We start from the raw sequence: 57671 nt of genomic DNA, 5'->3' as shown, positions 1-57671 counted from the left end.
CTCTCCCGTGGGAGAGGGCGAAAACACAGTCATCAGCAATCCGGCTCAGTCGTTCTGGGCGGTTGCCATCTGCTCCGCTTTCTGCTTTTTGTAGGTCAACGCCGCGGCCGGTACCGGCTGCACTTTCCCCGTCTCAATCCAGGTACGCAGTCGGCTTGCATCCGCGAAGTGGGTGTATTTACCAAAGGCATCCATCACCACCAGCGCCACCGGTTTACCGTTGAATACGGTACGCATCACCAGGCAGTGTCCCGCCGCGTTAGTAAACCCGGTTTTCGTTAACTGAATATTCCAGTTATCCCGGTACACCAGATGGTTAGTATTACGGAACGGCAGCGAATAGGCCGGGTTCGCAAAGGTCGCCATCTCTTCACGGGTCGTACTGAGCTGACCAATTAGCGGGTACTGTTTGCTGGCAATCAGCAGTTTTGTCAGGTCGCGGGCCGTGGAGACGTTGTGAATCGACAGGCCAGTCGGCTCGACGTAACGGGTATTGGTCATCCCCAGCGATTTGGCTTTTGCGTTCATCGCACGAATAAATGCGTCATAGCCACCCGGATAGTGGTGGGCCAGGCTCGCCGCCGCGCGGTTTTCAGAAGACATCAGCGCCAGCAGCAGCATGTTTTTACGGCTGATTTCGCTGTTCAGTCGCACGCGGGAGTAGATCCCTTTCATCTCCGGCGTATGGCTGATATCCACTTTCAGTTTTTCGTCCAGCGGCAGATGTGCATCAAGCACCACCATCGCGGTCATTAATTTGGTAATCGAGGCGATAGGGCGTACCAGATCCGGATGGCTGGCGTAAATCACCTTATTGGTGTTGAGATCAACAATCATCGCACTGCCGGAAGCGATTTGCGGCTGGGCAGCAGCGGTGGTCACGGCGGGCGTTTTGGCGATCGCTGGCGCGGCAGCGGACGCTCCCAGCAACAGGGCCAGGCTAAGTAAAGAGACTCGGAATTTCAGCATGGTGAGACTTCTGATAATTATTCACGCACGTTATGACGTACACCGCCTGTGTCGATGGAGAAACGCAGGCTGGCTTCGGCATCATAGCGGTCACCGGGCTTTGTCGCCAGAGGATAATCGTGAACAGATGCTGCATTGCTGGCATTTACGCCAGCAATGCAGTGAGCCTAGAAGAGACGGTATCCATAACCCCACAAAATAACCGTCAGAGCCAGTAGCGCTTCCAGCACCAGCACGCCGATGGCGAGCGTTGAACTGGAGAAGCTCAGGCCCTCTTCTTTATTGATATTGAGGAAGGTTGGTACCCCCAGATACAGCAGATAACCGGTGTAAAAGAGGGCAATAGTACCGATCAGCGCGCACAACCAGACCAGTGGATACAGCGCCACAATACCGCTTAAAAACAGCGGGGTCGCGACATACCCGGCGAAAACCATACAGTGTGCCAGCGATGGACGTTGCGGATAGTTACGCGCCATCCAGTGAATGACACGCCCCATGACAGCCACACCCGCCAGCATCAGGCCATAAAAGAGAATGGCCAGTGAAAGACCGGTAAACCAGGAAAGCTGAACCACGGTGCCATCACCAAAGTTCCAGCCGATTTGTGTTGTGCCAATAAACGCGCAGATTACAGGCACCGCTGCCATCAGCAGCACATGATGCGTGTAATGATGCGAGACCGTTTCGTTCTCCGTTTTGATGACATGCATTTCACGATCGGGATGGGAGAAAAGTCCCCAGACATGGTTCATAACGCCCCCTTGTTGTCGGCCCGTCAGCAATATCTTAAGTATAATGCAGGCCTGAGATTATTTTATGTACAGTGGGAAATTTCCGTTGATTGCCCCGTTATTGATTCATGGGGTATATGATTAAACGAGGCATAATAAGGGAGATGACATTGACGTAATGGATATCAACAGTCTTATTGAACACTATGGATACGCTGCACTGGTCGTTGGCAGCGTGGCGGAAGGAGAAACCATCACGCTGCTCGGCGGGGTGGCCGCGCATCAGGGGTTACTCAAATTCCCACTCGTTGTTGCCGCAGTCGCACTCGGCGGGATGATTGGCGATCAGCTGCTCTACTTTCTGGGACTGCGGTTTGGCCCCACGCTTTTGAAGCGCTTTTCAAAGCACCGCAAGAAAATTCATCGTGCCCAACGGCTTATCCAGCGTCACCCTTACCTGTTCGTAATTGGCACCCGTTTTATGTACGGCTTTCGGATTATCGGCCCGATACTGATTGGCGCCAGCCATTTACCGCCGAAAATTTTCCTGCCGCTGAACATTCTTGGCGCGATTGCCTGGGCCCTGATCTTTACCACGCTCGGTTATGTGGGTGGAGAAGTGATTGGTCCGTGGCTGCATAATGTTGACCAGCATCTGAAGCACTGGGCATGGGTTATCCTGATTGTCGTGGTGGTGATTGCGGTCCGGCTGTGGCTGAAGCATCGGGAAAAGACGCGGGATGAAGAGTAAATGCAATGGCGCCCTCTCGCACAAAGAGAGGGCGAAAAGTTTCTACCCGGCGGGCTTAAATTGCGGATTCGCCAGCATAAAACCGCCGTCGACAATAAATGATTGTCCGGTAGCATAGCTGGCGTCACCGTCACACAGCCACGCCACCAGGCTGGCAATCTCTTTGGTATGCCCCGGCCGCGCGAGCGGGATCGCGGGCATCGAACCGGCCTTCACTTCACTGTCGTCCATGTCATTCATTGGCGTGGCAATGGCTCCTGGCGCAACGGCATTCACCAGAATGTTATGCTCGACCAGCTCCAGCGCCATGGATTTGGTTAATCCGCCCAGGGCATGCTTGGCCGCCGTATACGCACTGGCATCCGGTAAAGGCGTGTGTTCATGCACCGAGGTAATGTTCACAATTCGCCCCCCCTCTCCCTGCTTCACCATCTGACGCGCAGCGATCTGTGAACAGAGAAACGCGCCATCCACGTCAACGGTAAAAATCCCCCGCCACTCCTCAAACGGCATGTCGATAAACGGCGCTTTGGTCATCGCCCCGGCATTGTTGACCAGCACGTCCAGCCGACCAAAGCGCGTAATTAACGTTTCAATGGCCTGCGCCCCCTGCGGGAGAGTGCTTAAATCAAGTTGAACCGCCTCTGCACGCCGTCCCTTCGCCTCGACTTCGCGGCAGGTTTCCAGCGCACCTTTTTCGTCGGAATGCCAGGTGACGCCGATATCAAACCCTCGTTCAGCCAGCATCAGGGCCGTGGTTTTCCCAATCCCGGAATCCGATGCGGTAACAATCGCGACTTTGGTCATACTCACCTCCAGAAAAGCTGCAAAGAGATAAGTATAGATAATCGCGCTTTTTAGCCCTGATGATAGCCGCCACCCAGCGCCGAGGTCAGCTGCAGCGTGGCGTCAACGTACTGGCCTTTGAGCATCACCCCGGTGAGCTGCTCCCTGAGGGCCGGTATTCTGGCTTCACTTACGCGGGAGCCGGCGATAATGCCGGCGCGAAAGCGGGCCTGAGCCAGTGCAACAACGCGGGCAGCCTCTTTTTCGACACGCTGCTGGTGCTGGTTTTTGGCGGTCAGTGTTTCGACTTCGCTGGCCGTGCGCGCCACCTGATTCACCGCATCCACCACCGCTTTGTTATAACGCACGACGGAGAGATTGTTCTGCGCCTGGGCAATATCCAGCTCGGCGTTTAGCCTGCCGCTGTCGAAAATGGGCAGCGTCAGACCGGCGGTGACGCCCATTTGCTGCGCAGAAGAGCGGAACAAATCGCTCAGGTGCAGGGCATCCTGCTGTAAGAAAGCCATCAGATTCACATCGGGATAGAAGGCTGCTCTGGCGGCCTCAACGCCACTCATGGAGGCCTCGATATACCAGCGAGCCTCCTGCAAATCCGGTCGACGTGCCAGCAGTTCATACCCCAGCGTGGCCGGGAGCGAGGCTTTTACCGTGGGTAAGGCGTGGCGTGTAAGCGTCACTGAGGGGGTGTTCGTCAGGGCGCTCAGACGCGCCTCAATGGCTTTCATTTTTCCGTTCACTTCTGCCAGCTGCTCGTCAGTTTTGCTGGCGTTGATGTCGGTCTCGACGCCCTCAACGGAAGAGGTGATCCCATGCTGATACAGTTCGCGGTCGGCTGCAATAATCGTGTCCTGCTGGTGTTTAATCTCCGTGAGGACATCCCCCACCGCGGCCTGGGTTTGCCACGCCCAGTAAAGACGTGCAACGCTGCTGGCAAGCAGTTGCCGGGTTTGCTCAAGCTCCGCTTTTTGCGCGTTTACCCGGCCAATTCGGGCTTCAACCCGTGCACGATTTTTCCCCCACAAATCGAGATCCCAGCCCGCGCTCAAACCAAAAGTACCGTTGGTGTACCACGGCCCGGTGGTTCCCGCCGCCGGATCGGTTATCGCAAAGGGCCCCATCACCCCTTCGGCCGACATTTTTTGCCGTTCAGCATCCGCTGCGAAATCAATTTCCGGCCCCCCGGCGGCCAGGGTGGCTTTTGCCTGCGCTTCCGCCAGCGTGATGCGCTGACGAGCAATTTGCATATCCGGCGCATCGTTCAGCGCCTTCGCAATCAGCGAATTGAGTTCAGGATCATTATACGTTTTCCACCATGCATCTTTCGGCCACGCGGTATGGCTCAGCGTAGTATTCACCGCAGCCGTTGTTGATTGCATATTTACAGGGGAAACCGAGACATGTTCCGGCGCGCAGGCCACCAGAATAAAAACCAGGGGAATACTCAGAGATAAAGGTTTCATTACGCCATTCACGCGAAAAATAAAGGCGCAACTTACGCCAGACGTCGCTCTTTTTTTTAGTAACGCGTGGCAACCCGCAATTTGTCATACATTTTCATATTCGGAAAATTATTCATCATAAGAATTAATTAAATGAGTGAATTCATCTTCATTATAAATTCACTGCTACACTTACTTTCGACAAACAGACGCAGGAGAAGCGAATGAAAATATTACTGTGGGTTATTTTAATTATATTTCTGATAGGGCTGCTGGTGGTGACCGGTGTATTCAAGATGATTTTCTGATTTCATTGCCCGGCTCAGCGCCGGGCACATTCCGTTACCTGGACTGAATCACCCGTGCAATATCAGCGGAAGTCTGCAGCGTGCGGATCTCCTGAAATAACCCCAGCGCTTCACTGTACTCTTTGCGTAAATAACTGAGCCACTGCTTAATTCGCGCGACGTGATATAACCCGGTATCACCCTGTTTTTCGAGGCGGCTGTATTTTTTCAGCAGCGTGACCACATCGGCCCACGGCATACGTGGTTCGTTATATTTAATCACCCGGCTGAGGTTTGGTACGTTAAGCGCGCCACGGCCAATCATCACCGCATCGCAGCCAGTCTCTTTCATGCACGCCTGCGCGCTTTCGTAATCCCAGATTTCCCCGTTGGCAATAACGGGAATGGTGAGTCTTTTGCGGATCTCGCCAATCGCCTGCCAGTTAATACGTTCGGCTTTGTAGCCATCTTCTTTGGTGCGGCCATGCACCACCAGCTCAGTGGCCCCGGCCTGCTGCACGGCATCGGCAATCTCAAATTGCCGCGCGTCGCTGTCCCATCCCAGACGCACCTTTACCGTCACCGGCAGATGCGACGGTACAGCCTCACGCATGGCTTTTGCGCCACGGTAAATCAGCTCCGGATCTTTCAGCAAGGTGGCGCCGCCGCCGCTGCCATTCACCAGTTTTGATGGGCAACCGCAGTTGAGGTCAACCCCAAAGGAACCAAGCTCTACGGCACGGGCCGCGTTCTCCGCCAGCCATTCGGGATACTGACCCAGTAGCTGAATGCGCACCAGCGTGCCGGAAGAGGTGCGGCTCTGATGATGCAGTTCCGGGCAAAGGCGATAGAATGATTTTACTGGCAACAACATATCGACCACGCGCAAAAACTCCGTCACACAGAGATCGTAGTCGTTCACTTCGGTCAGAAGCTCGCGCACGAGGGAGTCGAGCACGCCTTCCATTGGGGCCAGTAAAACACGCATAGCAGTACCTGTGAAAAAAGACGCGCTATAGTAGCCGCTCTCCCGGCATGAGGAAAGCCCGGCGGTTAACCCGGTGAGGTTATACCAGACGTTCCATTTCGGAATGTCTGGTATGCTCAAAATTCATGATGTGATCCGTGGCACATTTTTAGGTTTAATTGTATGATGAATGCGTTTCATCAAGGACTTTCACCATGAGAAAATCATTGAACATTATCTGGCAATATCTTCGCGCATTCGTTCTGATTTACGCCTGCCTGTATGCCGGAATCTTTATCGCATCCCTGCTTCCCATTACCATTCCCGGCAGCATCATTGGAATGTTGATCCTCTTTGTTTTGCTGGCATTGCAAATTCTGCCTGCCAAATGGGTTAACCCTGGCTGCTTTGTCCTTATTCGCTATATGGCGCTGCTGTTCGTGCCTATCGGCGTCGGGGTTATGCAGTATTTTGATTTGCTCCAGGCGCAGTTCGGACCCATTGTGGTCTCCTGCGCGGTCAGTACGCTGGTGGTTTTCCTGGTAGTAAGCTGGAGTTCGCATCTGGTGCATGGCGAACGTAAAGTGGTCGGGCAGAAAGGAACAAAACAATGATGGCCAATATCTGGTGGTCGCTGCCGTTAACGCTGGCAGTGTTCTTCGCCGCACGCAAACTCGCCGCACGTTTCAAAATGCCGTTGCTTAATCCGCTGCTGGTGGCGATGGTGGTGATTATCCCGTTTCTGCTTCTCACCGGCATTCCTTATGAACGCTACTTTGCCGGCAGCAAAATTTTGAACGACCTTCTGCAGCCCGCCGTGGTGGCGCTGGCCTTTCCTTTATATGAGCAATTGCACCAGATCCGCGCCCGCTGGAAATCCATCATTACCATCTGTTTTGTCGGGAGCCTGGTGGCGATGATCACCGGCACCTCGGTGGCGCTGCTGATGGGCGCGTCCCCGCAAATTGCAGCCTCTATTCTGCCTAAGTCGGTCACCACGCCTATTGCGATGGCCGTGGGCGGCAGCCTGGGGGGGATTCCGGCCATCAGCGCCATGTGTGTGATATTCGTGGGGATCCTCGGCGCGGTCTTTGGACATACCCTGCTGAATGTGATGCGTATCCACACCAAAGCGGCACGAGGTCTGGCGATGGGTACCGCGTCGCACGCCCTGGGCACCGCGCGCTGCGCTGAACTGGATTATCAGGAAGGGGCGTTTAGCTCACTCGCACTGGTGATCTGCGGGATTATCACCTCCCTGCTCGCACCGTTTATTTTCCCGCTGATTGTGGCCGTCATGGGTTAAAATTTGCGATGCGTCGCGCAAATTTCATTTTGTTTTCATAAGTTGCATACATAATGAGAAGTGGATCACATATAAAGCCCCAGCGGCTCCGTAAACTACCGATCCATTAACCTTCATGAGGCAAACGCCATGCATCCACGTTTTCAAGCTGCTTTCGCCCAGCTTGCAGAGAATGTGCAATCAGCTCTGGCCCCGATTCTGGCGGATGAGCATTTCCCGGCCCTGCTGACGGCTGAACACGTCACGGCACTGAAAGAAGCCACAGGGCTGGACGACGACGCGCTGGCCTTCGCGCTGCTGCCGCTGGCGGCAGCCTGCGCCCGCGCCGACCTCTCTCATTTCAACGTCGGTGCGATTGCACGCGGCGTAAGCGGAACCTGGTACTTCGGTGGCAACATGGAGTTCCTGGGCGCGACCATGCAGCAGACCGTTCACGCGGAACAAAGCGCCATCAGCCACGCCTGGCTGCGCGGTGAACAAGCGCTGAGCGCCATTACCGTTAACTACACCCCTTGCGGCCACTGCCGCCAGTTCATGAACGAGCTGAACAGCGGGCTGGAGTTACGCATCAATCTGCCAGGCCGTGCGCCGCATACCCTCGGGGATTACCTGCCTGACGCGTTTGGTCCGAAAGATCTGGACATCAAAACACTGCTGATGGATGAACAGGATCACGGTTTTGCCCTTTCCGGCGATGCGCTGAGCGAAGCCGCGATTCGTGCGGCGAACAAGAGCCACACGCCATACAGTCACTCCCCAAGCGGTGTGGCGCTGCAGTGTCGTGATGGTCGCATCTTCACCGGCAGCTATGCCGAAAACGCCGCCTTTAACCCGACGCTGCCCCCGCTTCAGGGCGCCCTGAATTTGCTGAGCCTCAATGGCTATGACTACCCGGACATTCAGCGCGCTATTCTGGCAGAGAAAGCCGACGCGCCGTTGATCCAGTGGGATGCCACCGCCGCAACGCTGAAAGCGCTCGGCTGCTCAACTATTGACCGTGTTTTGCTTGCGTAATGCCTCCGGCGGGCAGAAATGCCCGCCGCTTTGCTGAAAAACCCCTCAGTTGATTCGCTGTTTCTTGCGCTAACCAGGCGGGTAAAGTAGCCTGAGTTAAATTTCACCTTCGGTACGAGCCATCTGCATGTTAAAGCGCGCTTTTTACAGCCTGTCTGTCCTGGTCGGCATACTGCTGTTGATCGTGCTGGGTCTTGATCGCTGGATGAGCTGGAAAACGGCTCCGTATATCTTTGACGACCTGCAGGACCTGCCCTATCGTCAGGTCGGCGTTGTGCTGGGTACCGCCAAGTATTACCGCACCGGGGTAATTAATCAGTATTACCGTTACCGCATTCAGGGCGCGCTGAACGCGTATAACAGCGGCAAAGTGAATTACCTGCTGCTGAGCGGCGATAATGCGCTGCAAAGCTATAACGAACCGGTCACCATGCGCAAAGACCTGATTACCGCCGGCGTCGATCCGGCCGATATCGTGCTCGACTACGCCGGGTTCCGCACTCTGGATTCCATCGTGCGTACGCGCAAGGTGTTCGATACCAACGATTTCATCATCATTACCCAACGCTTCCACTGCGAACGGGCGCTGTTTATCGCGCTGCATATGGGTATCCAGGCGCAGTGCTACGCCGTGCCGTCGCCAAAAGATATGCTGAGCGTCCGCGTACGTGAGTTTGGCGCGCGTTTTGGCGCTCTGGCCGATCTGTACATCTTCAAACGTGAACCACGCTTTTTAGGCCCGCTGGTACCCATTCCGGCGATGCATGAAGTGCCGGAAGATGCGCAGGGCTACCCGGCCGTCACGCCAGAACAACTGCTTGATATGCAGAAAAAAGAGAAAAAATAGCCTCGCCTTTATACTTTCTTTATACCGGGCGTAACGCTTTTTATCCCGCCTTTACGCCGCCCCTTTTAAGCTGAGTTCACTGCCGCTACGGCTTCATTGAAGAATGACTATGAACTCAATAATGAATGCGTTTTTCCTGAAAAATATCCGCCCCTATTTTAACTTCCCGGGTTTATCACTCCCGACGGCGCTCAACGCTGGCCTCTGGCTTGATGACAAACTTGATGCCATGCAGCACAACCTCTCGCTGGAAGTGGCGGATTACCTGGAACGTTACCCGCAGACAAAACATATTGACGTTTACCTGAACGATATCAATGGCATTATGCGCGGCAAGCGGCTCTCGGTGGAAAGCATGCTAAATCTGGAAAAAGGCTGTTACTTCCCCCTCTCCGTCTACTCCATGGACCATAAAGGCAAAATAGCCGCCCCGCTTGATGATGAGCCCGACCGGCTCTGCGTTCCCGTCGGCGGTTCCCTGCGCCCCTGTTCGCAAGACCCTCAGCATAACGCGCAGATCCTGCTGACCATGAAAGAGAGTGACGGCAAACCGTGCCCGCTTGAGCCAAGGGTGATATTGCAAAACGTTCTGGCTCGTTTCCATCAGCACGGGCTCTTCCCGGTGATTGCCCCGGAAATTGAGTTTTATCTGACCGGACGCGGCACGCAGGATCCACAAAATCAGGGCTGCTTTCATATGGATACCTCAACGGCACACGCGGCGCTGTTTGACGAGCTGGAGCAGCTGGCGCACCTGCAGCGTATCCCCCTGACCGGGATCGTGGCCGAGGCCGAATCTGGCCAGTTCGAGTTAAACCTGAAGCATAGCCATCACGTCGTTGAAGTCTGCGATAACGTGCTGGCCCTGCGACGCCTGACCCGCTACGTTGCGGAGAAACAGGGTCTGCAGGCCAACTTTATGGCCAAACCGTTCAGCCAGCAGTCCGGCAGCGGTTTGCACTTCCATTTCAGCCTGAACGATATTCATGGCGAAAACGTATTCGCGTCACCGGTGGAAGCGCTGAACAGCATGATGCGCCTCTGCATCGCTGGCCAGCTGGCGCTGATGCCCGCCTCTATCGCCATTCTCGCCCCTGGCGTTAACGCATTCCGCCGCCTGCGTAAAAACCTCACGGAACCGCTATTTAACTCCTGGGGCTATAACACCCGCTCCGCCGCGCTGCGTATTCCCTGCTCCGATGACCATAACCGGCGTATTGAGTACCGGCTGGCCGGGGCTGATGCCAACCCGTATCTGGTGGCGGCAACGCTTCTGAGCGGAATGCTGTACGGGCTGGAAAATTTTGACGAGCAGGATTTACCTGAACCTCAGCAGGACGGGCCGGATCTGCCGCTGTTTCAGCAGGAGGCGATCGAGACATTTGCACGCTGTCAGTATCTTACCGACAGCCTGGGAGAGGCTTTTTCTCAACAGTGGGTTGCCTGCAAACTCTCCGAACTCGACTGGTTCGAGAGCATTGTCACCCGGGAGGAGTCTAGTCTGGCGTGAAGCACAAAAAAGCCCGCTCGATGAGCGGGCCAGGTAATGCCAGAGGCGATTATTTTTTACGCGCGTATTTGAGTGAATCCAGGGCGACCGCAAAGATGATGATGCCGCCTTTGATGATGTACTGCCAGTACGGGTTCACGCCGATGTAGGTCAGACCGTAGTTGATTACGGTAAAGATGATGACACCGGTTACCACGCCGAACACGGTACCCACGCCGCCGCTAAAGGAGACGCCGCCGACCACACAGGCTGCGATCGCATCCAGTTCGTACATGAAGCCCAGGTTGTTCGTTGCAGAGCCGATACGGCCCGCTTCCAGCATCCCACCAAAGGCGTAGAACACACCTGACAGGGCATAGATCATCAGCAGGTTCAGGGCAACGTTGACGCCGGACACTTTCGCCGCTTCCGGGTTACCGCCGATAGCGAAGATGTTTTTACCGAAGCGGGTTTTGTTCCACAGGATCCAGACAAAAGCGACGGCAATCAGGGCGTAGAAGGTAATGTACGACAGGCGGAAACTGCCCAGCGCGATAAACCCTTGCGTAAAGGTCGAGAACCCGCTGTCGAAGCCAGAGATTGGCGACGCCCCCACGAAGTCGTAGTACAGGGAGTTGATACCGTAAACGATGATCATCGTACCTAAGGTAGTGATAAATGGCGTCACGTTCAGGTAAGCGATAATGATGCCGTTAATCAGACCAATCACTGCGCCGATCGCACAGACAATCAGGATCACCACGAAAATGGGCATGGTCGCCATTTCCGGGAACACCTTGTTGGCGTTTTCCATCGACTGCAGCAGCGTTGCCGCGATAACCGCCGCGAGGCCAACCTGACGTCCCGCTGACAGGTCAGTCCCCTGCGTCACGATAAGTCCCGCCACGCCCAGCGCGATAATAATGCGCACGGAGGACTGGGTCAGGATGTTACTGAGGTTCAACAGGCTTAAGAACGTAGGGTCCTGGAAAATGATGATAGCCAGCAGTACTAAAAGAACAACGTAAATACCGCCTTCTTTCAGGTAAGTGAGAAAACTTTTTTTATTTAACGCACTCATGAGGAGCCCCTGATCTTAAAGGTGCAAAGACGCAAGACGCAAAATTTCGTTTTGCGTTGTCGTTTTGGTGTCAACAATACCGGCAACGAGACCATTGCTCATAACCAGAATACGATCTGTGATCCCTAACAATTCCGGCATTTCGGAAGAAATAATAATGATCCCTTTATTCTTTTTCGCCAGCTCGGCAATCAGCTGATAAATCTCAAACTTCGCGCCGACGTCAATACCGCGGGTCGGTTCATCCAGCATCAGGATTTCTGGCTGGGTTAATAACCAACGACCAATAATGACCTTCTGCTGGTTACCGCCTGACAGCGAACCAATTTGCGTGCGGTGACCTGGCGTTTTGACGCGCATGGAGTCAATCACCCACTGGGTATCGCTCTTCATGCGGGAGTTATCCAGCAGCCCGACTTTGTTTTTATAGTTGCGAATATTGGAAATTAACGAGTTAAAGTTAATATCCAGATACGCATAAATACCGGTCGAACGACGCTCTTCCGTGACCAGCGCAAAACCATTATTAATGGCTTCGTTAGCGCTGTGGTTATTGATTTTCTTACCGTGCAGCGTGATAGTGCCCGCGGCTTTCTCACGAATACCGAACAGGGTTTCGACAATATCAGTACGTTTTGCCCCAACCAGACCTGCGATACCGAGAATTTCGCCCTTATGCAGGTCAAAAGAGACGTCGCGAATAGACGGCTGACGCAGCGAGGTGAGATTGCGAACCTCAAGGATCACTTCACCCGGCTTGTTCTCTTTGTCCGGGAAGCGCTGGTTCAGAGAGCGCCCCACCATCATGGCGATGATCTTGTCCATATCCAGCCCTTCGAGAGGCTGGGTGGCAATCCACTGGCCATCGCGCAGGATGGTAATCTCATCACACAGTTGGAAGATCTCTTCCATTTTGTGAGAGATATAAACAATGCCGCAGCCGCGGTCTTTGAGCTTACGAATAATGGTAAAAAGGTGGTTAACCTCTTTTTCCGTTAATGACGATGTCGGTTCGTCCATGATGACGATTTTCGCATCATAGGAGAACGCTTTGGCAATTTCGATCATCTGCATTTGGGACACGGATAACGTTCCCACGCGGGCGCGCGGATCGATATCAATATCCAGTTCATCGAAAATCGCTTTGGTGTCGCGATACATTTTATCCTGATCGACAAAGACACCTTTGGTCGGATAACGGCCCAGCCACATGTTATCCATAACAGAACGCTGCAGCACCAGGTTTAATTCCTGGTGAACCATTGAGATACCGTTTTCCAGTGCTTCTTTTGCTGAATGGAAATCGATCTCTTTCCCCTGAAAAAGAATGCTGCCAGAATCTTTTTGATAGATCCCAAAAAGACATTTTAATAATGTTGATTTACCTGCGCCGTTCTCCCCCATTAATGCGTGAATAGAGTGAGGACGAACTTTTAAATTAACATTATCGAGTGCCTTAACCCCGGGAAATGACTTGTTGATAGCGCTCATTTCCAACAAGTATTCACCAGATGACTGAGTATTTGTGCTGACCATAATTATACCTTGTTGGCCTCGCATATCGCGTTATAAAAGGGCGCAACAAGTTGCGCCCAGTGAAGACAATTCAAATAACTTATTTACCGATAAACTCAGCCAGGTTGGACTGGTCTACGCCAACGTAAGGTACGCGAACGATTTTGTTTTCAATTTTCCAGGTCGTACCGTCTGCCGCACCTTTGCCATCGGCCAGGTTTTTCGCCAGATCGAAGGTTGCTTTCGCCTGGTTGTTGGCATCGTTCAGCACGGTCCCGGCCATTGCACCGGATTTCACCAGGGCCAGAGCTTCTGGCAGCGCATCCACACCGAACACAGGAATGGCTGATTTGTTGTGCGCTTTCAGCGCTTCTACCGCACCCATAGCCATCGCATCGTTGTTGGCAATCACCACTTCGATTTTGTTAGCGTTCGGGCCGGACAGCCACGCGTCCATCTTATCTTTCGCCTGAGCGGTATCCCACATCGCGGTATCTAATGCCAGCTGCTGGGTTTTCAGGCCCTTATCATTCAGCTCTTTGATAACGTAAGTGGTACGGGCTTCAGCATCCGGATGGCCTGGTTCGCCTTTCAGCAGCACGAACTGGATCTGGCCGTCTTTGTTCAGGTCCCAGTTCGGGTTCGCCGCCCAGTGTTTAGCGATCAGATCGCCCTGAATAATGCCGGACTCTTTGGAGTCAGTACCGACGTAAAACGCTTTGTCATAGCTGTCCAGCGCTTTACGGGAAGGTTCTTTGTTGAAGAAGACAATCGGCACATTCTGGCCGCGCGCTTTTTCAATGACCGTGCCTGCCGCAGCTGGGTCAACCAGGTTGATGGCCAGTGCCTTCACGCCTTTTGCCAGCAGAACGTCGATCTGGTCGTTCTGTTTGGACTGGTCGTTCTGGGAGTCATTCATCAGCAGCTGAACATCTGGCGCTGCTTTAGCATCTTTCTCGATAGCTTTACGGACAACAGACATGAAGTTGTCGTCGTATTTATAGATGGTCACACCAATACGGGTATCCGCAGCGTGCGCTGCTGCACCGAAAAGCATGCTTGCCATTACAGCAGACAGGGTCAACACCTTCTTATTCATGGTATCTCCGGTTTTTTTTATGCAGGGTAGTTCTTGTGAATAACGATCGGCAGGCAGGTGTTAATAAAACGTTACTGACAGCCGAAGTTCACTTATAAAATTTCTATCTTCCGTGTTCGGTAACGCTCCAGAAATGCGTTTTATTCGTTGTTTGCGGCACATTGGCTATGGTGAAAGTGATTAATCACTGTTACATAGCGTTTCAGCCCCTAAAACGCTGACATCATAGTCAGCGCCTTGTTAAGATACTGTGAATTTACTCACAGATTGAAAACGGTTACATCCGCTGATGTAATCAGTTAGTGATCGGAACCACAATTTGCCGGGCAGCGACAGAATGTCGACGCACTAAAGTCGGCATGAAACAGTGTGTTGCGCCCGGATCCAGCAGCCCTGCCGCCCCCTGTAACGCCAGCTCAGTGGCCAGTTTGGCCATAGAGGCAATGGGGTAACGCACGGTGGTCAGCTGCGGGTCGGTGTAACGGGCAATGGGAATATCATCAAAACCAATCAACGATAAATGCTGTGGCACCGCAATGCCGTTATCCTTCAGCGCAGTCAGCGCCCCGGCCGCCATGTTATCGTTATAGGCAAACACGGCAGACAGCTGCAGATTACGGCCCAGTAACTCCACCATCGCCGCCTCCCCGCCCTGCATATCCGGCGTTCCGGTTCCAACCCAGCTTTCAGACGGCGTAATACCCTGTTCTTTAAGGGCGTTTTGCCAGCCTTCGCGCCGCAGCTCATCATCTTCAATATGATGGCTGGAAGCCAGAAAACCGATCCGCTGATGCCCGTTGTTGATGAGCATTTTGGTGGCCATCATCGCCCCACTGACGTTATCCAGCCCGACGCAGCGGTGGGCATACCCTGGCACAATACGGTTGATCAGCACCATGCCCGGGATTTGCTCCATAAACCCGGAAATCTCGTCATCGCTTAAAGCTTTTGAGTGCACAATCAGTGCGTTACAACGCTGGCGGATCAGCACTTCAATCGCATGACGCTCTTTTTCAGCCTCGTGATAGCTGTTGCCAATCAGCACGTATTTCTGATGCTGCTGAGCGACAACGTCTACCGCTTTAACCAGCGCACCGAAAAAGGCATCAGAGACATCCATCACCACCACGCCAATGGTATCGCTGACCTGCGTGGCAAGCGCCTGCGCATTGGCATTAGGGCGATAACCCAACTGGGTCACGGCTTTCATTACGGTTTCGCGGGTGTCAGGGCTGACCAGCGCGCTGTTGTTCAGCACGCGTGAAACGGTAGCCACAGAAACACCCGCCTGACGGGCGACGTCACGAATGGTGATCATATTCACCATCCTTCAAAGGATTGCAGCAACTCACAGACACCCCCTGTGTTTAGCAAGGTGGCTATTTTGGCAGCGAGAGAAAGGGGACTACGTGAAGAAGCTCACACAGATGAAAACGTTTACATCCGTTTTGTTAATGATTGTGATCCAGATCGTTATCTGGATGTATTTCTCAATGATACCCCTGAAGCATGTGCAGTTAACTGACGCCACACCCACTCCAGCGGCCCCTGGCGGAAATAACGTAGCCAGAGAACAGAAAACGCCAGGTTAACCATCCAGACCGGGATAACAAACGCCAGCAGCGAAAGCCGGTCGCATTTCATAAACAGGCCAAACCGATAGAAAAGCGTGGTGCATATCAGCGTCTGCAGAATGTAATTGCTGAGGGCCATACGGCCTACGCAGGCAATGGCACTGACAATCCATGCGCGACACATTTGTGGCCAGAAGCCGTAAATGAGTGCCGCATAGCCAATCGTCTGGAAGGGCGCGCTCAGCTCGCGCGGGACCTGAAGCAGAAACGCACACCAGCGGTAGTTCCAGTGCAGATGCCACTGCATGATCACGGCCGGCAGATTAATCAGCACGCCGAGAAGAATTAACCCGGCTCCCGTCAGGCGATAGTGGCGAAGGGAAAACTCCCCTTTCAGCCAGCCGGTACGCATCAGTGATGCCCCCATCAGCATCATCCCTGCCAGCTGCCAGCCATACTGCGCCCCCAGCGCCAGCAGGTTATCGCCAAGCATATCCGCACGGTTGCTTATCGCTTCCGTGCCTCCTTTCAGCTTCCAGTACTGCTCGTACTGAAGGTTGGCGGCATCGGGGATCCATGAACGGTTTGCCGCATCACCGGAGATTATCCCCAGCAGTAACAGCACGCCAAGGCCCATGACGTAAAGCATCACGCCCGTGTTAAACAGGCTTTTTACGCTGTGCGCATCGCGAATGAGCCGCCAGCAAATCAGCCCGACTAAGCCATAGGCGAGAAGAATGTCGCCATCCCAGAAGAACAGCCCGTGAATAAAGCCGAGGATCACCAGCAACGTCAGACGCGACTGGATCCAGCGCGTGCCGCGCCTGAGCAGTAACTGCAGGCCCGCGCCAAACAGCAGGGCAAACAGGGTGAGGAATTTGACCTGGGCGAAGAGATCGAGGATGGCCCACGTCCAGGCATCGCTGCGGGTGATGTCGCCATACCACGCAGGATTGAGATACGCCGCCTTCGGCAAGCCGAAGGCGCTGATGTTAAGCAGCAGGATACCGAGAATGGCGACGCCTCGAACAAAATCGAGCGTGACGTTTCGCTCCATGTAGCCTGCCCTGTCAGATTAGTTGTGGTGACGCACTGCGCGCAGAAACTCCTGGCGGGTGTTCTGGCTGGATTTAAACAGACCGCCCAGCGACGTCGTGGTAGTCGCACTGGTGGCATCACGCACGCCGCGCGCTTTCACACAGTAGTGAACGGCGTCGATAGATACTGCCACGTTATTGGTGCCCAGCAGCGTTTGCAGCGCGGTCAGGATCTGCTGCGTCAGACGCTCCTGCACCTGTGGACGCTGAGCAAAGAACTGCACGATGCGGTTAATCTTCGACAGACCAATCACCGTATCTTTAGGAATATAAGCCACGGTCGCTTTACCGTCGATGGTCACGAAGTGGTGTTCGCAGGTACTGGTTAACGTGATATCACGTACCGTTACCATCTCATCCACCTTCATCTTGTTTTCAATGACGGTGATTTTCGGGAAATTGGCGTAATCCAGGCCGGAGAAAATTTCGTCAACGTACATTTTTGCGATACGGTGCGGCGTCTCCATCAGACTGTCGTCGCTCAGATCGAGATTCAGCAGTTGCATGATCTCGGTCATATGCCCAGCAATCAGATGCTTACGGGTTTCATTGTCCAGTTCCTGAACGGGTGGACGCAGTGGCGTTTCAAGACCACGCGCAACCAGAGCTTCGTGAACCAGGGCTGCTTCTTTACTGAGTGATGGCATTCTTTTCTCCTGCAGGTGTGGCGTCTTTTGCCCTCGTTGTGGCAAAAGTGTGCGCTCATTGTGCGTGAGGCGGCGCACATAATCCAGTATTCACGACGATAATTATTGCAATTGCTGTTGCCTTTCGGCCTGACGATTCCAGACCAGTGCGCCGCCGATGAACAGCGCGACGCCCGCCAGCCCCAGCGCAGGCTCCAGTCGGTGCGTGAGCCACGTCGACAACGCCGACGTTACCGGGCCAATCAACTGACCGATGGCATAACCGGTAGTAAGCAGTCCCGCCATGTAGCGCGTGTGATCTGGTGCCAGCTCGCGCCCATAAAGTAAAGAGAGCTGAACGGCACACAAGAACCCGCCCCCAACGAGCAAGCCACCGGTCAGTAACCCGCCAATCCCCGGCAGCAGCCAGGCTGCCAGTACGCCGGCCCCCTGCAACCACAATACGATAGCCAGCCTGCGGTTTGAGGTTGAGGTGTGGCGTAAAACGATGCTGAGCGCAATGCCCGCCACGGCGGCAATACCAAATATCGGCCAGACAAACTGGGCAAACAGACTGCCGGGAAAACGCACGGCCGCCATTTGCGATAAAAAGGTCGCCGGAAGGATATAGCCAAACCCGGCCAGGCTGTAGCTCCAGACCAGGCGCTTTAAATTCTTCGTCAGGACGAGCGGTTCCGGTGCGCTGCCCGGCCGGTGAAGTTGACCCGCCCGCGGCAGATACCGGGCCACCAGCGCGATAAGCACCAGCGCCAGCACGCCGTAGATTTGCCATGCTGCACCGGCGGAGAGCGCCTTAGCCTGGATATAGACGGCGAGCAGCCCGCTGAGCGCAATACCTGCACCTGGCCCGGCAAATACCGCGGCGCTGAGACCCGGTTTTCCCAGTTGTCCCAGCCGCTCGTTGGTCCAGGCGGCAATCAGCACCATCGACCAGCCACTCATGCAGCCAATCACAAAGCGCAGCAGGCCATGTACCACAGCGTTATCGGCCGCAGCGGAAAGCAGCGTCAGCGCAACTGCACCAAAAATACCCAACCAGAGGCGTGTTTCAACGAAGCGGTGCGCACGCATTGCATCCCATGCTCCCACCAGATAGCCCAGATAGTTCATCGCCGCCACCAGGCCCGCGCTGGTGAGCGTGAGTTGCCCGGCGGCAATCATTAGCGGCACCTGAGGGGTAAAAGCAAAGCGCCCTATCCCCATCGCTACCACCAGAACCACAAACCCACTGAGCGCGATACGCAGCGCCATGACCGCTCCAATTGTTAAAGAAAAGTTAATTTATGATGCCGCATCTTACCGTCCTGCGAAAGTGAAAGTTACTCACAGGTAAATGAAAACTCTGTATTATGGGCCGAGTGAATAGCCATTCGTATTAAGGAGCCCTGCATGGAACTGCTCGAAGAGCATCGTTGTTTTGAAGGTCGACAGCAGCGCTGGCGGCACGACTCCAGCGTACTGAACTGTGCCATGACGTTCAGCATTTTTTTGCCGCCAACTGAAACGGGCGTAAAGCCACCCGTGCTGTTCTGGCTGTCCGGTTTAACCTGTACCGACGAAAACTTCACCACCAAAGCGGGCGCGCAGCGTATTGCGGCTGAACTGGGGATTGCGCTGGTCATGCCTGATACCAGCCCGCGTGGCGATGATGTCGCCGATGATGCCGGGTACGATCTGGGCAAAGGCGCCGGATTCTACCTGAACGCGACAGAGCAGCCCTGGGCACGTCATTACCGCATGTATGATTACATTCGTGACGAACTGCCTGCGCTGGTTAAGGCCGAATTTGAGGTAAGCGACCGCTGCGCCATTAGCGGACACTCCATGGGTGGACACGGCGCGTTGATAATGGCGCTGAAAAATCCGGGAAAATACACCAGCGTGTCGGCATTTGCTCCGATTGTGAACCCCACCCAGGTGCCATGGGGTCAGAAAGCCTTCACCCATTATCTGGGCAGTGACACGGATAAATGGCAGGCGTGGGACAGCTGTGCGCTGATGCTGGCCAGCAACACGGGGGACGCCATCCCGACGCTGATCGATCAGGGCGATGCGGATCAGTTCCTCGCCGGTCAGCTACAACCTGCGGTGCTGGCCGAAGCGGCACGCCAGAAGGACTGGCCGCTGACGCTGCGTATCCAGCCAGGGTATGATCACAGCTATTACTTTATGGCGTCATTTATTGAAGATCATCTCCGCTTCCATGCGGCGCATCTGTTTAAGTAAGTTCCTCCCTTCTTGCCCGGTGGCGCTCCGTCTGCCGGGCCTCAAAACCCTATCCCTTTGAATAAAAGCCTGTTTCTTCGATCAATATCAAAACACAAATGATTTCGATTATCATTTGTGTTTACAATTTCACATTCTTTTGTACAATTCCAGGCTCTTCTCCATCACAAAGAGTTCTTACAAGACAAATACATACAGTTCTCAGGGTTACCCGATGGAGTGTTTTTCTTTTTGATATGGAATGTTCAAATGACAATACCACGCGTTACGTTACTGGCTGTTGCCATCAGCGCCGCCATGCTCTCCCCTCTTGCTCACGCAGCCGACCCGGATACCGTGGTGGTGACCGCCACGGGTTTTGAGCAAAAAATCCAGAATGCCCCGGCTTCTATCTCCGTCATTTCAAAGCAGCAGATTGAAGACAAGGCTTACCGCGATGTGACCGATGCGCTAAAAGATGTCCCGGGCGTCGTCGTCACGGGCGGCGGAAGCAGCAGCGATATCAGCATTCGCGGCATGGCGTCCCAGTACACCTTGTTCCTGGTCAATGGCAAGCGCGTCAGTACGCGCAGCACGCGCCCGAACAGCGATAACTCGGGCATTGAGCAAGGCTGGCTACCGCCGCTGGAGTCTATCGAGCGCATCGAAGTGATCCGCGGGCCCATGTCATCGCTCTATGGCTCAGATGCAATGGGCGGCGTAATCAACATCATTACCAAAAAAGTCTCGAATACCAAAGTCTGGACCGGATCGTTACACGGCGATGCCACGTTCCAGGAGAACCATGATTCCGGGGATATCTTCCAGACCAACGCCTACGCTTCCGGCCCGTTAATTGACGGACTGCTCGGTGCAAAAGTGACAGGCCTCCTCTCACGTCGCGCGGAAGATCAGATCCTGAACGGTTTCAATGAGCAGAAAATGCGTAACGGCGGGGTCACGCTGAACTTTACCCCGGACGAGCAGAACGATTTTGACCTCGATTTTGCCCGCGAACTTCAGGACCGAAACAGCACGCCGGGCAAGTCGAAAGCGACTGAAACCTGCCGCGGGACAACCTGCACGCCAAACAGCAAAAGCGAAACCCGCTACGAACATACGACCTATTCCCTTACCCACAGCGGTTACTACAGCGACTTCAACACCACCAGCTACATCCAGCAGGAAGAGACCAATAACCCGGTTCGCAAAATGCGTTCGTATAACACCACTTTCAACAACCAGAACCAGATCTTCCTCGGCGACCATACCCTGACCCTCGGTGGCCAGTATCGCTATGAGAAGCTGCGTGACAACGGTAACCAGCTTGAGGCGGCGGACGGGCTCAACAAACTGACTCGCTGGAGCTGGGCGCTGTTTGCTGAAGATGAGTGGGCGATGACCGATAGCTTCACGGCGACCGGTGGTTTGCGTATGGATAAAGACCAGAACTATGGCACCAACTGGACGCCTCGCGGCTATGGGGTGTGGCACCTTGCAGAACAGTGGACGTTAAAAGGGGGCGTTTCTGCCGGCTACCGTGCACCGGATCTGCGTCAGTCCTCCGCCAACTGGGGTCAGGCAACGGGCGGCGGTCGGCTGGATGGCATGATCGTGGGTAACCCGGACCTCAAGCCGGAGAAGAGCCTGAGCGAAGAGATCGCCCTGCTCTGGGATAACAATGACAATCTTAACGCCGGCGTTACGCTGTTCAATACCGACTTCAAAAACAAAATCACTGAAGTACGTCGCTGTAACAGCAGTGCCGACCCTGCCTGTACGATTGGCGGCCATGCCTACGATTTTGTCAGCGACCGGGTCAACGTCGATAAAGCCAACATGCGCGGTGTGGAATCCACCTTCGGCTGGAAAATCAACCGTGATGTTAACTGGACGGCTAACTACACCTATACCGAATCCGAGCAGAAGAGCGGTCAGTTCTCCGGTAAGCCGCTGAATAAAATACCTAAGCATATGTTCAACACCACGCTGGACTGGCAGGCTACGCAGGATGTGGGCTTCTGGAGCCGCCTGAACTTCCGCGGCAAATCTTCTGAGTATCTCAGCCGAACCTCAATGTCACAGGGCACACCGTCTTACACGCAGGTTGATGTGGGTCTGCGTTATAACGCCAACAAGAACCTGCTGGTAACCGCAGGCGTGTATAACGTGCTGGATAAACAGATTGATTACGAGACTTACGATACCGTACTTGATGGCCGCCGTTACACTGTCGGCATGACCTACAGCTTCTGATCGCCAATAAAAAAGCCCGCTCAACCGAGCGGGCTAAAAGAGAGGAAGTGCGGTTATTGTTTTACGCGTCCCGGAAATTCCATTTCACTGTAGCGAACAAAGCGCGTCCCCTTCGTCAGTTTGTAACCAAACCAGATTATCAGGAACAGCGGAATACCGATGTAGGTCGCCGTTACACCACCCCAGTCGATACGGTCCGCAAGGAACGCTTCATAGTTCTGTCCCAGCGTAATAATCAGGCACAGAATGAAGGCGAAAATAGGCCCCAGCGGGAAGAACCCTGAGCGATACGGCAGGTCATTAATGTCATGACCTTGCATAACGTAACCGCGACGGAAGCGATAGTGGCTGATAGCAATCCCGAGCCAGGCGATAAAGCCCGTCATACCGGACGTATTGAGCAGCCACAGGTACACCGTCTGGTTGCCAAACATGGAGGTCAGGAAGCACAGACCGGCAATCACCGTTGTGGCATACAGGGCATTACGCGGTACGCCGCCACGGGACAGCTTAGAAAAGATGCGTGGCGCTTTGCCGTCGCATGCCAGGGTGTAGAGCATACGGGTAGACGCGTACATGCCGGAGTTACCCGCTGAGAGCACGGCGGTCAGGATAACGGCATTCATCACCGCCGCGGCGGAGAGCAGACCGGCATGCTGGAAGACCAGCGTGAACGGGCTAACGCTGATGTCTTTCACATCATTGCGCAGCAGGCTTGGATCGGTGTAAGGAATGATCAGGCTGATAATCAAAATCGCAAACACATAGAACAGCAGGATACGCCAGAATACCTGACGCACCGCGCGTGGAATGTTCTTCTCCGGGTTCTCGGATTCACCGGCAGCAATCCCGATCAGCTCGGTTCCCTGGAAGGAGAAGCCGACAATCATCGCCACGCCAATCATGGCCGAGAATCCACCCGCAAATGGCGCATCGCCAATGCTCCAGTTACTCCATCCTGCAGGTTGAGCGCCTTTGAAAATACCAACGATCATCGCCACACCGACGACGATAAAGATGATGACGGTTGCCACTTTGATCAAAGAGAACCAGTATTCCGCTTCGCCAAAACCACGCACGGAGATGTAGTTGAGCAGGAAGATCACCGCCAGGAACAGCGCACTCCAGATCCAGCCTGGCGTGTCCGGGAACCACCAGTTCATCACCAGCTGTGCGGCGACCAGGTCAACGGCGATAGTAACGGCCCAGTTGTACCAGTAGTTCCAGCCCAGCGCGAAGCCAAAGCCTTCTTCAACGTATTTTTGACCGTAGGTCGAAAACGAACCGGATACCGGCATGTACGCCGCCAGTTCGCCCAGACTGGTCATCAGGAAGTACACCATCAGGCCAATCAGGATATAAGAGAAAAGTGCCCCACCCGGGCCGGCTGCCGAAATTGTTGCGCCAGAGGCAACAAAAAGACCTGTACCGATTGAACCGCCGATAGCGATCATCGTCAGGTGACGCGCCTTAAGTTCGCGACGTAGCGCGGGCGCTTCTGTGGTTTTAATTTCTGAAACCATGTGAAAATGCTGTCCCTTCAACAAATGAGGCGCGATTGTAGCAGACGATACGCGTTCCTTCCGGCAGAAATGCTCAGTTATAAGAGAGCTTCATGACTCGGCCAGGATTATAAGTAAAGCACGCATCTGCATCTCCCCTCTCCCAACGGAGAGAGGATCCGCATTGCGGGTTTACATGTCGCAATAGCGCAGAAAACGCTGCAGAGAGCTGGAAAGGTGTTTCTGACGATGATGAATGCACCACAGCGTGCGCACCAGTTTAGGCAACGGGAGCGGTATTTCGACCAGCGTGCCGGCCTCAAGCTGTTCAGCAATCACCCGCCGGGAGAGACAGCTGATGCCCAGCCCATGACGGACCGCGTGTTTGATGGCTTCCGAGTTGCCCAGCTCCATACTCAGCCGGAAATGCGGCAGGTGAGAGAGCAGCAGGTAATCGACAATTTCACGGGTACCGGAGCCCTGTTCCCGGAGGATCCACTGCGCCTGAGCCAGCCGTTCCAGCGTCACTTCACCCTGTAATAAAGAAGAGGCTGGCGAGGCGAACACCACCAGCTCATCTTCCAGCCAGGGTTCAGCAATGATATCGACGTTGTGACACGGCCCTTCAATCAAACCGATGTCCACGCGGAAATCGATCACCGCATTGATGACATCCTGGCTATTGCCAACGCTCATCTCCAGCGGCAGGGTCGGGAAATCCCGGCGATAGCGGGCAATCACTTCCGGCAGAATGTAATTGCCGATCGTACTGCTGGCGTAAACGCGGATGGCCCCGTTCTCTTCGCGGAACAATTGTTCGATTTCAGTCGCCTGCTCCAGCAATGCCAGCGCGCGCGGGTACAGCAGGCGGCCATGTTCATTGACGACCAGCCGTTTCCCCACTCTGTCGAAAAGCTGAACCCCCAGTTGCCCTTCCAGATCGGTCAGGGCTGCGCTTACCGCGGACTGGGACAGCGCCAGCATTTGCGAGGCCTGCGTCGTCGACCCGCTTTTCAGCACTTCGGCAAAAACTTCCAGCTGACGCAACGTAATGTGCATGGTCACTTACCACTTATATAGATTGATTATAAGTATATAATCAATTTTATTTTTAAGCCACAACGCCGTAACCTTTTAGCCAGATAAAGGAGAAGGTTATGTCAGAACACACCTTACAGCATCAACGTACATTGTGGCACTTCGTGCCGGGTCTTGCGCTCAGCGCGGTGGTAACTGGCGTAGCGTTATGGGGCGGCAGCATTCCGGCCGTCGCCGGGGCAGGTTTTAGTGCCTTAACGCTGGCAATATTGCTCGGCATGGTAGTGGGAAATACCGTTTACCCCCATATCTGGAAGTCCTGTGATGGCGGGGTTATTTTCGCCAAACAGCATCTGCTGCGCCTCGGGATTATCCTTTACGGCTTCCGCCTGACCTTTTCACAGATTGCGGATGTCGGCGTCAGCGGGATCGCTATTGACGTCCTGACCCTGACCAGCACCTTTTTACTGGCCTGCTTTATTGGCCAGAAAGTGTTTGGGCTGGATAAACAAACCAGCTGGCTGATTGGTGCCGGCAGCAGCATCTGCGGGGCTGCCGCGGTACTGGCAACCGAACCTGTCGTTAAGGCAGAATCCAGCAAAGTGACGGTTGCCGTCGCGACCGTGGTTATTTTCGGTACGCTGGCGATTTTCCTCTATCCGGCCATGTACCCGCTGGTTGCGCACTGGTTTAGCCCGGAGACCTACGGCATTTATATTGGTTCAACCATGCATGAAGTGGCTCAGGTGGTGGCGGCGGGTCACGCCATTAATCCGGATGCGGAAAATGCCGCGGTCATTGCCAAAATGCTGCGCGTCATGATGCTGGCTCCGTTCCTGATTATCCTGGCCGCTCGCGTAAAACAACTCGCGCCAGCAGGCAGTAGCCAGAAGAGTAAAATCACCATTCCGTGGTTTGCGATTCTTTTCATCGTGGTGGCGGTATTTAACTCCTTCCACCTGCTGCCGAAAGCCGTGGTGGATATGCTGGTCACGCTGGATACCGTCCTGCTGGCGATGGCGATGGCGGCGCTCGGGGTCACGACACACGTTAGCGCGCTGAAAAAAGCAGGTGCAAAACCGTTGCTGATGGCGCTGGTACTCTTCATCTGGCTGATCGTTGGCGGCGGTGCGATTAACCTCGCGGTACATAGCCTGATGGCATAAACCACTTCATCCTTCTCCTGTTAACCCGCTATCATACGTATTTCGGGTTAACAGGAGTCCCTTTATGAAATATGTTGGAGCGCACGTCAGCGCTGCAGGTGGCCTTGCGAATGCCGCCATTCGCGCCGCCGAAATTGAGGCGACCGCTTTCGCCCTGTTCACCAAGAACCAGCGCCAGTGGCGCGCCGCCCCGCTCACCTCTGAAGTGATTGATGATTTCAAAGCCGCCTGTGAGAAATACCACTACGGGCCGGGTCAAATCCTTCCCCACGACAGCTATCTCATTAACCTCGGCCATCCCGTGCAGGAGGCGCTGGAGAAATCCCGCGAGGCGTTTCTTGATGAAGTGCAGCGCTGCGAGCAGCTTGGGCTGACGCTGTTGAACTTCCATCCGGGAAGTCATCTGATGCAGATTGACGAAGATGCCTGTCTGGCGCGCATTGCCGAATCCATCAACATCACGCTGGATAAAACCCAGGGCGTGACGGCGGTCATCGAGAACACCGCCGGCCAGGGCAGTAACCTCGGCTTTAAGTTCGAACATCTGGCGGCCATTATTGACGGCGTGGAGGATAAATCCCGCGTGGGCGTATGTATTGATACCTGCCATGCCTTTGCCGCGGGTTACGATCTGCGTACGCTTGATGAGACGAAAAAGACCTTCGATGAGTTTGAACGCATTGTGGGCTTCAAGTATCTGCGCGGAATGCACTTGAACGATGCGAAAAGCGCGTTTGGCAGCCGCGTGGACCGCCATCACAGCCTCGGTGAAGGCAATATCGGCCACGATGTGTTCCGCTTTATTATGCAGGATGCCCGTTTCGACGGTATCCCGATGGTGCTGGAAACCATTAATCCGGACATCTGGGCAGAAGAGATTGCCTGGCTGAAGGCACAGCAAACCGCTGAACAGGCGGCATAAAAAAAGCCGGGTCGCATAAGCACCCGGCTTTTTTATTGTTTTACCGCTTACGCCGCTTTCGCGACCCCTTCCGCTTCCGGACGTTTCAGCACCGCGTAAGAGAGACCTGCCACCAGCGTACCGGCCACAATCGCCAGCAGATAACCCAGCACTGGCGTGATTGCACCTGGGATCAGCAGCACGAACAGACCGCCATGTGGTGCCATCAGTTTCGCGCCAACCGCCATGGAGATAGCACCGGTTACCGCGCCCCCCACGATACAGCATGGCAGCACGCGCATTGGGTCACGCGCCGCGAACGGAATTGCCCCTTCGGTGATAAAGCACAGGCCAAGTACCAGGGCGGCTTTCCCCCCTTCCTGCTGCGCTTTGTCGAACTTACGACGTGCAATGATGGTTGCCAGGCCAAGAGCCAATGGTGGCACCATACCGGCCGCCATAATCGCTGCCATTGGCGCGTAGGTCTGGGTACTCAGCAGGCCAACACCGAATGCGTATGCTGCTTTGTTCACCGGGCCACCCATGTCGGTACACATCATGCCACCGAGAATAGCTCCCAGCAGTACCGCATTCGCAGTACCCATGGTTTGCAGCCAGTGGGTCAGACCCGCCAGGATACCCGCTACAGGTTTACCGATGAGGTAAATCATCGCCAGACCCACCACCAGGCTGGAAATCAACGGGATGATCAGGATCGGTTTCAGCGCTTCCATACTCTGCGGCAGTTTCAACTTCGAGCTGATAAGCTTCGCAACGTAACCCGCCAGGAAACCGGCAATGATACCGCCGATAAAGCCAGACCCGGTGCTCACCGCCAGCATACCGCCGATAAGACCCGGCGTCAGGCCCGGACGGTCAGCGATGGAGAAGGCGATAAAACCTGCCAGCACCGGCACCATCAGGGCAAACGCGGAACCACCACCAATCTGCATCAGGGCAGCAGCCAGCGTGCCTTCTTCTTTAAACGCGGTAATACCAAACGCAAACGAGAGGGCAATACACAGACCGCCCGCCACCACCATCGGCAGCATATAAGACACACCGGTCAGCAGATGGCGATAGGCGCCAGCTGACTCTTTCTTACCTTCCGTCGCAGTTTGCGTGGACCCCGTTGCCTGATACGGCTTCGCTTCCACCAGCGCTTTATCAAACTCCTGAGCGGTCTTTTTCAGCGCCAGGCCCGTTGACGTGCGGTACATCGGCTTACCGGCAAATTTCGCCAGGTCCACTTCGATGTCAGCCGCAACCATCACCAGATCGGCTTCAGCCACCTCTTCAGGGGTGATTGCGTTGCCCGCACCAACGGATCCACGTGTTTCAACTTTTACCCACCAGCCGCGTTTTTTCGCTTCGGTTTCAATGGCTTCAGCCGCCATAAAGGTATGAGCCACGCCCGTCGGGCAGGCCGTGATCGCCACAATACGTTTTGGTCCGGACGCGGCAACCGGCGCCGCGACCGGTGCGCTGTAAACAGACGCATGACCTTTCGCTTCGCTCAGGAACAGTTCCGGGTGTGCCACCGCGCGATTGATGTCGCCCAGCCACACTTTTTTGCCATTCAGCGCACTGTCAGCGGGAATTTTATCACCCAGAACAATCACCATTTCGGCGTCGCCCGGGTTATCCGTCATCTCGAGATGTGCTTTGTTCGCCGCCGCTCCCAGCAAGGTCTTCGCCATATAGGCGCGAGCCTGTCCGAGACCGGAGTCAATGATCAGCAGCGTTTTCATTATTCCTCTCCTGCTGTTAGTTAAAAGGTTTCAAGTCAACGCGCGCCATCATCGCGGCTAACTGGGTACGATCGGTAATACCGACATTGCTCTGGCTAACGGCCAGGGCAGCAACGGCGGTGGCAAGACGTAAAGTATGTTCACTGGATTCACGCATCAGCAGGCCATAAATCAGACCGCCAACCATTGAATCCCCTGCGCCAACGGTGCTGACAACGTCAACCGATGGCGGTTTGGCGATCCATTCGCCAGAAGCGTTAACCCACAGCGCCCCTTCTGCACCAAGAGAGATAACCACATGAGCGATACCCTGCTCGCGCAACGCATGGGCAGCGTCAATCACATCTTTTAATTCTGGCAGCTTACGGCCAGCCCAGATCTCCAGTTCGCGGCGATTCGGCTTCACCAGCCACGGCGAGGCTTTCAGGCCGGCGACCAGCGCGTCACGGCTGCTGTCAAAAATAATGCATGGGCACTGGCTTCGCAGACGCGTCATCCAGTCGGTGAACGCTTCCGGGCTCACGCCGGACGGCAGGCTGCCGCTGACGCAGACCATGTCGAACTGACCAAGCCAGGTCAGAGAGTCGTTCACGAAGCGCTCCCAGTCTGACGGAGTCACCTCGAAGCCTGAGAAGTTCAGATCGGTCACTTCGCCGTCTTTCTCCGTCAGCTTGACGTTGATACGGGTACGGCCCTGAACAACCTGAAAACGATTAGCAATCCCCAGTTCGCTGAACAGCTGCTGGAAACCATCCTGGTTATCTTTACCGAGGAATCCGCCCACGGTGACATCGATACCGAGATCCTTGAGCACTTTCGCGACGTTAATCCCTTTACCTGCAGCATGCAGGCCAGTGGTACGCACGAGGTTTACTTCGCCGCGCTCAATCTCCGGGCAAAACCCCACCAGGTCATATGCCGGGTTCAGCGTAATAGTCGCAACACGTCTGCTCATTATGCGCCCTCCCCCAGACCTGCCGCGATGGCGTCGCCAATCGCTTTCAGCGCCTGTTCAGCATCAGCACCCTGTGCGGTAAAGCGCAGACGGTGACCTTTCTTCACGCCCAGCGCGACAACTTTCATCAGGCTACGGCCGTTGGCCGGTTTGCCCGTGCCATCAAGGTTAGTCACGGTAATCTCACTTTCGAATTGTTTAATGGTATTCACCAGCATGGTGCCAGGACGGGCATGCAGGCCGTGCTCGTTACGCACTACAAACTCAGCGGTCAGCACGTCATCAGTCAGCACATCATCGCTGGTCAGCAGCGCCAGCAGCGTGCTTGCGTCAGCGTTCAGCAGTTTTTCAGCCTTGTCATTCAGCAGGAGATCGCCAAGACGTTTTAGCGCGGAAACCGGCTGTTCATCGGTCATCGCGACGGTGACCAGCATCGCAGCGTGCGCGCCCTCAACGTCAAACGCGTTGACCGCGCGGCTCACCGCGATAGCGCTACGCAGGTTGCCTTCAGCACTGTCGTTCAGCCAGATACCTTGTCCCAGGTTCAGCGGCTTCTCATTGATAACGCGCGTGATAAAGGACGCGTCTACCGCACCGGCTTCTTTCAGACGGCCTGCGTTCAGCGCCTGCAGCGTGACCAGATCGCTCGCCACAACATCCAGGGTCAATGTTTCATTATCCAGTTTCAGCGCTTCACTCTGTTTTTCGCCCATCAGCAACGCGCGCAGCTCTTCCGCCGTCGTCGCGGACTTCAGCTGTTCAGCCACCGAATCATCGCTCAGCACATGCGTCAGCTGACGCAGCAGGCCCAGGTGCTCGTCGCTGCTGGCAGCGATACCGATTGCCACGTAAGCAACCTGACCGTCGCCCCACACCACACCCTGAGGGAACTGATAAACCTGAACGCCGGTTTTCAGCACCTGATCGCGGGTGTCCGTTGTACCGTGCGGAATGGCGATGCCATTGCCGAGGAAAGTGGAGGTCTGCTGCTCGCGCGCCAGCATGCCGTTAACGTAGCCGTCCGCGACATTGCCCGCCTGCACAAGGGCAGCGGCAACCTGGCGAATGGCCTCTTCTTTGTTCCCGGCCTGAGCGCCCGGGTGGATATCCTGAACAGATAACTGGAACATGGTTCTCCTCTCCTGCTGAACTTGAATCGTTTCAGCTTAAATGAGAAAAAATGCGCTAGCCTGCTCCGTTTGTTAAAACAAGATAGCGCTGAAACGTTTCAAAAAGTCTTGCGCTTTCTGCTTAACCTTGCAAGAAAAGTTACAAATGGCGATGCAGAATTTAGAGATACAGCACATTTCTTCTTCGCTCAGCTGAATCTTGCTGACGTTCAGCAAGTCAGTTTCAGCTAAGTTCAGCCCGAGCCTGTTAATTGAAATGGCATTTTGATTTTTCGTGGCGAAATTGACCGCAGTACCTGTTTATTTTCTGACAAGCGTCGTACACTCCGCGTCTCTTTATGACTTGCTGATACTGAAAGTATGCATAACACCCCTGCCGCCGCCTCGCCAAAACCCTTTGATTTGACGTCCACGGCGTTTTTGATTGTTGCCTTCCTTACCGGCATTGCCGGGGCGTTACAGACGCCCACGCTGAGCCTGTTTCTGACCAATGAAGTCCACGCCCGTCCGGCAATGGTTGGCTTCTTTTTTACCGGCAGTGCCATCATCGGCATTCTGGTGAGTCAGTTTCTGGCGGGGCGTTCCGACAGAAAAGGCGATCGTAAAAGTCTGATCGTCTTTTGCTGCCTTCTCGGGGTGTTTGCCTGCGTGTTGTTTGCTTTTAACCGCAACTATTTCATCCTGCTGTTCGTGGGGGTGTTCCTGAGCAGCTTCGGTTCCACGGCGAACCCGCAGATGTTCGCCCTCGCCCGCGAGCACGCCGACCATACCGGTCGTGAAGCGGTGATGTTCAGCTCTATTCTGCGTGCCCAGGTGTCGCTGGCATGGGTCATTGGCCCGCCGCTGGCGTATGCCCTGGCGATGGGGTTTGGCTTTACGATGATGTACCTGAGTGCGGCTGTCGCGTTTGTGGTGTGCGGCACCATGGTGTGGTTCTTCCTGCCGTCGATGCGCAAAGAGCCCAAAGTGGCTTCAGGCGTACTGGAAGCCCCGCGCCGTAACCGTCGTGATGCGCTGCTCCTGTTTGTTATCTGTACGTTGATGTGGGGAACAAACAGCCTTTATATTATCAACATGCCGCTGTTTATTATTGATGAGCTGCATCTGCCAGAGAAGCTGGCGGGCATTATGATGGGAACCGCGGCTGGGCTTGAGATCCCGACCATGCTGATCGCGGGCTATTACGCGAAGCGTTTCGGAAAGCGTTTTTTAATGCGCATCGCGGCTGTCGCAGGACTGCTGTTCTATATCGGTATGCTGACGGTGCACACGCCGGGACTCTTGCTGGCATTGCAGCTTCTCAACGCCATTTATATCGGCATACTCGCCGGGATTGGCATGCTCTACTTCCAGGACCTGATGCCAGGCCAGGCAGGCTCCGCCACCACCCTTTATACCAATACCACTCGCGTGGGCTGGATTATTGCAGGTTCAATGGCCGGCATCGTGGCCGAGATCTGGAGCTATCACACGGTATTCTGGATTGCGCTGGTGATGTGTACGCTGACGATAGCGTGTCTGGTGCGAATTAAGGACGTTTAAGGGGCGGTGAGCGCTTCCAGCTCAAGAAGGTAGGTGATCGCCTGTGTGCGCGTGCTGCCGCACATCTCCGCGGACGGCTGAAGGCCGGAACAGACTTTCGGGCGCAGCGGGGAACCAAAGATCATGCACAGGTTATTTTCAGCAAGCTGTACACAGCGGGTATTGGCAGGTTTGCCTAATGAACCATTATTCATAGTTTATCAAAAACATTGTTCCATTAATATCTGGCTAATTTATCTATTATATACCACTCTAAGTTGATCGTATTGTATGTTACCCCACCTTTATTCAGATGTAACTTATTAATATATCGAAGTAAAGAAAGTAAACTTAATCAAACGTCTACACTGTATAGATCTTAAATTTCAAATCTATATCAACTTCTTACAACTACTTTCGGCGGTCTTAATATTTCACTCTTCATAGGAAAAATCGTTTGTATGGAAGCAAAAATTCGAGAACTAAAAAAAACAAATACAAAATGGAGCATTTAATAATTTTACATATAATGTGAAAGCATAAATAAAATATACATTCATCCACCATCCACGCAACGCCACAAAAAAATAAAATGATAAATAGTGAATTTGGGTTTGAAGACTATCAATGAAGGTGGCAAAAAAATCACCACCTTATAAGGTATTACTAAGGTATCACTTATAAATGTCAGCGTTAATAGTCTTATGCTCCTCTTTCCCTTCCTTCGAAGTAATAACGTAGTACTTTCCACCCTTACTATCTACCTTTTGGGAAAGATCATCGTCAGACATTGTAAAACCATCTTCAGTTACTGATAACGTTCCAATTTTGGTGTATTTACTTGCATTTTCCGCATCAATTTCCTCAGCAGCAAATACAGTAGAATTAAACAATACTATAATACAACACAAATATTTTGAGAGTTTCATTCGATTACTCCAAGAATTTTAGAAGCATGTAATATTTTCATATAAGAAGAATCGATAACTTTTACGAATTACGGGTAAGATCAAACAATTCTTAATCAACTGAAAATAATACCTGTACAGTATTAGATTCAGTAATTTTAAATGTTAGCTATAAGTGCTACTATGTCAAGACGCACCTAAAGAATCACATTATATAATCGAAAAATCTGATCGAGATCACGCATAGTTTGTTTATTAAAATTTTCCTAGAAAAAAACTAGATGTATGTTACTTTAATATTTGTATAGGATATGAATAAAAAAAGGATAAGATATATCATGCATGATATATGATGTAAATTTCACGATTTCTCTAAATCTTAAAGGCCGCGAACATGCAAAAACATTCTATACTGATAAAATTAACCATCCTAATTATTGTATATGTGGTTTTTCCGTTAGGAACAACTTCTTATGCTGCCATCTCTGATGCAAAAATAAGCAATCCGATTTATTCAGAAAACAATGATTCAGTATATTTAAAATTTATCAATAACGACAATCTAAATATTGATGCGACTACGCCGAAGTTATTTGTCTCATTTCCAGACGGCGCTGAACGAGAGGTGGTAGTTGATACTGGCTCCACAGGCTTAGTAATTTCAGCTTCTGCAATACCAAATGCAAGTAAGCTATCACCTAGGCCAGGTAAAATCACGTACAACAGTTCCGGACGTATTATGATTGGATCTTGGCTCAATACAACTGTTACTATTGGTGATGGGGATAAATACATTTCTACGAATATTATCCCAGTATTGGCTGTTAACGAAATCCAGTGCCTTGCTCTTGCAAGAAATTGTAAACCTGAACTAAACCCTGAGCATGTATCAATGATGGGCATCGGTTTTGATCGAGAAAGTAGCTTGCAGAGCGAAAGTACTCCAAACACAAATCCTCTTTTAAACACAAATTCAGGAAGCAATAATGGTTATAAACTTACGCGCAACGGCATATATGTTGGAATTAATAAGGATATTGCCGAAGGGTTCTCATTTATTAAATTACAACCTTCAAAAGAAAATAAACATGAATGGATAGCACCGCCAGCATGTATCAAAATAACTGGTTGGCAAGGGTATCAGTGTGGTACGGTCCTTATTGACACAGGAGTAAAAAGTATGTTTTTAACAATACCAAACTACACTTTAAATGGTGGACAATTACCTAACGGAACAACATTAGATATTAAACTAGCAGATGGAATAGAATATGAAATTAAAATTGGGGGGCACAAAAGAAACACTTCTCCTAAAGAAATATTTTTAAACACAACTAGGCAACATATATTCGTTAATACAGGATTCAATTTTTTAAATGGATATGACATTTTGTATGATTATGAAAATGGTTATTTTGGATACAAAGAGAATATATCTCTTCCGTAAAATATCATTTAAAAAAATAATCACATGCAATAAAAAGAGAGATGATTGAAAATGAGTTTCGTATTCAAAACATATAGAAATGATATAACAAACCATACGATGACATTAGAATTCGAGAAAAATAATCGCATCCTATTATATATTGTCTCATTTTACCAAAACTATATTTTTAATATATTGTTTTTAAACAAACACCTTAAAAAGGTACTAAGCAATTTATATGTACATTTTCAACAAAAACCTTATTATTCATAGTCCAACAGCTCATTTAAGATAGAGCGAGGGTTATTTACAAATCGACGAGTCACAATGTAATGATCAGTATTCTCAAGTTTAGTTTCTTCGATCCCATCTTCACTAAAATGCAAGATCTTCGAATCTGGATATGACATTAGTATAGGAGAATGGGTTGCTATTATAAATTGTGAATTGCTCTGAGCCAAACGATGAATATGAGCAAGCGCAGCCATTTGTCTGGTAGGTGATAAAGCTGCCTCAGGTTCATCTAGAATATATAGGCCATTTGGTGAAAAGCGATTCAGTAATAATGACATAAATGATTCCCCGTGCGATTGTTCATGTAGGGAACGTCCTCCATAGGCTCCTTGCACACCTAAACTATCAATCTCAGTTGCAACATTATAAAAACTTTCTGCTCTGAGAAAGAATCCATCTTTTGGTCGCCTAACTCCTCTGACCAGTCGAATTGCATGATGAAGTGAAGAATGACTTTCATTTGAATGAAAATTAAAATTACGTGACCCTCCCTCTGCATTATATCCTGCCGCTACTGCAATGGCTTCAATCAAAGTTGATTTTCCACTACCATTCTCTCCCATTAAAAAAGTTACCCTCGGATGCAGATCCAAGCAATGAAAATTTTTCAAAGCTGGAATGTTATAGGGGTATTGATTCCTTTCATAATCTGTAATTCTTTCTTTCAGTAATAATACTGCTCGGAGAAATTGTTCTAGAGTATGCATAATATAATACGAAACCTTCAGTTTATAACAAAGTGAACAAAAAATAAGGAAGCATAGCTTAATTTAGTCAACCTCTACTAATCATCAACATTTGATAATTAATTAAAATGCTAATAGGCCCGATATTCTTAGAACTTATCGAGATAAAGAACTAACTAAATTAACTTTGATATTAGACATATCAATTTGTATCGGAGTTCTAAATTAATTATTTCAATATCTAATCTGAGGTGTGCATATAATAATTAACGAAGAACATAAAAATCTATTCATTAGGTTCCGAGTACTCTTTAAGCAAATGTGAAACAATAAATGATAATAAAATCAACAAAATTGCTGCAACAAGCATTACATTACCGTGAGAATTTAGAAAGGCAATTTTTGAGGCATGAACTAATTCTTGTCCTTGCCAGTGTGGTAATGAATCTGCAATACCGATCGCCTCACTTAGTGATAATGGAGGAGCTTGCTTGATATCAGCAAGAAAATCAAGAGACAGATTAGCTGTGAATGAAGCCGTCATAATCATCCCGAATAATATGATACCAGTTCCTGCTCCGAGTTCATACGCCATTCCTTCAATTGCTCCAACTTCCCCTGCTTTCTCTTTTTTTGCGGCATTCATAATTACATATGTAGAAGAGATTAAAGCTGCTTCTATGCAAAACCCTAAAATAATCATTGCAACCCAAACCTCCCATCTATTAGAACTAAAATCCATAAATGCCATGAAAAAGAAACATAACGAGCTTAATAAAACACCATAAAATCCAATTTTTTTAACTCCTAACCATGTAAGTGTGAATCCAACGAAAGGACCGGATATAGAGCTCGCAATAATAAATGGAAATAGAAACAGTCCAGCTTGAAAAGGTGATAACCCAAATACTAATTGTAATTCCTGAGAAACAAAAAATTCGAATCCAACCAGCGTGGCCATAGCGATAAACGCAAGAATTAGCCCCGCCAATATAGGCTTATGTTTGAAGAGTTCAATATCTATCATTGGATGAACGAGCATCACCTGCCTTTTCCAAAATATCGTTAACATAACTAGTCCCAACATAATGAATGATAAATAAGTAATAAACTCTTCAGAAGCCCCTAAGTTTTTAACACCTAAAACAATCATTAATATAGAAAACATTAAAAGCAAAGGATCAAGTAAATTTATAATTTTAGAACTGCCTAATACTTTATATTCTTTAAGACCGATTAACATAAAAAAAACAATGAAGCAAATAGGAATATTGATAAAAAAGACAGAGTTCCACGAATAATTTTCTATTAAAAGACCACCCACAAATGGACCGAATGCAGCTCCACCAGTACCTATAGCGGACCATACACCTAGTGCAACAGCACGCTCTTTTGGCTTGACGAAAGATAGCCTTAATGCCAAGAGAGTTGCAGGAATGATCATTGCGGCCCCAATGCCCAATAAAGTTCTTGCACAAATTAACATTATGGTATTAGAAGATATATATGCTAAACATGATGCAATACAAAATAATAGCATTCCAATCAGAGATATCTTTTTGAACCCAATTTTATCGGCGAATACCCCCATCGGCAGCAAAAGACATGCCATAACCAACGAATAGATATCTATAATCCATAAAACTTCCTTTGAAGAAGCTTTAAGATCTAAAGCTACAGATGGAGTTGCAACATGTAGGATAGTAGCATCTAAAGATACGGGTAAATACATTAAAATAACTGTAATAAGAATAAAATTCTTATTATTAAAAAATACATTCTTCTTTTCTAACATAGCATTATCTTTAAAAAGTTTATGATATACACATTTTATTTAAACAAATTACCCTCACAACATCATAAACAAAAAGTTAAAAACTGCAATTACTTGTGATGTAATAGTACATTCGTTTAGCAAGCGTTTAACATTTAATAGTTTTAAATAATAAATTTAATGATAGCATCATAAAACAAAAGCCATAAAATACACAAGGAGCATTTCAACCAAAAATTTACTTGTAATTTACATAAACTGAAAAAATTTACATAACCTATAAATAATATTTGAAACTAACAAATTTACATGGACAAGAAACAAAACTTAATTTTAATCTTTAGTGATAACAGCTATTTATCATTGGGTGTATACAATATAATATCGCGTAACGATGCAATTGTTTATACAAAAGAGGAGTTTATTGACTTTATTGATTTTTTATCTATTTCAAAATACTATAAAATAATTTTTATTTATGACAAAAAATATCGTGACTTGATTTCATTAATGTTTAATGGAACCTCTGCTTTTCACTTTCAAAGTGAAACCTTGTCTAAAGATAACGTCTTAAGTAGTTTATATGTCGAATCATTTATGAGATATAAAAAACATCATTTTTTAGGATTAAAAATTCTTTATTACTATTTTTACTTGCAGCTTAATTATTTTCAGATTAGTGAAATATTAAACATTGATTCAAAAAAAATTAGCCGGCATATCATCAGATGTCTTACAACGGTCAATTATAAAGGTAAGAGAAGTTTTTGGTACGATTACTTAAATAAAAAGCATTGATATACCTTTAGCAGAGACTAGGATTTTAATACAAACTCTCTGCTATGCTCGATAATCCATTCCTTGAAAACATTAAGTGCTTCACTATTATGATTAACCCGAGATTTCTGCAAAGTAAGCCAATAACCGCCAAGCGTGGCATAAATTTCAAAAGGTTTTGCCACGGATCGCTCATTTAATTCTTTTTGAAACATATGATAAGGAACTAGTGCTGCATAATCACCTAACTTTACAGCATCTATCATAAGTCTGGTAGAATCAAAGATAGGCCCTGTAATAGTCCAAGGGTCGATCCCAGCAGCTTTAAACCAATTATTCCATTCCTCCTTTCGATAGGAACGCAGTAAGCAAACTTTTTTTAAGTCTGATGGAATGTACAATTTCTTGGATGTTTCCGGGGAACACAATACTGTATGCGGCGCCTGAAAGAGTAAAATATTTTCCGTATTAATCCAGCCGCCTGTTCCAAATCTAATAGATGCATCAATACCTTCTGCAGCAAGATTGACAACGTTATTATGCGTTAAAATTCTAATATCAATCCATGGATTTTCATTAAGAAACGCAGTAATCCGAGGAAGGAGCCATCCTATTGCAAAAGTCCCTACGACAGCAATAGTAAGCACCTCTTTAATCTTACCTTCATGGAATTTATCCATCGCAGAACTCATCATCTGCAAAGCTTCTGTAATCGAAGGCAAAAGATGCATGCCTTCGTCTGTCAACTGTAACCCACGCGGTACTCTTGTAAAAAGAGCCACACCAAGCATTTGTTCAAGTGTTCTGACCTGCTGGCTTACGGCGGCCTGGCTTACATGAAGTTCTAGTCCGGCTTTAGTAAAATTTAGATATCTTGCTGAGGCTTCAAAAGCTCGTAATGCATTTAAAGGTAATCTGGCACGCATGGTAACCCAAAGAAAAAGTTATGTCTGTATAAAAATTATATTGCTTCAAAGAAAAAATAACAACTGTATAATCGCTCGCTGTTGAAAGTTAATACACGCTATGTCCTAGTTAATATAGAAAATTGTATATAAGGTAAAACCATGTCACTTAATGTAAAGCAAAGTAGAATAGCCATCTTGTTTAGCTCTTGTTTAATTTCAATATCATTTTTCTCACAGGCCAATACGAAGGGCATTGATGAGATTAAAAACCTTGAAACAGATTTCAATGGCAGGATTGGTGTCTACGCTTTAGACACTGGCTCGGGTAAATCATTTTCGTACAGAGCAAATGAACGATTTCCATTATGTAGTTCTTTTAAAGGTTTTTTAGCTGCTGCTGTATTAAAAGGCTCTCAAGATAATCGACTTAATCTTAATCAGATTGTGAATTATAATACAAGAAGTTTAGAGTTCCATTCACCCATCACAACTAAATATAAAGATAATGGAATGTCATTAGGTGATATGGCTGCTGCTGCTTTACAATATAGCGACAATGGTGCTACTAATATTATTCTTGAACGTTATATCGGTGGTCCAGAGGGTATGACTAAATTCATGCGGTCGATTGGAGATGAAGATTTTAGACTCGATCGTTGGGAGTTAGATCTAAACACAGCTATTCCAGGCGATGAGCGTGACACATCTACACCTGCAGCAGTAGCCAAGAGTCTGAAAACCCTTGCTCTGGGTAACATACTTAGTGAACATGAAAAGGAAACCTATCAGACATGGTTAAAGGGTAACACAACCGGTGCAGCGCGTATTCGTGCTAGCGTACCAAGCGATTGGGTAGTTGGCGATAAAACTGGTAGTTGCGGAGCATACGGTACGGCAAATGATTATGCGGTAGTCTGGCCAAAGAACCGGGCTCCTCTTATAATTTCTGTATACACAACAAAAAACGAAAAAGAAGCCAAGCATGAGGATAAAGTAATCGCAGAAGCTTCAAGAATTGCAATTGATAACCTTAAATAAACCTAACTGTAGCCATCATTTCATTATGATGGCTTAACTTCATCATGAAAAAAATGAAAATTTTAATTTTTTTATCATTAGCTATGAGTAGTTTGTCAGCATATGCTCAGTGTGATTTTATCACCGAAGATTCGACAGTGATAGATCTTAAAAACAATCTAGAATGGCAGGCTTGTACTTTCGGCATGCAATGGAATATAGAGAATGGATGTACTGGAGAACCAACTCCCCTTACTTTGAGTACAGCTTTTGGTGAAGCAATAAAACAAGGGAATGGATGGAGACTGCCAAGTATCGAGGAATTATCTTTACTCTCTTCAAAAAGCTGTCTTAAAAATAACCTTTTCAAATCATATTTTGACATACCCCAAGATAATGGTGAAGGAGCATCGCCTTACTGGAGCTCAACGCAAATTCAAAGCATACCTTATTTGTATTATACATTTGACATGATCAATCATTATATTGACGGTCATACTATTGAAATGACTTATCCTGTTCGATTTGTAAGATATGTAATGGTCGACGATGATTTAATATTATAAAAACAGTTTATTACCCATTATTGATTAAAAAAGGATATGCAGTATATTTATAATCACTTAATAAACTGCATATCCAAACACTATCTAAAATTCATTATAAATCGTCCCATTCAGGCAATTCATTTACCACTCTTCGCCATAAATGATAAATACTCATTGATATACCAAAAAGGAAACCTGCCGAGACTGAATATATTAGAAAAGTTTTAATCTCGAAGAGATCAAGCAATAATAGCAGGACTAACATAAGCCCACCCCATACAATCGAAAAATACATCCCAAATATTAATGCATTTAGCCATACAGATGCAAACGGAGGTGGCGGGATTTGATAGCCTTTTTTCCATAACCTTTTATATAAAGGTGGTGCATAATTTAACTCCCACATATTCTTTTGCTTCATAATTGACAATGATTTCTCAAGTTTTTCTTCAAAATTGGTTTTATTCATTTGTATACCTTATTTATTACACAGTAGTTTAATGAACCAATTATAATTATAGCACTTAATCTTAAAAAAACATTATCAACATCATAACTAGAAAAGCTTACTAAAGAAAACAAACATGATAAATCATATCGTGGCACTAAGTTCTCACTATTAAAACACATGTGAACAAGCAAAATTCCCTCCAGCATGGCTTAGAAAGCAGCTTCCTTTTTTCTTCATTCAATCTACCTATGACCGCTCAATTACGATAATATAAAAAAAGCAAATCCTTCAGATATTTCTCGTAAATTTTTTTTGCAAAAGGAATTCTATTTAACTTCAGTTTAACCATGATCTTATATTATAAAAATAGCAAAAATATTACATAAACCGCTTTCTCAATACACTTAAATAGAATGACGAAATTGTATATATTATTATTTATCAATATGTTGGCATTGATCAGCTTTCCTCTTCAAGCCAATAACTTAGACTCCATTGCTGTTCGTGCAACTGAAAAATCCCTGTGGGCTATACCAGTAGGAGATAAACATTTATTTATAAAAACTTTTAAATTGATAGTTACACTGCTCAGTAAGGAATCTATAGATTTATCTGAACACTGCTTTAAAGCTTATACAACGGTTCAAAATGAATATGACCTAGATTCATTTGACGAAGTGTTAAGCGCTGGTGTTCTTATTTTTTTGAAAACCAATTAGAGGAGTAGCTTCATTTTCATCGGATGAAGAACACATTCATAAAGCATCGCTTGTAAGAATTACAAAAAACTGCTGAGAATTTACGTTCTGATTCTATTATATTATTAAGGCTCGCATTAATTTTACCTTTTATTAATTAGAGTCATTTATTAAAAATTACCATTTACTTTATAAATTTTGAGAACTGATGAGACAATTATATTTATTCTCTTGGATCAGCGTATACGCTCTTCTTTGGACAATTGCGACTACTTGGCTTGATCCAACTGTTCCTTATGACGCAATTGAGGCTCTCAATTGGGCACAAAATGCTAGTTGGGGTTCACCTAAGAATCCATGGTTAGTTGGTATGATATGGCGACCGGCATTATGGCTTATTGATTTTCCTATGAGCTTATATTGGTATTGTACGCATTTTACTGCAATTGCTATAGGCATGCTTGGTTGTTGGTATTTAGCAAAATACCTAAGCGGTAACGATCAATTGGCATGGCTAGCATTATTAACTTTGAACCTTTCTGGCATTATAAATTTCGACATAATAAGTTACAACGACAATTATTTACTTGTTATGTTGTGGCCATGGATGTTTTTATTTTTTTATTTTTCAATTACTCGTCATCCGGCGTGGTGGTTATTGTTCTCCATTGCAGCTGGATTGGGAATGATGGCTAAATATTCTACTTTTGTATTCGTCTTTGCCATCTTCATCGCCACAATTTTTGTGCCAAAAATTCGCTATTGTTACCGTTCGCCTTTTTTCTACCTCGCGATATTCCTCTGTGTATGCATTGTAACTCCTAATATTTTATGGCTTTGGAATCATAACTTTGCTGCTGTAGATTGGGTTGATTCACAGATAATTAGACAATTTAATCCTAAAATCATTGTAAAAATAATTAGCATATTTTACCCACTTTTGTTTATGCTATTAATATTGCATCATTATAAGCTCCATTTAAAATGGCCCACTGAAGTTTCTATACTCGTCATTATATACATCGCTTTCATACCACAGTTCTTCATTTGGCTATGGTTCCTTTTTCATCACGGAGGTCGTTTAACAGAGTGGCTTCAGCCTTTTTTCATTATAGCACCTCCTATTATTGTCGCTTGCGTTAGAAATTATAATGGACAATCTTTTAGCAAAGCATTTTTAGCTTTATTTGCAGCAGGTTTACTTTTTCTAATAGGATATATATCAGTATTAGCATTGAACATCAGCAATTCTGGTCAAAAAATGCAAGGAGTAATCACTTTTAGCCAAAAAGTTGAAGCAATATGGCAGAAACATTATAATTCTCCTTTCAAGTATGTTGGAGGCGAGTATCTTTCTGAATGGATCACTTTTTATGCTTCTTCACGACCACAAGTCATAACCCGCTGGGATGAAAATACCCAACCTAATATTTACAACAAAAACATCGAGTTTAGTGACATTCAGAAATTTGGTGCTTTGATTATCGGTCATGCAGATGGACAATGTGAAAACTCAAGCTTTACTAAAGCAATAACTCAATGGCCACAACTTAAGATCGATTATATTATAGATTTAGACTTTCAGAAAGATAAGCAAAGCAGTATTTACACGGTCTGTGTTGGATTAGTGAATCCTGTATAGTTTTTTATAAATTACCAGCAGATAAACTGCTGGTATTTATTATCTTTTTTTGATTTAACAATAAACTTACTTCTGATAAGAATAACTCAGCCTTGATTCGAGTACAATTTTAGTAACAGAATAGCATTTTCTCTGTATATAGTGTATATTACTGACATGCATAACCTAGATTAATATCATGGATATAAGCCATCATGTCAGTTTATACTTAAAAATTTTCCACCTGATATATCATCGACATTCGTGAGATACACTATCAATTCCTATCGGACAAACATTAGATTCCTCAAGAAGCTCAACAATAAGTGATTGCCCCCTCTGTAGAACAACCAACTGATAGTGCATTAATATAATCAAGCATACTCGAATGATCATAAAACCTTACCTCGTAAGCAACATGCTTTTTATAAATCAATATCCAAATATACTTTCTATTAATGTTATAAACTTTATACAACCTAACATTTCATTAATACATTTGTACATTTTACACGCGAGGAAATGCAAAGACAATTGTTTAACATGAACAAATAGCATACAATTTCTTAATAATATAATGTATTTATATTTTTTAACATAATTGTCACTAACGTTGCTAAACTTCCTAGTAAAATTTGTTAATAGATCCTTTTTGTCCCATGCATTTTTGAGATCCCGACCAGATATTTTTTTGCAGTATTCCTCCGTTATCATATCATTCAACAATTAATGCAGGCGTTCACGGCTATATTCTGACAACAATTTTTTCCGTCATTTCTCGTGCTTCATTCAGTGATTTGTACAGATAATAATCAGGTTCTCCTATATGGTATCTCCGGTTAAAATGCTCTTGAAAGCAATCTGCTTCGGTTTACCCGACTGGTTAAATTCCAGTTTCAGTATGTTTCTCTGTACATTCGTCATTACCAGCAAAATACACTCCGGACCTTTATCCATGCGCACCATAGCCGGATAGCCGCACTTTATCGTAATCCTATCGGATCCCTAGACCACTCATGGAGCGGGTAAATAAGGCCAATTTAAATCGGCAACTCCTCTCGGTTACATTCTGGAACTACTTTAAACGTTCGAAAACGACGACAACAGACTAAGGAATCATGCATAAAATCGATCATCTTTGGTTTAGTGTTTCCATAAGGACAAGTGTTGAGGGATTACACACCGATAACAGTTGTTTGCCCTGACGGCAATAATTCAGCTTCAGCAGAGTATAAATAGGGTGGATCCTATTGTGATGCCACGGGTATCCCTGTCGTCGCAGAATCAAGTACAGCTAGCAAAAATCGTATCGTGGATATCATTCTACTACCGCCTGCAATGCAGCAATAACGGGTTCGTCACATGAGATATCCGGACGGTAATGGTAAAACCCCTCAGCTTAGTTTATACAACTACTGGGCTGACGGATACTGAGTCCGGATGTATTGATTAGATAAATGACCAGCTCAGGCTTAGAGGCTGGTAATCATCTGTTTAAGATGTCTGTTCTCGTACTTAAGATCCAGTATCTTTAGTATCAGAAACGTCTATATCGCAGTAATGGGGCTTCCAGTTGTAGCAGGTGTCTTCAGAAAGGTCTGCCTTCAGCCCTACACCTTTGGCATTTCGTCCGGCTTAAACCGACTTAATCATGGCGATGATCTGCTATTCAGTAAAACGGACTATACGCATGGCGATCTCCTTTGTTGGCTGATTGATTATGCCCGCGTCTCTCTAAATGTGAATGAAACTATTATGTGAGATGCTTACGGTTACAGGGCAAGTTTGATTCTCAAGTTTGATAAGGTAGGTCACGGCATCTGTTCGATTTGTTGAACACATTCCCAGAGACGGTTGTAGACTACTGCAAACTTTAGGACGAAGGTTGGATCCAAAAATCTTACATAGATTATCTTTTGATAACTGAACACACCTTACATTTGCTGGCTTGACTAACATATAATTATTCACTGTTTAAAATTCACATTCATGCTGTTAGCATCAGGTCTATCTGATCAATCAATATCATCCGAAGGGAATCACACTCAATGAAACCCAAGCTGTATTCATACGTACGTTTTTCATCTGTGAAACAACGGGAAGGTAACTCCCTGGAGCGTCAGCAAGATACCGCTTTAAAAATTGCGGCCCGCTATAATCTCGAACTTGATACAACGGCTTTCCACGATCTCGGCATGTCTGCGTTCAAAGGAAAAAATGCTCATGAAGGGAAGCTATCGGAGTTCATCAAGCAGATTGGGGCTAAAGTTCCCGTTGGCTCGTGGCTAGTAGTCGAAAATCTTGACCGCATTAGTCGTGATGATGCCTGGAGCGCTTTGGATATATTCAAGAACATACTTAGCAGGGGGATAGTCGTTGTTACTGGCATGGATGAAAAGGTCTATAAGTACGCTGACGTAAAGAATAATCCAACTGATTTAATCATTTCATTGTTGATGTTCACACGCGCCCACGACGAATCGTTGACAAAAAAGAATCGAGTTGAAGCCCAGGCCCGTTCGTTGATACGACAGAACCTGACAAGAAAATCGGGCACACCAGCAAAAGCAATAGAATCTGTCGGTCAGAATGTTTGGTGGGTAGATACAAAATCAGGATACGTTACTCCACATCCTATATATTTTACCGCTGCTCAGAAGATTATCGAACTTAAACAAAACGGCGAAACTCTTCTTGGAATCCAACGATATCTTAACGAACATTACCCTGCCCCTAAAAAGAGGGTTTATAAAGACCAGACCGGTCAAGCGCTCCCCCCCAAAACTGAACAATGGGGTAAACATTTGATCAGAACCTTTTTGAACCCCACTGTTCATGGACAAAAAACCTTCACGCTGGATAAACGCGATGAATCAGGTGTCATCATATACGATTCCGAATCAGATGAGCCGTTAAAAGAAACCTTCATTATTCCTGATTACTACCCTGCTCTTATGTCGGAAGTGGACTACTTGACACTTTCGAAATTAGATCGACACCGCGCCATCACTCGTAATTCATCAAAATACCCAGCAGGTAACCCTGAACCAGAAATCCCGCTACTCTCAGGTATCGGTATTCTTTTTTGCGGCAAATGTGGTTCTTTCATGTTCAAATCTGGTTCAAGTGAAAACAAGTACCGTTATATATGTGGTTCGAAAATTGTTCAGGGTAAACCTTGCGGTAAAAAAGGTTTTACGTCATACCAGCTTGAGCACACTGTTTTGCAACTAATCGCTGATCATGTCTGGAACAATCACCAAGAAGATAAAACGGCCTGGTATGAATCTGAAATTGAAAAGGCATCAGAAGCTGTTAAAAAGCTGCTAAAGCTTGCAACTTTGACAGATGAACTCGAAGAATTGGCAGATCAGATTAATGCCAATAACCAGAAAAAAATAACGCTTGAGCGAGAATTTCAGCAGTACAAAATCCGTCGCTCTGAAATCCAAACTACTGGCTGGGATCAATTTCGAAATTTCGATGTTCATGACACTAAGAACCCTGACCGTAAGCGAATTAGGCTGAAGATTAAGCAAGCTATCAAACGTATTGATTGTTATGACATTGATGGGCGGCATAGTCATTTTGAAGTAACCTTCGCCGACGAGACAAAACAGAGAATCGTGATTAAGTTCAATCGAAACCGATCACCTGGTGTTTCGTATGTAGAAGCACAGACAGTAAATGATCATGACTTACTAAAAATGCAAGGACTAGTGTTGCACTCCTTCATTGATGAACTGATTTCACCTGAAAAATTTGCACAGCATATTAAGGACAAGCATGAAGTCAGCATTCTAAACCCGACGTTTATAACCAAGCTGGAGGATGGTGTAAACCAAGACGAAGGCAATGGATTGGCTATCAAGGTAGATAGTACGACAAGTAAATCGTATGCAACAGTCAACGGTATTAAATACGAGATTAACTCTCTGGAAGACTTAAAAAAACTCTCACAGTAAATCACTCTCCCCTTGCATACCTGTCAAGGGGGAGCTTACCAACGCTCCCAATAGCCTTATCTCCGTTTCAGTTACATCAAAGCATTCTCGGGATTCTTCACACCATAAATGATCGTTTTTATAGATCAATTTCAAGTTATTGATAGTTTTTACAGATCAATGTAAGATCATGATTCTTCGAGTAGTGTTTCTTACAAGCAAGACTCACGGGATGGTGCTCTGCCCCCCGATGGACTGCAGTAGAAAGAAGGTATCCAGAATGACTATCCTTATAAAAACATTAAAAATCATGGCGTCAGGCGTTGTGCTCATTTCAGGTATTACCGCCGCCTCCAGTACCGTCTATTTCTTGCCAGAGGCGAAATCAGCAGGTGTCGCCAGCAACGACAAAAACGCCCTGATGTTTCTCGGAATGGACAGGGATGTAAATCTGAAGGGAATATGCTTCGCGATAACAAAGCAATCATCCTCGATCGTGCCGCTGGTAGATATCACTGCTACAACTGATAACGGCAGATTCACGATGCACGGACTACGCCCAAAGAATAACGACGATACGAAGGAATTAGTCTGTTCACTTGGTTCAGAAGCTGGGGATTTCTTGACTGGCATTGCGAACTCAACCACCGTCAACGTGAAACTAGATTTCAATGGCGAGATCCGCAGTTACAGTTTCAACACTACAGAGTTCAGAAAAATACTGACTGCCAATGGTCAAGGTGTGTGGGACAAAGCAGCTAAAGACTACGCTCAAGGAGTTCGCGCACCCATTTTCTATAATAACAACCGCGAAGCCACCAAAAACAATGCAGTAACCTCAAATGTCGATACACATAGTTATAAAGCAAGCGATGAGAAACTAAATTCGGTCTGGAAAAACCTTAGCCCTGAAACTAGAAAACGATTACTCCCTTCCCAAAGAGAATGGATAAAGCAAAAATCCGGTTGCAATAATGAACAGAAATGTCTTACCGACATGACGAACAACCGTATTATTGAACTAGAATCTGAAAATGAAAAATAATGCACTGACTTTGGTTTTAAAAAACGACTGGATAACTTCGTCTTCTAGTCAAACCTATAACGGGAAATACATGGTTGGACATTTTCACTTGACAGATACGTTTATCGTTGAATATATGAAGCTGATACATGGAGTCGAAATACCTGTTTCATGGATAAGCAGCTGCTTCACTAATACATCAGATACCAATATCCGTAAGGTTATGTATATGGAAGGCTGCGGTATGTTATCTAACGATACAATGAATGAGATCCGTAATGCAGTTAAGTCCCCAACTGACAACGTGAAAATATACCGCAATGGGGAACATATTGTTAAGTTAGAAGTTATGGAAAAGCAAAATGAGAGCACACTCTAAACGTCACTTTAAAAAATCGATTGCAACTGTCGCCATCTCCTTCGGGCTTTATGTGTTGAACGGATTATTAATAACACCATGCCAAGCCAGTACATCCGAATCAATACAGGTATCAAATGGAGGCTCAACTTATTTTCAACAAAAACAACAACCATCCAAACCATCAATAATCGATATACTTCCAAGAGCGTATACTACCGGGGAAGTTTATGCGCGGTTTAAAGAACACGAATTCAGGGCAACGAATGACTTCAAGAAGTGTCGTTTGATGGTGATTGGTAAAATTAAAAGCATCGGTACAGCCACTTTCAGTAAAAAACCGTTAGTAACGTTATATGTCCCTGATTCGAATGAAGGATTAAAATTCATTTTCGAAAATACGGATTATGATAACGATAAAGTTGCTGCGTTAAACGTGGGAGATACTGTGATTATTGCCGGAAGGAATGCACGCCCTGGAACATTTGAAGGTATTTTTTTAGATGGCTCGCAAATCATGACGGGTATGATTTCAAAGAAGAAAAGGCAAATGCTGGCTGTAAATGGTGGAGTCTATGACCGGGAAATTTGCCATAAGTAACGTTCTATAGGATTTTCAAATGCAGGGGCGAATCCCCCCTGCATTACTCGCCAACGGATTAAGTTATTTAATCAATACATGTTCTGCTGTTTAGGATTCGATAAAAAAGTATACCCGACCGATAAGTCAGCTTTGTATCCCATTTCATCAGGCACCAGGGGCGGTGGAATGCGGGTTGTAGCCCACAATGTATCCCATTCTGTATCTCATTTGTAGTAGGTATGTATTTGCTTCTGATCTGACTAACCATTAACAAGTTTCTTGCACATCTACAGCAATGTAACTGGAACAAGTTTACGGGACATTTTGTGTCACGAGAGTCATACTTAACACTAAGATTACGCTTCTCTATTAGTCAAACCATGACTTGAACGTGTACTTGTCCCGCGCTTCCTGCTCTGACATCCCTGTGTAAGCAAAGAACTTTTTAAAGTCTGGTTTCTTAATTGGTTCTATACACTTCAAAAACGCCGCTTGTTTGTTCTCATAAGTCGGCACACCTCCCCATTCCCTGACTCGACTTAACTCAATGTTGCTTTCTGCGATAGCAGGAAACTCAGAAAGAAAGTGATAAAGTTCAACGATTACATGATCTATCAGCGCGATAGAGGTTTCAGTGATGTCAATGAAGCCCCCACAAAGTTTTTTTCCAAGCGTCTGTTGGACATGTTCGAGCGTCAGAATGTCACCATACATCGAAATCTTATCTTTAACTTGTTCGTTCAACTCGTTTCTGTATCTGAGTAAACCCATTGCCTCGTTGTAGTTTCCGAACAAAGCCCCTACTCTGACACTGTTTCGCCAGGTTCCCCTTAGCTCTTCAGATGACGGGGCTCTAATCTTCATTCGTAAAATACGATGCTTAATTTTCCATACGACTGACTCATACAGTTTTTTGTTCGCGGTCGGTATTGGACGTATAAAATACAAGCTGTTTGTACTAAATGTTACATCATCAAACTTAGTGATTATCGTTGTAAAAGCACCAGCCCTTACAAGTGGCTCATCACTGTCTATCTTAAGGTAATTGGTTTTGATGGCAACTAGGTTACTCAGGCAATCTTGTGCTAGCGCTACAGCTTGTATGGAAGTAATCAGATTATCTCTAGCGATTTTTTGTTGCTCTTGTCTTTTGTTGATATAGACCGCTGACACCCCTCCCAGAAAGGCTGAAGCAAATGCCATCGTAACAGGGAAGATGTAATCTTTCACATAATCTGTTGTTGGTCGTAATGACTCAATGGCTTTAGATATATCGCTGGTGTGCTGGTTTAGAATTAGCCAGTCAGTGAATGTCATGATTTATCCACCGTGTACTCGTAATGCATTTTCTCCTCAGACCCTATTTTGAAATCAGGATTTGCTTGCATAATGAAACACCACAAACCAAGAGCCTTACCTTTGTAATCCTTGGGAATCTCAACAGAGAATACGTCAGGGTCAGCTTTCGGAGTTATAGCAGTCACTTCTTGCTCATATACGGTATGCTCGTTGTATGCTTCAGTTATCATCGAACTGAGGCTACCAAACATGGCAAAACCGTTGCGTTCAAAGTCCTCTAATGATTCAGGGTTAAACGTGAAGCGCACGCTGTGAAGTTTCCCGTTTTCATCCATTTCTCCCTCTGGTTCGCCACATTCCCAGCGACCAAACCGCATCAGGTAGAAAGCAATATTCTTCTCATCGTGATCTTCAATCTCTTTCCCGGCACAGTACATCTTCACGTCACCGCAAATGAAACTTGCACGATTTTCTTCATCGACAGAGGCATCTTTACTATTGTCAGCTACCAGTTCGAAAACAAGAGGGGGCTTAGTCCCGACGTTCACGTCACCGAGCATCGCCATTTCATTGTTTGCAAGTGAATGTATCGGTGTTGTTTCGTACTTGTGTTTCAGTTCAATAAATGAATTCACAGGCAGCAATGTCCACATCCTGAGACAACGGTAATAGATTGCAAAATACAATGGAACACCATTTAGCTCACTATAGCGTTGAAGTTTTGCTACGTAGTCCTTTCTCAGTAGGTATGTTGATGTTGGGTTTGGGACACTAGTATTTTTCACCTCAACGAATATCTGCCGACCGTCCTTCAGGACGAGTCTATAGTCAGGTAGTAAAATATCAGCATCATCAGAAATGACGTCACCAGTGTCTTCAGTTTTTATCAGGCGACACCCTTGTAGTCCGGCGGCAACTTGACCAAAACACGCTTCCATGCGTTTCCCGTGAAGTAGTATCTGATTTTCCTGTGAAGCTTTGAGCGATTCGCCAAACTGTTCAAGAAATTTTTCAGTGTCCTCTGGTGATTTTAGTTTGTAGTCATGTTCACGGCTAAATGCTGTAAATACTTCCAGAGCTTCAAATTTTCCAGGATTTCTTACGAGGCGTTTCATCATTTGATGTTCTGTGTTTTTAGGAGGTTACCTAAAATTACACCTGAACAATGATGATGCGCAACAACACTTACAAGGAAGCCCATATAGGGGCGCGATTGGAGAATGAATTTAGCCTAGATTTTTTGACTACCCTGTTTTGTACCATCAAGCCCCCAAATATCCGCAAGGGAAATTGCTGATAAGATATCTCTTTTGGGTATACCTGATTAAGACCATGATACAAAGTCTCAATAGGGTTAAATTAAACTCTATTGACAGCATAACGACGTGATGTATCATATGGGTATCAACTCGATATTCAAAAGAGAATTCATAATGAATATCCGAATCTACTGCCGTGCATCTATTGAAGGCCAACATGCTGATCGTGCATTAGTAAGCTTGCGCGAATTTGCGCAAAGCAAAAACTGGTCGGTTGCCGGAGAATACATTGAGAATGCAAGTGGTGCGAAGCTGGAACGTATGGAACTGATGCGCCTACTTGCGGAAGCACAGCCTGGCGATTTGCTTCTAATTGAAGCGATTGACCGTCTCAGTCGTCTTCAACATGAAGAATGGGCTGAACTCAAAGCTACGTTGAACAGTAAAGGGCTGGTGATCGTATCAATGGACTTACCGACGAGTTGGCAGATGGTTGAAATGTCCGGTAACGACCTTACCAGCGGCATTCTTCGGGCAGTCAACTCTATGCTGATCGATATCCTTGCGACAATGGCACGACAAGATTATGAAACCCGCCGTAAACGCCAGGCACAGGGGATCGAGAGAGCAAAACAGGCAGGTTTATATACGGGGAAAGAAAAAGATATGGAAGCCCGTGAGACTGTTCGCGAAATGCTGGCCCAGAACGTTAAACCAGCCCACATCATGAAAGCGGCAGATATCAGCCGTGCCACCTTCTACCGAATCAAGAAGGAGTTAGTAAGCTAATTATATTAGAATTACATCGGAAGAATGCTCTCGGATATGACCGCCCGCCTTGAGTAAGGTGCAGACATTGCATACTATCTTTTGGTCATTCAAGTGTAAATATCCCGCTGAATATAGCATATTTGATAGTCAGGTCTCCTTAACCACATTATCATCATTGGCTTCATAAGCTGTATAATCATTATCCCCTGTGTACTGGCATTTCTGTTCTTCCAAATATCCATCTGCGAGATACAGAATCCGGTCTGCAGAGGCAATGGTTTCCGGGCGATGGGCAACCAGCAGGACAGGTAGCCCCAACTGGCGTAGTGTCTGGCTTATCTGGATTTCACTCTCAACATCAAGGTGGCTGGTCGCTTCGTCCAGTAATAAAAACCCCGGTTGTTTGTACAACGCTCTTGCCAGCAAAATACGTTGCTTTTGCCCTCCGGAGAGTCCACCACCGGTTTCACCGATTAATGTCTGATATCCCATTGGCATTGCCATGATATCAGTGTCAATCAGCGCAAGACGGGCACACTGGATCATTCTTTCCTGATTGCGGTCTTCGCTGAAGAAAATGATGTTATCTGCAATGGATCCCCTGAAAAGGTGATCATCCTGCAATACGGTACCAATCCGACGTCGTACCTGAAAATAATCGGGGTGCGTTTGCGGTATGCCAAATGTTCTGATTGTCCCTTCATCAGGAATATGAATCCCCAGGATAAGTTTCACCAGCGTCGATTTTCCGCACCCAGATTTACCCGTAATGGCCACCACTTCACCCGGCTGCAGCGCCAGTGAAATTCCGCGAAGTATCGGTTTGTTCCCGCCCTTGTGGCTGAATAAGATGTGCTCGATAGATAACGGGGGATGAGCTTCCGGATTCCCACTGACTACGGAGGTAATGACAGAAGTACTGACGTCTTCATGAACGGGCCGTTGCTGATGCCCTTCTGTTTGGGTTAGCACAATGTCAGCCAGACGCTCATTATAAACAGCAAGCATTCGCCACGAAAAAAACTTGTCAGTAAGGCTGCTAATACTTGAAGAAAAACGCATCTGATAAGACAAGTAGGCAACCAGCATACCGACGGTAAAGGTGCCATTCAGCACTTCACCGGCACCTTTCCACAAAATAACCGCCGATACCACACTGCCGGTCAGGGTGTGCGCAATGTCATAGCACATCAGCAGACGACTCTGGCGCAACTGCGTATTTCTCCGGGTGACGTTAAGATTCAGCCAAGCGGCTTCCCGAAATGCAGTCACACCGTTTATTCTCAGGCTCAGGATCCCGTTAAGGGTTTCAAGAAAATATCCTGATTCCCTGGCCCCAGCATCCCAGACGTCTTCTGCAGACTGTCGAAGAGACGGATACCAGAGCGCTCTCAGCACGCCGTAAATGACTGCTGCCAGTACCGCTATCAGCGTCATTTCAGGACTGTATAACAACATCATGCAGAGCGCAGTCACCACAAGCAGCACATCCAGAATGCCTTCAAGTACCTGCGTGGTCAGCGCCTGCTGGATGGTGTCTACCGCATCAAAACGCGCGTTAATACTCCCCTTACTGCGTGCATCGTACCAGGAGAGAGGGAGACGAACCAGATGATGGAACACCCGGGCAGTCCACTGCATATTAAAATTAACGGACAAGGTAATACTGGCCCACTGACGGGCCAACGACAGCAGCATCTGGGTAAGTGACAGCAGTAATAGGGCGATGATAATAACGGTCAACAGGCTTCGATCGGCGGCGACCAGGACTTCATCGATAACCAGCTGGTTGAGAAGAGGACTTCCTAATGTCAGTATCTCCAGCGCCAGGGCAAAAACGATGATGCGGGACATTGCCGCCAGTAGGCCGGGTGTTTTTCCTGTCAGCTGGCGTAGACGAATTTTCTTTCTTTCATCACTTGCAGTGAAATCGCTTGCCGGCATTAGCTCCAGCGCGACGCCGGTGAAGTGCTTCCCTGCGTCCGTCAGGGAAATTGTCACCTTCCCCTTATCGGGATCATGTATAACCAGCCTGCTCCCACGAACCTTATGAAGTACAACGAAATGATTCATGTTCCAGTGGAGAATACAGGGTAGAGAAAGAGACTTCAGGTCTTCCGGCTCCAGCCTGACGGCGCGGGAAGACAAACGGATACCGGCAGCACATTCAATCAGCCTCTGCAGGGTCATTCCCTGAGTACTGATACTGAAGCGTTCACGAAGGGTGGGAAGATCCGTCTGCAGACCGTGCCAGCTGGCCATCATTGCCAGACACGCCAGGCCACACTCCGCTGACTCTGTCTGGCGGATGAGGGGAAGCTGTCTTCTCCCTGTCCAGTTCAATGCTCCCATTACAGTTTTCCTTTCAGGCTCCAGAGCGGTTCTGTCAGCCACTCCCACAAATGACGTGTATCCAGGCTGACATCCCCTTCGAGGGTCATACCGGGACGAAGAGGTTCTTTTTTGCCATAAGCCAGAATAAAAGTATTCTCAGGTTCGACAATCACACGGTAGTGCCCTTCATTCTCCCTCCAGGTGACAGGGGATACGGAGAGTAAATCTGACGGCGTCAGCGTTGTACGGCTTATCTCACGAATAGTCCCGTACTGAACACCAAACTTCTGATAGGGGAAAGCAGCGAACCTGAGTGCAACACGTTGCCCCGGCTGGACAAATCCGGCGTTCTGACTGGTGGCATAGAGTTCTATCTGCAGACGCGCATTGTCGGGGACCAGCGTCATGACAGGTTCAGATGCTCTGACCGACTGCCCCTGCCTGACCAGCACGGCGGCAACGGTTCCGGATACCGGAGCGGTGAGCGTAAAATGCTCCTGTCCGGCCAGTTCGCCCTGCTGCTGTCTTATCCCCTGTAACTGCCTGTCCAGTTCAGCTTTCCGGCTTTCGCCCTGAACGATGAGATGGATAAGGTCGTCTTCAGCGGCCTCCATTGCTGTGCGTAATTGCAGAAGCCCCTGACGTTGATCCTCAACATTTTGCTGTGCCGTGGAGACGTCAATCTGCTTCTGCTGGTATTCGATATCTGAAACGTAATGCGTACCGGCAAGTTTTTTATAACGCTCCATGACGGACACGGCCAGCGCAACCTGATGCCCGGCAAGCGACAGGCGCTGCTCTGCACTTTTAATCTGAGGTTTCAGGGAGGCAATTCGCTGTTTTATGGCGTGCTGCTGCTGACTGTTGTCACGCATTTCGAGAGCCTGTTGAGAAGACAGCATGGCATACTGAGTTCTCAGGGACATGCCCATGGCAGCCAGCGTACCTGTGCCCTGTTCGTTATAATGCTCGCCGCTGATATGGTAAACGGGCTCACCTGCGATGACATGCTGACCTTCTGAAACAGTCTGTCGGGTGACGTATCCGGCATATTGAGGTGTTATTTTCACCAGTCCTGATGAAGGCATAACGATGCCTGTAAGATGTGCCTTACGGGTATAACTATCAAAATAAATAAATAATGCGATGCTCAAAACCAGGAATATTGTTGTAAGGGCGTATACTGTCATGCCGAATGATGTGGGTAAGACAATATCTCCGTACCCAGTATCACTGTGATGATTTAAAGCTTCTTCCCTGAATATACTCATAGTTATAAAACACTCTGAATATTTAATAATATAACAAATGCATTCATACTTGAATGTATTAATATAGGGTAGAAAAGAGATCTACTTTTTATTTTAACAGCAAATAATAACATCGATACAACAAAAAGAATCATCTGATCCAGCATATTGTAATACTGCCCATGCATTAGACAAAAAAACAAAGAAGTTATTACACACGGAATGACCAGGTTTTTTCTGTAAATTGAGCATGCAACCTCGAAGGCACAGCCTCTGTAGATGATCTCCTCATAATAGGGAACTACTAATGTCATTACTATAACCGTTATCCAGTTTATCTGTGATGGTTCGTAATGGTATAAATAGTTTCTGTAGCAATAAACAGTAAGTTGTATAAAAATAATTATGAGGAATGAAAATACTGAAAATTTAACTGAAGCCGGACTTCCACTCATTTTTATTATACATCCAGGAATCTTTTTCAGATAAAAAAAATAAACGAAAGTTGAAATTAGAATTTCGGTAATAAATATAATAGTAAAAGCAGTATCCAGTCCGACATAGCGCAGCATAAAAGCCGGGGATAGGGTTACAACGGTTGATATAACAACCACTATAAGAAAAACGATAGCACTTTGTTTACTATATATAACTTGGCCCGTACGCTCATTCATTACAAGGCGTCACTTTATGAAAGTTTTTATTTTTGCTAAAATCATATCTGTAAATTTAGCAGTGGAAAACAGAGTAATCAATGTAATTACTATCTTTGAAAACTCCTCAGGTAAGGAAAACCAGGATAGGTCAATAATGGAGGAGCCACTTAATAGCGCAAAACCCAGTAATAAACTTAATATAAAAGACAATATTTTAATAACCATTGCAGCATCCTCCGTTGATACTTACTTATCGGCTACAAGTACCGCCGATGTCACCTCCTGAACAATGACTGGAACCGGCTGTATTTCCTCCCCCGTTACCATTTCCACCACCGGAGAGACACTGGCCGGTAACTGCTCCACCAATAGTTCCTCTTGCCATTCCAACAAGGCCACCTTTGATTGCACCACCGACCATCCCACTAAACACAGCATCACCACACCTAGATGTGTCCGGATCACTGTAAATATGTGTCGGTGCATTCCGTCCCAGCGTGTTACGTGCTCCAGTTTCAGAGTGACTGTTGAAGTTATGTTCATGGTCACCAGAGTTTCCACCACCGCTAACTAGTTCTATTTCACTTAAAGTTAATTCTTTGATATTTGACATAAAAATCCCTCTTTTACATTTTAACATAAAGTGCGATTGCACTATCACACGACAGAAATGTATGGATAAAGTGAATTTATGTAAATAAATGTAAACGCAACCTATTGACTGATTGAATTGAGTTTGCTTTTTATTGCTTATTGATTTTATTCACTGGCATATCTCGATAAGATGCTTGTATCCGACAGGCCTGTGAAGAGCTGTAGCCAGTTGCTTCAGCTGTTTCCCGGATATTCAAGTTTTATACTTGTTGATAGTATCGGGGTCTGAAGTTCAACCGTACGCTAAGTACGTTTTTTGAAGGGTATCAAGTTAAATATCCAAATCAGACTGATTGAAACTCATCATCCCCCTCCTTTACTTCGTTTAGATCAACTAAAAAGACAAGACCTCGAGCGAAGCGAGTTTCGTCAAGCGAAGC

At 47.8% G+C, this 57671-nt stretch carries 52 protein-coding genes and 3 pseudogenes; 23 read left to right on the top strand and 32 right to left on the bottom strand.

Features of this window, described 5'->3' with window-relative positions:
• Positions 1-45: 45 nt before the first annotated feature.
• Positions 46-969 carry a D-alanyl-D-alanine endopeptidase gene (gene pbpG, locus ACMVME_RS07485; RefSeq protein ID WP_014170890.1) on the bottom strand — a complete coding sequence of 308 codons (924 nt, stop codon included), beginning with the start codon at positions 967-969 and terminating at the stop codon, positions 46-48.
• Positions 970-1136: 167 nt separating this feature from the next.
• A complete protein-coding gene (locus ACMVME_RS07480; RefSeq protein ID WP_014170891.1) occupies positions 1137-1724 on the bottom strand; it encodes a Yip1 family protein in 588 nt (195 codons plus the stop codon).
• 157 nt (positions 1725-1881) lie between these two features.
• Here ACMVME_RS07480 and ACMVME_RS07475 point away from each other — a divergent pair, with 157 nt between their 5' ends.
• Positions 1882-2454 (top strand): DedA family protein, encoded by a 573-nt coding sequence (locus ACMVME_RS07475; protein WP_020883206.1) that lies wholly within the window; start codon positions 1882-1884, stop codon positions 2452-2454.
• Positions 2455-2496: 42 nt separating this feature from the next.
• On the opposite strand, the gene ACMVME_RS07470 is transcribed toward ACMVME_RS07475, so the two are convergent.
• The 3 genes from ACMVME_RS07470 to dusC form a co-directional block, all read right to left on the bottom strand.
• The gene (locus tag ACMVME_RS07470; RefSeq protein WP_074147042.1) at positions 2497-3261 is read right to left on the bottom strand and encodes an SDR family oxidoreductase; all 765 of its coding nucleotides are present in this window, start codon (positions 3259-3261) and stop codon (positions 2497-2499) included.
• Between the two features lie 50 nt (positions 3262-3311).
• Positions 3312-4721, bottom strand: coding sequence for a multidrug resistance outer membrane protein MdtQ (mdtQ, locus tag ACMVME_RS07465; protein ID WP_068794814.1), 1410 nt, complete (start codon positions 4719-4721; stop codon positions 3312-3314).
• A gap of 321 nt (positions 4722-5042) precedes the next feature.
• The gene (gene dusC, locus ACMVME_RS07460; protein WP_068794815.1) at positions 5043-5975 is read right to left on the bottom strand and encodes a tRNA dihydrouridine(16) synthase DusC; all 933 of its coding nucleotides are present in this window, start codon (positions 5973-5975) and stop codon (positions 5043-5045) included.
• A gap of 194 nt (positions 5976-6169) precedes the next feature.
• On the opposite strand from dusC, the gene ACMVME_RS07455 reads away from it, so the two are divergent.
• From ACMVME_RS07455 to ACMVME_RS07435, 5 genes are all read left to right on the top strand, one after another.
• On the top strand, positions 6170-6568 hold the full coding sequence (locus ACMVME_RS07455; protein ID WP_063214759.1) for a CidA/LrgA family protein: 399 nt from the start codon (positions 6170-6172) through the stop codon (positions 6566-6568).
• Positions 6565-7260, top strand: a complete 696-nt coding sequence (locus ACMVME_RS07450; RefSeq protein WP_020883201.1) for a CidB/LrgB family autolysis modulator — start codon at positions 6565-6567, stop codon at positions 7258-7260. The genes ACMVME_RS07455 and ACMVME_RS07450 overlap by 4 nt, the downstream gene beginning before the upstream one ends.
• Before the next feature lie 129 nt (positions 7261-7389).
• Positions 7390-8274 (top strand): cytidine deaminase, encoded by an 885-nt coding sequence (gene cdd, locus ACMVME_RS07445; RefSeq protein WP_020883200.1) that lies wholly within the window; start codon positions 7390-7392, stop codon positions 8272-8274.
• A gap of 127 nt (positions 8275-8401) precedes the next feature.
• Positions 8402-9121, top strand: coding sequence for an outer membrane permeability protein SanA (gene sanA / locus ACMVME_RS07440; protein WP_020883199.1), 720 nt, complete (start codon positions 8402-8404; stop codon positions 9119-9121).
• A 121-nt stretch (positions 9122-9242) separates the two neighbouring features.
• Complete coding sequence (locus tag ACMVME_RS07435; RefSeq protein ID WP_020883198.1) at positions 9243-10631, top strand: glutamine synthetase family protein; 1389 nt, start codon at positions 9243-9245, stop codon at positions 10629-10631.
• 49 nt (positions 10632-10680) lie between these two features.
• Here the strand turns inward: ACMVME_RS07435 and mglC are convergent, their stop codons facing one another.
• The 7 genes from mglC to ACMVME_RS07400 form a co-directional block, all read right to left on the bottom strand.
• Entirely contained in the window at positions 10681-11691 is a 1011-nt protein-coding gene (gene mglC / locus ACMVME_RS07430) for a galactose/methyl galactoside ABC transporter permease MglC (protein WP_014170905.1), read from the bottom strand.
• A gap of 15 nt (positions 11692-11706) precedes the next feature.
• A complete protein-coding gene (gene mglA / locus ACMVME_RS07425) occupies positions 11707-13227 on the bottom strand; it encodes a galactose/methyl galactoside ABC transporter ATP-binding protein MglA (protein WP_020883197.1) in 1521 nt (506 codons plus the stop codon).
• 79 nt (positions 13228-13306) lie between these two features.
• Positions 13307-14305 (bottom strand): galactose/glucose ABC transporter substrate-binding protein MglB, encoded by a 999-nt coding sequence (mglB, locus tag ACMVME_RS07420; protein WP_014170907.1) that lies wholly within the window; start codon positions 14303-14305, stop codon positions 13307-13309.
• Positions 14306-14600: 295 nt separating this feature from the next.
• Positions 14601-15623, bottom strand: a complete 1023-nt coding sequence (gene galS / locus ACMVME_RS07415; protein ID WP_020883196.1) for an HTH-type transcriptional regulator GalS — start codon at positions 15621-15623, stop codon at positions 14601-14603.
• A gap of 155 nt (positions 15624-15778) precedes the next feature.
• Positions 15779-16936 carry a DUF418 domain-containing protein YeiB gene (yeiB, locus tag ACMVME_RS07410; RefSeq protein WP_414743406.1) on the bottom strand — a complete coding sequence of 386 codons (1158 nt, stop codon included), beginning with the start codon at positions 16934-16936 and terminating at the stop codon, positions 15779-15781.
• A gap of 18 nt (positions 16937-16954) precedes the next feature.
• Complete coding sequence (gene folE, locus ACMVME_RS07405) at positions 16955-17623, bottom strand: GTP cyclohydrolase I FolE (protein WP_020883194.1); 669 nt, start codon at positions 17621-17623, stop codon at positions 16955-16957.
• A 102-nt stretch (positions 17624-17725) separates the two neighbouring features.
• Positions 17726-18874 (bottom strand): YbfB/YjiJ family MFS transporter, encoded by a 1149-nt coding sequence (locus ACMVME_RS07400; protein WP_063214755.1) that lies wholly within the window; start codon positions 18872-18874, stop codon positions 17726-17728.
• 138 nt (positions 18875-19012) lie between these two features.
• Here ACMVME_RS07400 and fghA point away from each other — a divergent pair, with 138 nt between their 5' ends.
• Positions 19013-19849 (top strand): S-formylglutathione hydrolase, encoded by an 837-nt coding sequence (gene fghA / locus ACMVME_RS07395; protein WP_068794816.1) that lies wholly within the window; start codon positions 19013-19015, stop codon positions 19847-19849.
• A 249-nt stretch (positions 19850-20098) separates the two neighbouring features.
• On the top strand, positions 20099-22084 hold the full coding sequence (locus ACMVME_RS07390; RefSeq protein WP_068794817.1) for a ligand-gated channel protein: 1986 nt from the start codon (positions 20099-20101) through the stop codon (positions 22082-22084).
• Positions 22085-22137: 53 nt separating this feature from the next.
• Here ACMVME_RS07390 and ACMVME_RS07385 read toward each other — a convergent pair whose 3' ends face one another.
• Both ACMVME_RS07385 and yieE read right to left on the bottom strand, forming a co-directional pair.
• The gene (locus ACMVME_RS07385) at positions 22138-23607 is read right to left on the bottom strand and encodes an amino acid permease (RefSeq protein ID WP_020883191.1); all 1470 of its coding nucleotides are present in this window, start codon (positions 23605-23607) and stop codon (positions 22138-22140) included.
• 171 nt (positions 23608-23778) lie between these two features.
• Complete coding sequence (gene yieE, locus ACMVME_RS07380) at positions 23779-24645, bottom strand: DNA-binding transcriptional regulator YeiE (RefSeq protein WP_014170915.1); 867 nt, start codon at positions 24643-24645, stop codon at positions 23779-23781.
• A 98-nt stretch (positions 24646-24743) separates the two neighbouring features.
• Here yieE and ACMVME_RS07375 point away from each other — a divergent pair, with 98 nt between their 5' ends.
• Both ACMVME_RS07375 and nfo read left to right on the top strand, forming a co-directional pair.
• Complete coding sequence (locus ACMVME_RS07375) at positions 24744-25790, top strand: YeiH family protein (RefSeq protein WP_032678578.1); 1047 nt, start codon at positions 24744-24746, stop codon at positions 25788-25790.
• A 64-nt stretch (positions 25791-25854) separates the two neighbouring features.
• The gene (gene nfo / locus ACMVME_RS07370; protein WP_032678579.1) at positions 25855-26712 is read left to right on the top strand and encodes a deoxyribonuclease IV; all 858 of its coding nucleotides are present in this window, start codon (positions 25855-25857) and stop codon (positions 26710-26712) included.
• Between the two features lie 47 nt (positions 26713-26759).
• On the opposite strand, the gene fruA is transcribed toward nfo, so the two are convergent.
• The 3 genes from fruA to fruB are packed head-to-tail and all read right to left on the bottom strand — an operon-like array spanning position 26760 to position 30527.
• The gene (gene fruA / locus ACMVME_RS07365) at positions 26760-28442 is read right to left on the bottom strand and encodes a PTS fructose transporter subunit IIBC (protein WP_025203638.1); all 1683 of its coding nucleotides are present in this window, start codon (positions 28440-28442) and stop codon (positions 26760-26762) included.
• Positions 28443-28458: 16 nt separating this feature from the next.
• Positions 28459-29397, bottom strand: coding sequence for a 1-phosphofructokinase (gene fruK / locus ACMVME_RS07360; RefSeq protein WP_014170919.1), 939 nt, complete (start codon positions 29395-29397; stop codon positions 28459-28461).
• Entirely contained in the window at positions 29397-30527 is a 1131-nt protein-coding gene (gene fruB, locus ACMVME_RS07355) for a fused PTS fructose transporter subunit IIA/HPr protein (RefSeq protein WP_063934490.1), read from the bottom strand. The genes fruK and fruB overlap by 1 nt, the downstream gene beginning before the upstream one ends.
• Positions 30528-30887: 360 nt before the next feature.
• Between fruB and setB the strand changes: the two genes are divergently transcribed.
• Complete coding sequence (gene setB, locus ACMVME_RS07350; RefSeq protein WP_040018000.1) at positions 30888-32069, top strand: sugar efflux transporter SetB; 1182 nt, start codon at positions 30888-30890, stop codon at positions 32067-32069.
• On the opposite strand, the gene ACMVME_RS07345 is transcribed toward setB, so the two are convergent.
• Entirely contained in the window at positions 32066-32263 is a 198-nt protein-coding gene (locus ACMVME_RS07345) for a Fe-S-cluster oxidoreductase (protein WP_106503354.1), read from the bottom strand. The genes setB and ACMVME_RS07345 overlap by 4 nt on opposite strands.
• Before the next feature lie 459 nt (positions 32264-32722).
• Positions 32723-32977 (bottom strand): YdgH/BhsA/McbA-like domain containing protein, encoded by a 255-nt coding sequence (locus tag ACMVME_RS07340; protein ID WP_045143149.1) that lies wholly within the window; start codon positions 32975-32977, stop codon positions 32723-32725.
• Between the two features lie 373 nt (positions 32978-33350).
• Here ACMVME_RS07340 and ACMVME_RS07335 point away from each other — a divergent pair, with 373 nt between their 5' ends.
• The gene (locus ACMVME_RS07335) at positions 33351-34403 is read left to right on the top strand and encodes a hypothetical protein (protein ID WP_126028368.1); all 1053 of its coding nucleotides are present in this window, start codon (positions 33351-33353) and stop codon (positions 34401-34403) included.
• 245 nt (positions 34404-34648) lie between these two features.
• Here the strand turns inward: ACMVME_RS07335 and ACMVME_RS07330 are convergent, their stop codons facing one another.
• Both ACMVME_RS07330 and ACMVME_RS07325 read right to left on the bottom strand, forming a co-directional pair.
• Complete coding sequence (locus ACMVME_RS07330) at positions 34649-35386, bottom strand: AAA family ATPase (protein WP_072048473.1); 738 nt, start codon at positions 35384-35386, stop codon at positions 34649-34651.
• Between the two features lie 265 nt (positions 35387-35651).
• Complete coding sequence (locus ACMVME_RS07325; RefSeq protein WP_050737107.1) at positions 35652-37160, bottom strand: MFS transporter; 1509 nt, start codon at positions 37158-37160, stop codon at positions 35652-35654.
• 288 nt (positions 37161-37448) lie between these two features.
• Between ACMVME_RS07325 and ACMVME_RS07320 the strand changes: the two genes are divergently transcribed.
• Complete coding sequence (locus ACMVME_RS07320; protein WP_050737108.1) at positions 37449-37937, top strand: hypothetical protein; 489 nt, start codon at positions 37449-37451, stop codon at positions 37935-37937.
• A 17-nt stretch (positions 37938-37954) separates the two neighbouring features.
• Here the strand turns inward: ACMVME_RS07320 and imiR are convergent, their stop codons facing one another.
• Entirely contained in the window at positions 37955-38842 is an 888-nt protein-coding gene (imiR, locus tag ACMVME_RS07315; RefSeq protein WP_045143249.1) for a LysR family transcriptional regulator ImiR/NmcR, read from the bottom strand.
• Positions 38843-38983: 141 nt separating this feature from the next.
• Here imiR and ACMVME_RS07310 point away from each other — a divergent pair, with 141 nt between their 5' ends.
• Complete coding sequence (locus ACMVME_RS07310) at positions 38984-39862, top strand: IMI family carbapenem-hydrolyzing class A beta-lactamase NMC-A (protein WP_050737109.1); 879 nt, start codon at positions 38984-38986, stop codon at positions 39860-39862.
• Between the two features lie 44 nt (positions 39863-39906).
• Positions 39907-40407 (top strand): DUF1566 domain-containing protein, encoded by a 501-nt coding sequence (locus ACMVME_RS07305; protein WP_072126443.1) that lies wholly within the window; start codon positions 39907-39909, stop codon positions 40405-40407.
• 94 nt (positions 40408-40501) lie between these two features.
• Here ACMVME_RS07305 and ACMVME_RS07300 read toward each other — a convergent pair whose 3' ends face one another.
• Entirely contained in the window at positions 40502-40858 is a 357-nt protein-coding gene (locus tag ACMVME_RS07300; RefSeq protein WP_045143250.1) for a DUF6404 family protein, read from the bottom strand.
• 395 nt (positions 40859-41253) lie between these two features.
• On the opposite strand from ACMVME_RS07300, the gene ACMVME_RS07295 reads away from it, so the two are divergent.
• Together ACMVME_RS07295 and ACMVME_RS07290 are read left to right on the top strand one after the other, a co-directional pair.
• Entirely contained in the window at positions 41254-41559 is a 306-nt protein-coding gene (locus tag ACMVME_RS07295) for a DUF4354 family protein (protein WP_072048476.1), read from the top strand.
• 187 nt (positions 41560-41746) lie between these two features.
• Positions 41747-43180 carry a glycosyltransferase family 39 protein gene (locus ACMVME_RS07290; RefSeq protein ID WP_045143254.1) on the top strand — a complete coding sequence of 478 codons (1434 nt, stop codon included), beginning with the start codon at positions 41747-41749 and terminating at the stop codon, positions 43178-43180.
• A 633-nt stretch (positions 43181-43813) separates the two neighbouring features.
• Here the strand turns inward: ACMVME_RS07290 and ACMVME_RS07285 are convergent.
• Both ACMVME_RS07285 and ACMVME_RS07280 read right to left on the bottom strand, forming a co-directional pair.
• Positions 43814-44812, bottom strand: a pseudogene (locus tag ACMVME_RS07285) (integrase core domain-containing protein); the annotation flags it as partial.
• Positions 44813-44893: 81 nt separating this feature from the next.
• Positions 44894-45109 (bottom strand): annotated as a pseudogene (locus ACMVME_RS07280) (hypothetical protein); the annotation flags it as partial.
• A 98-nt stretch (positions 45110-45207) separates the two neighbouring features.
• On the opposite strand from ACMVME_RS07280, the gene ACMVME_RS07275 reads away from it, so the two are divergent.
• From ACMVME_RS07275 to ACMVME_RS07260, 4 genes are all read left to right on the top strand, one after another.
• Complete coding sequence (locus ACMVME_RS07275) at positions 45208-47124, top strand: recombinase family protein (RefSeq protein WP_045143234.1); 1917 nt, start codon at positions 45208-45210, stop codon at positions 47122-47124.
• A 259-nt stretch (positions 47125-47383) separates the two neighbouring features.
• A complete protein-coding gene (locus tag ACMVME_RS07270; RefSeq protein ID WP_172972899.1) occupies positions 47384-48148 on the top strand; it encodes a lysozyme inhibitor LprI family protein in 765 nt (254 codons plus the stop codon).
• Entirely contained in the window at positions 48138-48506 is a 369-nt protein-coding gene (locus ACMVME_RS07265) for a hypothetical protein (RefSeq protein WP_045143233.1), read from the top strand. The genes ACMVME_RS07270 and ACMVME_RS07265 overlap by 11 nt, the downstream gene beginning before the upstream one ends.
• Positions 48490-49086 carry a hypothetical protein gene (locus ACMVME_RS07260; RefSeq protein ID WP_045143232.1) on the top strand — a complete coding sequence of 199 codons (597 nt, stop codon included), beginning with the start codon at positions 48490-48492 and terminating at the stop codon, positions 49084-49086. Before ACMVME_RS07265 ends, ACMVME_RS07260 begins: the two co-directional genes overlap by 17 nt.
• A gap of 351 nt (positions 49087-49437) precedes the next feature.
• Here the strand turns inward: ACMVME_RS07260 and ACMVME_RS07255 are convergent, their stop codons facing one another.
• Both ACMVME_RS07255 and ACMVME_RS07250 read right to left on the bottom strand, forming a co-directional pair.
• On the bottom strand, positions 49438-50385 hold the full coding sequence (locus ACMVME_RS07255) for a hypothetical protein (protein WP_045143231.1): 948 nt from the start codon (positions 50383-50385) through the stop codon (positions 49438-49440).
• The gene (locus tag ACMVME_RS07250; protein WP_181010274.1) at positions 50382-51485 is read right to left on the bottom strand and encodes a hypothetical protein; all 1104 of its coding nucleotides are present in this window, start codon (positions 51483-51485) and stop codon (positions 50382-50384) included. The genes ACMVME_RS07255 and ACMVME_RS07250 overlap by 4 nt, the downstream gene beginning before the upstream one ends.
• Before the next feature lie 315 nt (positions 51486-51800).
• On the opposite strand from ACMVME_RS07250, the gene ACMVME_RS07245 reads away from it, so the two are divergent.
• On the top strand, positions 51801-52415 hold the full coding sequence (locus ACMVME_RS07245; protein ID WP_045143235.1) for a recombinase family protein: 615 nt from the start codon (positions 51801-51803) through the stop codon (positions 52413-52415).
• 129 nt (positions 52416-52544) lie between these two features.
• On the opposite strand, the gene ACMVME_RS07240 is transcribed toward ACMVME_RS07245, so the two are convergent.
• Genes ACMVME_RS07240 through ACMVME_RS07230 form a run of 3 tightly spaced genes read right to left on the bottom strand, consistent with a single transcriptional unit; the run spans position 52545 to position 56436 of the window.
• The gene (locus tag ACMVME_RS07240) at positions 52545-54749 is read right to left on the bottom strand and encodes a peptidase domain-containing ABC transporter (RefSeq protein ID WP_045143230.1); all 2205 of its coding nucleotides are present in this window, start codon (positions 54747-54749) and stop codon (positions 52545-52547) included.
• A complete protein-coding gene (locus ACMVME_RS07235) occupies positions 54749-56002 on the bottom strand; it encodes an HlyD family secretion protein (protein ID WP_045143229.1) in 1254 nt (417 codons plus the stop codon). The genes ACMVME_RS07240 and ACMVME_RS07235 overlap by 1 nt, the downstream gene beginning before the upstream one ends.
• Positions 56003-56004: 2 nt before the next feature.
• Entirely contained in the window at positions 56005-56436 is a 432-nt protein-coding gene (locus ACMVME_RS07230; RefSeq protein WP_227542186.1) for a CPBP family intramembrane glutamic endopeptidase, read from the bottom strand.
• Positions 56437-56671: 235 nt separating this feature from the next.
• Between ACMVME_RS07230 and ACMVME_RS07225 the strand changes: the two genes are divergently transcribed.
• Positions 56672-56923 (top strand): hypothetical protein, encoded by a 252-nt coding sequence (locus ACMVME_RS07225; protein WP_154820316.1) that lies wholly within the window; start codon positions 56672-56674, stop codon positions 56921-56923.
• Here ACMVME_RS07225 and ACMVME_RS07220 read toward each other — a convergent pair.
• Together ACMVME_RS07220 and ACMVME_RS07215 are read right to left on the bottom strand one after the other, a co-directional pair.
• A complete protein-coding gene (locus tag ACMVME_RS07220) occupies positions 56888-57250 on the bottom strand; it encodes a hypothetical protein (RefSeq protein ID WP_072048459.1) in 363 nt (120 codons plus the stop codon). The two genes, ACMVME_RS07225 and ACMVME_RS07220, sit on opposite strands and share 36 nt — an antisense overlap.
• Before the next feature lie 130 nt (positions 57251-57380).
• Positions 57381-57509, bottom strand: a pseudogene (locus ACMVME_RS07215) (resolvase); the annotation flags it as partial.
• Positions 57510-57671: the final 162 nt, after the last annotated feature.

This window comes from Enterobacter cloacae complex sp. 2024EL-00711, from assembly GCF_047529885.1.
GTDB lineage: Bacteria > Pseudomonadota > Gammaproteobacteria > Enterobacterales > Enterobacteriaceae > Enterobacter > Enterobacter ludwigii.
The sequence above is the reverse complement of the archived record's forward strand: the minus strand, read 5'-3'. Positions and strand labels throughout refer to the sequence as shown.

Coding starts and splice junctions, on each gene's coding strand:
- ACMVME_RS07255 (WP_045143231.1), bottom strand. CDS start 50,385: ATGACATTCACTGACTGGCTAATTCTAAACCAGCACACCAGCGATATA.
- ACMVME_RS07230 (WP_227542186.1), bottom strand. CDS start 56,436: ATGAGTGGAAGTCCGGCTTCAGTTAAATTTTCAGTATTTTCATTCCTC.
- ACMVME_RS07475 (WP_020883206.1), top strand. CDS start 1,882: ATGGATATCAACAGTCTTATTGAACACTATGGATACGCTGCACTGGTC.
- ACMVME_RS07340 (WP_045143149.1), bottom strand. CDS start 32,977: ATGAAACTCTCAAAATATTTGTGTTGTATTATAGTATTGTTTAATTCT.
- ACMVME_RS07250 (WP_181010274.1), bottom strand. CDS start 51,485: ATGATGAAACGCCTCGTAAGAAATCCTGGAAAATTTGAAGCTCTGGAA.
- ACMVME_RS07265 (WP_045143233.1), top strand. CDS start 48,138: ATGAAAAATAATGCACTGACTTTGGTTTTAAAAAACGACTGGATAACT.
- ACMVME_RS07225 (WP_154820316.1), top strand. CDS start 56,672: ATGAAAGTTTTTATTTTTGCTAAAATCATATCTGTAAATTTAGCAGTG.
- ACMVME_RS07245 (WP_045143235.1), top strand. CDS start 51,801: ATGAATATCCGAATCTACTGCCGTGCATCTATTGAAGGCCAACATGCT.
- ACMVME_RS07260 (WP_045143232.1), top strand. CDS start 48,490: ATGAGAGCACACTCTAAACGTCACTTTAAAAAATCGATTGCAACTGTC.
- ACMVME_RS07270 (WP_172972899.1), top strand. CDS start 47,384: ATGACTATCCTTATAAAAACATTAAAAATCATGGCGTCAGGCGTTGTG.
- nfo (WP_032678579.1), top strand. CDS start 25,855: ATGAAATATGTTGGAGCGCACGTCAGCGCTGCAGGTGGCCTTGCGAAT.
- mglB (WP_014170907.1), bottom strand. CDS start 14,305: ATGAATAAGAAGGTGTTGACCCTGTCTGCTGTAATGGCAAGCATGCTT.
- mglC (WP_014170905.1), bottom strand. CDS start 11,691: ATGAGTGCGTTAAATAAAAAAAGTTTTCTCACTTACCTGAAAGAAGGC.
- ACMVME_RS07310 (WP_050737109.1), top strand. CDS start 38,984: ATGTCACTTAATGTAAAGCAAAGTAGAATAGCCATCTTGTTTAGCTCT.
- ACMVME_RS07450 (WP_020883201.1), top strand. CDS start 6,565: ATGATGGCCAATATCTGGTGGTCGCTGCCGTTAACGCTGGCAGTGTTC.
- sanA (WP_020883199.1), top strand. CDS start 8,402: ATGTTAAAGCGCGCTTTTTACAGCCTGTCTGTCCTGGTCGGCATACTG.
- imiR (WP_045143249.1), bottom strand. CDS start 38,842: ATGCGTGCCAGATTACCTTTAAATGCATTACGAGCTTTTGAAGCCTCA.
- ACMVME_RS07480 (WP_014170891.1), bottom strand. CDS start 1,724: ATGAACCATGTCTGGGGACTTTTCTCCCATCCCGATCGTGAAATGCAT.
- ACMVME_RS07330 (WP_072048473.1), bottom strand. CDS start 35,386: ATGCATACTCTAGAACAATTTCTCCGAGCAGTATTATTACTGAAAGAA.
- yeiB (WP_414743406.1), bottom strand. CDS start 16,936: ATGGAGCGAAACGTCACGCTCGATTTTGTTCGAGGCGTCGCCATTCTC.
- fruK (WP_014170919.1), bottom strand. CDS start 29,397: ATGAGCAGACGTGTTGCGACTATTACGCTGAACCCGGCATATGACCTG.
- ACMVME_RS07325 (WP_050737107.1), bottom strand. CDS start 37,160: ATGTTAGAAAAGAAGAATGTATTTTTTAATAATAAGAATTTTATTCTT.
- ACMVME_RS07290 (WP_045143254.1), top strand. CDS start 41,747: ATGAGACAATTATATTTATTCTCTTGGATCAGCGTATACGCTCTTCTT.
- ACMVME_RS07435 (WP_020883198.1), top strand. CDS start 9,243: ATGAATGCGTTTTTCCTGAAAAATATCCGCCCCTATTTTAACTTCCCG.
- ACMVME_RS07295 (WP_072048476.1), top strand. CDS start 41,254: ATGACGAAATTGTATATATTATTATTTATCAATATGTTGGCATTGATC.
- ACMVME_RS07235 (WP_045143229.1), bottom strand. CDS start 56,002: ATGAGTATATTCAGGGAAGAAGCTTTAAATCATCACAGTGATACTGGG.
- mdtQ (WP_068794814.1), bottom strand. CDS start 4,721: ATGAAACCTTTATCTCTGAGTATTCCCCTGGTTTTTATTCTGGTGGCC.
- ACMVME_RS07300 (WP_045143250.1), bottom strand. CDS start 40,858: ATGAATAAAACCAATTTTGAAGAAAAACTTGAGAAATCATTGTCAATT.
- ACMVME_RS07305 (WP_072126443.1), top strand. CDS start 39,907: ATGAAAAAAATGAAAATTTTAATTTTTTTATCATTAGCTATGAGTAGT.
- ACMVME_RS07385 (WP_020883191.1), bottom strand. CDS start 23,607: ATGGTTTCAGAAATTAAAACCACAGAAGCGCCCGCGCTACGTCGCGAA.
- ACMVME_RS07335 (WP_126028368.1), top strand. CDS start 33,351: ATGCAAAAACATTCTATACTGATAAAATTAACCATCCTAATTATTGTA.
- pbpG (WP_014170890.1), bottom strand. CDS start 969: ATGCTGAAATTCCGAGTCTCTTTACTTAGCCTGGCCCTGTTGCTGGGA.
- dusC (WP_068794815.1), bottom strand. CDS start 5,975: ATGCGTGTTTTACTGGCCCCAATGGAAGGCGTGCTCGACTCCCTCGTG.
- galS (WP_020883196.1), bottom strand. CDS start 15,623: ATGATCACCATTCGTGACGTCGCCCGTCAGGCGGGTGTTTCTGTGGCT.
- fruA (WP_025203638.1), bottom strand. CDS start 28,442: ATGAAAACGCTGCTGATCATTGACTCCGGTCTCGGACAGGCTCGCGCC.
- ACMVME_RS07345 (WP_106503354.1), bottom strand. CDS start 32,263: ATGAATAATGGTTCATTAGGCAAACCTGCCAATACCCGCTGTGTACAG.
- ACMVME_RS07470 (WP_074147042.1), bottom strand. CDS start 3,261: ATGACCAAAGTCGCGATTGTTACCGCATCGGATTCCGGGATTGGGAAA.
- folE (WP_020883194.1), bottom strand. CDS start 17,623: ATGCCATCACTCAGTAAAGAAGCAGCCCTGGTTCACGAAGCTCTGGTT.
- mglA (WP_020883197.1), bottom strand. CDS start 13,227: ATGGTCAGCACAAATACTCAGTCATCTGGTGAATACTTGTTGGAAATG.
- ACMVME_RS07455 (WP_063214759.1), top strand. CDS start 6,170: ATGAGAAAATCATTGAACATTATCTGGCAATATCTTCGCGCATTCGTT.
- ACMVME_RS07375 (WP_032678578.1), top strand. CDS start 24,744: ATGTCAGAACACACCTTACAGCATCAACGTACATTGTGGCACTTCGTG.
- ACMVME_RS07320 (WP_050737108.1), top strand. CDS start 37,449: ATGGACAAGAAACAAAACTTAATTTTAATCTTTAGTGATAACAGCTAT.
- fghA (WP_068794816.1), top strand. CDS start 19,013: ATGGAACTGCTCGAAGAGCATCGTTGTTTTGAAGGTCGACAGCAGCGC.
- cdd (WP_020883200.1), top strand. CDS start 7,390: ATGCATCCACGTTTTCAAGCTGCTTTCGCCCAGCTTGCAGAGAATGTG.
- ACMVME_RS07220 (WP_072048459.1), bottom strand. CDS start 57,250: ATGTCAAATATCAAAGAATTAACTTTAAGTGAAATAGAACTAGTTAGC.
- ACMVME_RS07275 (WP_045143234.1), top strand. CDS start 45,208: ATGAAACCCAAGCTGTATTCATACGTACGTTTTTCATCTGTGAAACAA.
- ACMVME_RS07400 (WP_063214755.1), bottom strand. CDS start 18,874: ATGGCGCTGCGTATCGCGCTCAGTGGGTTTGTGGTTCTGGTGGTAGCG.
- yieE (WP_014170915.1), bottom strand. CDS start 24,645: ATGCACATTACGTTGCGTCAGCTGGAAGTTTTTGCCGAAGTGCTGAAA.
- ACMVME_RS07240 (WP_045143230.1), bottom strand. CDS start 54,749: ATGGGAGCATTGAACTGGACAGGGAGAAGACAGCTTCCCCTCATCCGC.
- fruB (WP_063934490.1), bottom strand. CDS start 30,527: ATGTTCCAGTTATCTGTTCAGGATATCCACCCGGGCGCTCAGGCCGGG.
- setB (WP_040018000.1), top strand. CDS start 30,888: ATGCATAACACCCCTGCCGCCGCCTCGCCAAAACCCTTTGATTTGACG.
- ACMVME_RS07390 (WP_068794817.1), top strand. CDS start 20,099: ATGACAATACCACGCGTTACGTTACTGGCTGTTGCCATCAGCGCCGCC.